Source organism: Paenibacillus sp. An7 (assembly GCF_009870785.1).
In the GTDB taxonomy this organism is placed as follows: domain Bacteria; phylum Bacillota; class Bacilli; order Paenibacillales; family Paenibacillaceae; genus Paenibacillus.
Genome location: NZ_WTWX01000011.1, coordinates 57,672 through 115,342, shown reverse-complemented (window position 1 = coordinate 115,342; position 57,671 = coordinate 57,672). Strand labels below are relative to the sequence as shown.

Sequence of the window (57,671 nt, the reverse complement as noted above, 5' to 3'; positions counted from 1 at the left end):
CACCTGCATTCAGTTTTCTGTTTCAAGTAAGCAGATTAAGACTTTCTCAAGGATTAAAACCAAGTAAAAATGTAAGTTTACTTGGTGTATTGGTTGTGTCATTTTTTTGAATACAAAAACGGAGAAAGGTTGTGGAATGAGTTGAGAAAAGTTTTTGTGCTAGTAATGTCATTGATCTTCGTAATATCTCTTGCGGCATGTAGTAAAAGTGGCAGTACACTGGATGAGGCGATCGAGAAAGGTTATATCACAGTAGGATTTGCAAATGAAAAGCCATACGCATACAAAGAGGCTGATGGAAAACTAACAGGAGAAGCTGTTGAAATAGCACGTGTAATCCTAGAGCGGCTAGGCGTGAAGGAGATGAGAGGTGAGCTAACAGAGTTTGGTTCATTAGTAGCCGGCTTGCAAGCTAAAAGATTCGATCTTATTACAGCGGGAATGTTTATTAATCCAAATCGCTGTTCTGCCGTCTTATTCGCGAACCCGGAGTATAGCATTGGAGAAGCACTTGCAGTTAAGCAGGGGAATCCGCTAGATCTTGTAAGTTATGAAGGTATCGCGAGTAATGGAGATGCAAAAGTTGCTGTCATGACAGGTGCCGTGGAGATTGAGTATTTAGAAAAGTCTGGTATCCCTTCCGAGCGTATTATTCAAGTTCCCGACCAAGCTTCAGCGATTAGCGCACTCCAAGCTGACCGTGTGCAGGCCATAACGATGACGGGACCATCACTTCAGGCGATGCTCGAATCGGCCAATGATAATAAAATTGAACGTGTTGCTGACTTCACCCAACCTACAGTGGATGGTGAGAGTGTTCGCGGATATGGGGCGACAGCTTTTCGTCAAGCAGACACCGAATTTCAAGAGGCATATAATGCAGAGCTTCAAAAAATGAAAGACTCAGGCGAGCTGCTCGAAATATTGCAAAAGTTTGGATTCACAGAGGATGAGCTTCCAGGCGATATGACAGCTGCTGCGCTTTGCGGAGAATAACATGCCGAATTCATGGATTGATTTTCTTCCTTCGTTATTAAAAGGGGCGGAAATCACGGTCTTGGTTGCTTTTTTCTCATCCATATTAGCAATCATTGTGTCCTTTATTGCCGGTTTACTTAGGTTATCAAAACTCTGGATTGTACGTACCTTTGCTGCGATTTATGTGGAGATTTTTCGCGGAACCTCCTTACTGGTTCAATTATTCTGGTTATACTTCGCTCTCCCCTTTATCGGTATTGAGCTTCCGAAGATGTTAGCTGCTATTCTTGCCATAGGACTTAACTTCGGGGCATACGGATCAGAAATTGTTCGAAGCGCAGTGCTTGCAGTACCAAAAGGTCAGACTGAGGCTGCTATAGCACTAAATATGAAACCCTGGAAAAGGTTAACATATGTTATTCTTCCTCAAGCTTCGCTACAAATGCTGCCGTCTTTCGGGAACCAGATGGTGGAATTGATTAAATCAACATCGCTCGTCTATTTCATTACGATGGCGGATCTCACATATCAGGCGATGGTGCTTCGTAATAACTACATCTCTTTTACAACGGAGATTTTAGTGCTGCTTCTGCTGATGTATTTTGTTATCGCTACCCTAGTTTCTATCGCTGTTCAGTTACTTGAACGGAAATTGACAACGGGGAGGTTATAACATATGTGGGATTGGAATTATGTATTTGATATTTTGCCTCAGTTGATCGGGGCATTAAAAATGACGGTGTTGATCACGATTTATGCCTTCGTATTGGCATTATTCGTTGGTTTACTTCTCGCATTTATGACACGAAGTCGATTAAAACCCCTATCGTTAGTGACAAAAGGAGTTATACAGTTTATACGTAATACACCTTTACTTGTTCAAGTGTTCTTTCTTTATTACAGTCTGCCGCTACTTGTGGGTATTTCCATTCCGGCCTTCTATACTGGCGTCATAGCCCTCGGACTTCATTACAGCACATACCTCTCAGAGGTATATCGTTCTGGCATCGAGGCTGTTCCAAAGGGTCAATGGGAAGCAGCAAAAGCACTGAATTATACGAAATCTCAAACCTGGAAGAAAATAATTTTACCGCAAGCGATTCCACCAATTATACCTGTACTTGGGAATTATCTAATCATTATGTTTAAAGAGACACCCATTCTATGCGCAATTACGTTGGTTGAGCTTATGCTCACAGCCAAGAATATCGTATCTTTATCTTTCCGAGCTTTTGAACCGTATACGTTAGTTGGTGTATTGTTCTTCATTATTAGTTATATCGCTTCGTTACTCGTGCAACAGCTGGAGAAGCGCATGAAACTACAAAGAGAAAGATAAGGAGGGAAATATATGAACACGGTATTTGAACGTGATGAAACGGAAGTTTCTGCACAAGGAAAGTTGAATCAAATCATACCGGACACATCTCCTATTGTGAAATACACAGGTGTGACGAAGTCATTTGGAAATGTAGAAGTTCTTAAAGGTATTGATTTGGAGATGCAGCCGGGAGAAAAGGTTGCTGTTATTGGTCCCAGCGGCTCAGGTAAAACAACCATGGGACGTATGCTGATGACACTTGAAGAACCGACCAGTGGAACGATTGAAGTAGATGGTGAGCTTCTATGGCATATGGAGCATAAGGGCGGGATCGTTCGCGCAAACGAAAAGCATCTGCACCGGATGCGATGTAATGTCGGGATGGTGTTCCAGCATTTCAATCTGTTTCCTCATATGAATGTGATGCGTAATGTGACAGAGGCTCCACGTAAAGTACTTGGCTTAAGCAAAGAAGAGGCAGAGGAACGTGCAGTTACGATGCTTACTAAGGTTGGACTAGAAGATAAGCTGAAGGTGTATCCGTCTAAGTTATCCGGTGGGCAAAAACAACGTGTTGCTATTGCGAGAGCACTTGTAATGCGACCCAAAGTTATGGTGTTTGATGAGGTAACTTCAGCCCTTGATCCTGAGCTCGTGGGTGAGGTGTTAGAGGTAATCCGCGAAATCGCTGAAGAAGGAGAGATGGCGATGATGTTGATTACACACGAGATGGAATTTGCCAAAGAAATCGCAGACCGAGTGATTTTCGGTGCAGATGGATTAATCGTGGAACAGGGAACACCGGAAGAGATATTTGAGAACCCACAAAGTGACCGATTACAGAGCTTTTTGCAGCGTTTTCGTTCTTCAGGAAATTAACATGAATTCAAATTAGAAATAGAAGGAGGGAATAATTTAAGATGGCAGTCAACACGGAAACCGAGATTATATACCGTAAACCGATAGCACAAGACGGAGCCGGCATATGGGAACTCATTCGAGATACAGGAACGCTCGATCTAAACTCACCCTACTGTTACATGCTGCTTGGAGATTATTTCAATGATACTTGTCTGATTGCCGAACATGAGGGAGCCATCATCGGATTTATCTCAGCATTTCTTTCACCACGAAATCAAGATCGGCTGTTTGTATGGCAGGTCGCAGTAGCTGGGACGCACCGGAGGCAAGGGATAGCAAAGACCATGCTGACGAATCTTTTGAAACAAAAAGGGTGCCAAAGCGTGCGTTTTATTGAAGCAACCATTTCACCTTCGAATATGGCATCTAACAGGTTATTCCTGAGCTTTGCTGAGGAGAGATCCATTCCGAGTATTGTTACAGTGGGGTATAGTGCAGATATGTTTCCAGATCGAACAAATCATGAGGATGAGCCACTGTTTGTTATCGGACCAATCATTAATCAAATGTGAATCAATGGAGGGGTATTATGAACAATCAACTTTTAGAATTTCCACAACTTACTGTGTTTAACGATCTTGAATCTGAAGTTAGAAGTTATTGCAGGAGCTTTCAGACGGTTTTTGAGAAAGCAAAAAATGCGCAGTTGTGGGATCGAAACGGAAATAAATATATTGATTTCTTTGCAGGTGCAGGGGCTTTGAACTACGGCCACAATAACGAGAAGATTCGTGGAAAGCTGATTGACTATATGATGCAAGATGGTATTACACATAGTCTTGATATGGCAACAAATGCGAAAGAAACATTTCTAACTCAATTTCAGGAGGTGATCCTGAAGCCGCGTGGCTGGAATCATAAGGTGATGTTCCCAGGACCAACGGGGACGAATGCTGTAGAAGCTGCGCTGAAAATAGCAAGAAAGGTAACAGGGCGTTCCACTATTCTTTCGTTTACCAATGCGTTTCACGGCATGACGCTTGGATCGCTTGCTGTGACAGGAAACTCCTTCAAACGGGAAGGAGCGGGTATAGCTCTTACTCACTCTGTATTTATGCCCTATGACGGCTACTATGGAGAGGATGTAGATACACTCGCCTATATCAAGAAACTGCTTGATGATCCTGGAAGCGGTGTGCCTATTCCAGCAGCTGTCATTGTAGAAGCTCTGCAAGGCGAGGGAGGTCTGAATTCTGCGAGCCGAGAGTGGTTGAAGGGTCTTGAGGAGCTTTGTAAGGAAAGAGATATTTTGCTCATTCTTGATGATGTTCAGATGGGCTGTGGTAGAACAGGACCGTTCTTCAGCTTTGATGATGCTGGTATTGAGCCGGATATTATATGTCTCTCGAAATCTATTGGTGGCTTTGGGCTTCCGATGGCGATTACATTATTGAAACCAGAAATCGATGTGTGGGAACCAGGCGAGCATAATGGAACTTTCCGAGGTAATAATTTAGGGTTTATTGCTGCTACCGAAGCACTTAATTATTGGAAGACGAAAGAATTCCAGCTTGATGTAGAGATTAGAGCGAAGATTATTCACAGCGTTCTGGAGGATATTCCATCGAGATATCCGGAGTTTCGTGGTGAAACTCGAGGCAGAGGTTTAATACAGGGTTTTGCATTTGAAAGACAGGAACTTGCTGGAAGACTCTCTGAAATCGCTTTCGATCACGGGCTGATTATGGAAACATCAGGTCCACATAGTGAAGTAGTGAAGATCATGCCACCACTGACTATTGAAATCGAGACACTAGAAGATGGATTGAAAATACTGGAACGTAGTCTAAAACAACTATCTGCAGAGGAGAGATAAATCATGATTGTTAAACATTTAGAAGAGATAATTCATACGAAGGATGACATCGACACCGCGACATGGAACTCGAGAAGATTGCTCCTAACCAAAGATGAGATGGGTTTCTCCTTGAATGACACACTTATTAAAGCGGGCACTGAAACACTAATCTGGTACAAAAACCATGTTGAAGCTGTGTATTGTATTGAAGGAGAAGGTGAGATCGAAATTGTCGGCGGAAAAACATATCAAATATCTCCGGGAATGATGTATGCCCTTGATGGACATGAAAAGCATTATTTGAGGGCTCGGTCTCAAATGCGAATGATCTGTGTGTTTAATCCGCCACTAACAGGTGCGGAAGTTCATGATGAAGAAGGAACGTACCCGCTACTTTCCCAAATTTCGAAGTAAAGGAGAGATCGTGATGAGTAAAAATCATATATCCACACTGCAAGAAAAAGAGATAGACGTCTATCCTTCAAGAATCCATGCAGAGCCTCGAATTTTGAAGAGACAGGACCCCGTTGTTCACTCTGAATGGAATACGAGTTCACCCGTAACGAAAGAACAATCCGATTTCTATGATCATCATGGATACTTGTTTCTAGAAGGTTTTTTAAATCAGGAAGAACTAAACTACTATCAGAAGGAAGCACGAGATTTGCAGGTTACAGCCAGGGAATCGGAGAGCGAACAGATCATTCGGGAACCTGAAGGCAGCGAAGTGCGATCTGTTTTTGCTATACATGAGACTAGGCCCGTATTTCAGAAGCTATCTCAGGACCCAAAACTACTTAATATCGTGGAATATTTGCTTGGAAGCAAGACGTATATCCATCAATCGCGTATTAATTATAAGCCGGGTTTTACGGGCAAAGAATTTTACTGGCATTCAGATTTTGAAACATGGCATGTGGAGGACGGTATGCCTCGAATGCGAGCATTAAGCTGTTCTATTGCACTCGAAGATAACTTTCATTTCAATGGTCCTCTTATGGTTGTCCCTGGATCACATAAAGAGTTCGTGGCTTGTGTAGGTAAGACACCAGACAATCATTTCAAAGATTCCTTGCGTAAGCAAGAATATGGAGTCCCTGACCATGATAACCTGACTCGTATGGTAAAGCAAGGCGGAATTGATACACCTGTCGGTAGGGCAGGTTCGATCGTAATATTCGATTGCAACATTATGCATGGTTCGAATAGCAATATTACGCCAATGCCTCGTAGCAACATTTTTATGGTATATAACAGTATTGAGAACAAGTTAGTTCAGCCATATTCTGGTCAACAGGCAAGACCAAGCTATATCGCTAACCGTGAAACTAAATAATATACAATATTCTTGATCATCGCTTAAAGTAATCGTTGTTTTCAAAAAACTAAAAAAGCTGAGAGCCTTTATGAAATAGGCTTTCAGCTTTTTATGATTACAGTTTCACATGAAGTGCTTCAAGTCCGCGGAACAAAATTTGATTTCGCCATATTGGCTTAGGCCCGGAGAACCTAAGAGCAGGGCACTGTTTCAACAATACCTGAAAAGCTGTGATTGCTTCGAGTCTTGCCAGTGGAGCACCAATACAGAAATGGGGTCCAGCGGCGAACGAGAGATGCCGATTTTTCTTTCGCGCAATATCGAAATGATTCGGATCTCTAAAAACGGCAGGATCTCGGTTAGCTGCACCTAGGGATACGAATACTTCTTGTCCCCGTCTAATTAGCGTATCGCCAAGCAGAATGTCTTCACCAGCTGTTCGATTGGTAAACTGGACAGGACTTTCATACCTTAACATTTCTTCTACCGCAGATGGAATCAGCTCTGGTTGATTGTGCAAAAGTTTGTAAGATTCAGGGTGTTCGATCAAGAGTGTCATTCCGTTACCGATCAGATTGACCGTTGTTTCATGACCAGCCACGAGAAGTAAAATACAGTTATTGATGAGTTCCTCTTCGGACAACAAGTGCTCTTTATTTTCCACATGAATGAGTTCGCTTATGATATCTTCTTTTGGATTTCGCTCGCGCGCTCTTACCTGTTGACGGAAATAGTCTCGAATTTCTGCCGCAGCAAGATCGCCTTCATCAAGCTGTTCTTCAGATAAGAAGGTAACGTCAAGGAGTCTTGCTAAAGAATTGGACCATCTTTTGAAAATATTTCGATCTTCCTGCGGAACACCCAGCATATCTGCAATGACCATTACGGGAAGAGGAAAAGCAAAATCATGAATGACCTCGGGATTCGTTTCTTTCAGCATATCTGCTGCCAAGTTTTCAGCTATAGATCGAATTCGAGGTTTGCTCTGTTCCAGTGTCTTTGGAGTAAATGCGTAAGCAACGTGACTCCGAAGCCGGGTATGGGTCGGAGGATCACGGAATAACATCCAGTCTTGCACCAGCTCATTTATATTTCGCCACCTAGAATCCATAACCGCCGGTTCTGTTTCAAGCCTGCTTCGCTCCCGAATAAAAGCAGGACTTTTTAAAATGAACTGGACATGTTCATGTTTTGAGATAATCCAAGTGTTTCGCTCTTTCATATAATAAGCCGGATGATCTTGAAGCATTTTCGTGTAAAAAGGGTACGGATCTTGATGGATTAATGGGTCATAGGCATTGAAAAAAGCGGTAATCTCCTGTTCAGTGAGATCTTGACTGGAATTTTTCGAGCGTTATTTCCTCCCAGAAATGGTTTTATGATGCTGTTTGCTGCGAGATGATCGGTATAGTAAATAAAGTAATAAGCATACAATGAGGACAACAACAAGAATCGTTCCATAATGCTCAATCATCGTACCAATTTCTATAATCTGATCTTTCACGATAATCCCTAATAGAAAGTAGACCAGTGTCCATAAAAAAGCAGAAGGGTAGGCGTATAGAGCAAATTTTCGATAAGACATCTTGTTCATTCCTGCAACGTACATCGTTATATGCCGAAGAAAAGGTAAACACAGACTCATCCCAATGGCATAACCACCGTATTTATCGAACCATTTCTCCGAGATTGTAAAATAATGCTCGGTTTTGGGTGACTTCTGCATATTTCGGAATAATCTTGTTTTGATAAAAAAACGACCTACCACATAACTGAAGGTCATGGCTGAGCAGATTCCAAGGCTTACGGCAAGATAAGCGAAAGGGTAGTAGAGAATTCCTGCAGCCGATAATGTACCCGCCGTCATGAGAACAACCTCATTAGGAATGGGAAGACCGATCAGTCCCAAACACAGTACTAAAAACAAAGCAATGTATCCAAAATGATCAATAAATTCTAGTAAAAAATCATAAACCATCGTAATTAAACATCCTATCCGCCCATATTGCAATATACAACAAGGCTATGAAATAATATGCGCCTTTACTCGATCCATAGATGTTGTCTTTGTTCGAACAGATCGTTCACTGGACTTGCATGTATAATCCCATAAACTGCCTCGATACTCTTCTTTCAAGATTTCTGTTTTCTCAAAATCACCGGGTGTAACGAGATGGGCCGGTTTACGTACCGGCAGAGCTCCTCCGTGTCCTAGAACAGTAGAGACAAATTGGGAGCAAAAATAAGCATTCTCCCTGCGGAGTTCAACGTTGAGCATAACCCCAATCAGGCCAAGAAGATGATATTTATATGTATGCTGTCTCTTCATCATGTCCCGAACGAGATGGTGCATCTGATTATATTGTTCAGAGGTCACAGTTAAAGTGTATATAGCGCAGTGAGATGAATGAAAAAAGGGGGAGCTGTAATCTTCCCGGACAAGTCCTGCCAGGAAAGGATTCGCTGCATTTTTACGTCCAAAACTATATACCTCTTTTAGCTCTCGGTCAAATGCAATGGATGCATGATTGAGTGACGCTTTCGTATAAAATTGTATCAGTTTCGATAAATACGTACCTGTTGAAGTCAGAACGATATATACAACTCTATTCGCTGACATGTTTCTTTTCCCCTCCAAAAACAACGTTACCTTATTCTAGCTTGCTAACTAACTAAATAAAACATGCTAGGGTAGTAATCTACATCTTGACTATAGTCTATATGAAACCTGGTCTTAGGACTAGGAAGGTAACAAGATTGTGTTTTTATTCCAAATTCTGTAATCATTATCGCTTTGAGTCTTACTACCATGTATACGTGAATGTTAACAATCATATGCTGGGCAGGAATTTACATTTTTCAGCAAAAGGAGGGTATCTTTTCATCAATCCATAATAATTACTTTATTGAAATATTACTAGTACTATTTTCTTATCAAAAAATGCGCCTCCCGTGATTGACTTATGTCAACAACGGAAGACGCAGCTACTGAACCGGTGAATGATGTGGAATTCATCTATAATAATGAACAGGATTCCTTTAGTTAAACGTTTAGTAAAATACAGGTGTTATTTGCTTTCCTGATACTTAGCTAGATATTCTTTTACTTTTGCGGGATCGGCTACGAGCTCATTCCCCGTTTTAACGATGGGACTAACCGTGGATACTGCTTTGAATTTATTATTATTGTAGAATGACAAAATTTCATCTTGATTAATGGAGTATAGCACGGCTTTTCTTAAATCTTCGCTTTCAGCGACACCTCGGCCTTTTGTATTAAACAATAAATAGCTGACTCCATTGCTTTCAAGGGTCTGTAATTGGAGTTTACTGTCTTGTTTAACCAAATCATATTTGGTTTCAGGAACACCGTAGTACATATGAATTTCTCCGCTGCGCAGGGCAGATAAAGCATTGTCAGCATCTTTAATGAATTTTACTTTAATCTCAGAAATCTTCGGTTCATTTTCTGTACCCGTCATATAACCAGGGTTTTTATAAAATACAGCTTCATAATCATTTTTGGAAGACAAAATGTAAGGACCGCTTGCATACAGCGTATTGTTGTAAGAACTTCCTTCCGTTACTGTATTTTGATCTCCGTAAGGGATATCTTTATTCACGTCAAAGTTTGCTACATCATACGTATTAATGCTCTCTACCTGTTTTTTAGACACGATTCCAGCAGACTGGTGAGCCAAATAGTTGAGTACTTGCGGGAAAGGTTCGGTTGTTGTGACTTTCACAACTTGATATTTACCTGATTTATGATCTGCTTGTGTCTTGTCACTAACGAGCTGTGTAATTCCTTGATCTAAATCTTGATTCAGCACATCAATAATGGGATTTCCCGAACCCGCTTGTTTGATGGATTCGAGTGAGCTGAGATCCGTAACGATTTCTGCATCTTTAATATGTTCATGCAAGGAGTAGGTACGGTGATCTGGTACCGAATTTTGATCTTTAGCGCGGTTTAGAGAGAAGATGACATCCTCAGCACCAACACGTTCACCGGAATCTTCCGCTTTTTTATTCGTAATTTTCGCAAAGTTTATGTCGTCACGCAGAACAAAGTAATAGTCTGAATTGCCATCTGCAATAGTATGATTCAATGAAAGAGATCCATCAGAAGTAATCTGGTCATCATCCGTTAGATTAACAAGACGAACATACATATTGGTATTGATCGCGTTGATCGATCCATCATTCCCTTTAATCGGATCGAGTGAAGTTAGAGTCGAAGCTGCCTGCGTCAGAAGAAGCGGTTCCGTCGTATTTTTGGAAGCATCGTTAAACTCTATAGATTCCCATACCTGGGAGCGAGATTTAGACAAGCGAATTGTATCTGGATTCAGCTCATCTTTGTTAAATCCTTGGCTTTTTAGAGAAATATAAAGCGGAGCGATATAAGCTTTATCAAAAACAAGATAGTCTTCAAGCTTTTTATACGTTTCTGTATACTCTTCAGGAGTTTCAGTCGCAGCCTGGTCGATGAGTTTGTCGACCTCAGGATCAGCTAGTTTACTGTAATCACCGCCCGTTTTGAAAAGAGAACGGACCGCATAGTCCGGGTTACCCGTTACAGTAGTCCAGCCTGAGAGAGAAATATCATAGTTGCCAGCATCTTCTTGTGCTTTAAAACTGCCGTAATCCGGCTGGAGATTCAGTTTTACATTAAAACCGTTTTTAATAAGTTGATCTCGAATAATATTTACATCAGATTCGTTACTGCTCATGGCTAACAGTTCAATATCGACAGGCTCAAGATCAGTGGCAGTCGTATTCTCAGCAGGTTCACTTTCTCCTGCAACATCAGATTTCGTATTCACATTGCAGCCGGATATAACCAGGATGAGGACAAGCAATAGGGGTAAAAGTGCTTTTTTCAAGTAAAACCCTCCTTAAGTTTGTTGTTATCAAGTTGTATTTTGTGAATTAATCAATCTTTGGATCGAGTGCATCTCGAAGTCCATCACCTAAAAAGTTAAAAGATAATACAAGTGCGACAATTGCAAGACCTGGGTAGATTGCCAGGTAGGAATGCGATTCCAGATAAGTGCTGCCGACTTTGAGGATATTCCCCCATTCAGGAATATGCGGTTCAACGCCAAGCCCCAAATAACTCAGACTGCTGGTCGCAATAACGGCTCCGCCAATAGTTAAGGTTGATTTGACAATCATCGGTGCAAAGGAATTCGGTACGATATGTCTGAAAATAATGGATAGATTACTTGATCCAAAAGCCCGAGCCGCATCAACGTATTCATAATTGGAAACCATGAGGACATTTGCTCGCATCGTTCTCGCATAAGTAGGAATAGAGCCAACACTGAGTGCAAGAATAAGATTCGTTGTATTTGCGCCAAATGCTGCAATGATCGCAATCGCAAGCAGGATACCTGGGATGGCATACAGCACATCCAGCAGTCGCATGATGATGTTGTCGGTGTAGCGCCCATAGTAACCGGCAAAAGCCCCGAGTATTCCGCCTATAATAACCGGAATTATGGTAGAGATAAATCCAACGACGAGGGAGATCCTTGCTCCAAATACAATACGAGAAAATAGATCACGCCCAAAATGATCTGTACCCAGCGGGTAAGCAAGATTCGGCGTCTGAAGGATCGCACTGTAGTTATTTTGAACTGCCATATCGTAGTCAAACGTAAAGTAGCTGGATACGGATATGGCGAACATGAATACGATGAAAAAAAGTCCGAACATGGAACTGTAATTGCGTGTGATTTTGTTCCAGATCCGTTCCCAGTTCCCAGACCCTGGTTTCAGGGTTTGCCTTATTTTGAAGATCAAGTCAAGACCAAGTAATAAAGCAAACAGGTTTCCTGTAATACTTGTCAGCATCAGCGGAATCGCTATGTAGATCATCCATTTAGGAGCCTGACGGCGGTCTACATACATAGCCACAAGGACTAAGGTGATTAAATAAAACAAGGTAATGCCGACTAAAACAAACATAGATGGTAAAAAGGTATCCGTCACATAAGGTTTAAACAAGTTTAGTGAGGATACAGCGATGACACAAATCTGGGTTACAAGTAAGTAGATCGCGAGTGTATACTCGTTTGTTGTTCTCTTTTTAATAAAATGTAAGCCAAAAATCGCAGTAAAGAGATTACCGGTGACGATCGACAACACTTGCACATAACCGAGCCGTCTTGTCGCAGATCTAATCTCGCCATAATTCAGTACATCCCGCCGAATAAACCAAGTAATCAGAACTTGAATCAACGTAAACAGCGCATAGACGGTAAATACAGCGAATAGAGCAGGCTTAGTGGTTCGGTTTGCAAAATCATAACTGCTTCCAAGGAAAACCAAAGTTGTCAATAAAGAGACAACCCATATAAATTGAGACTGCATATACTCGGGTGACCATTTTAATCGCTGACTCTTTTCGATTCTAGGAGTCTTTTGTTCAGTAAGAGTAGACATGTCAGCACCTGCTTTAATATTGTTTCATCTTGGACCTGATTCGAGGATCGAAAAAGGCATACAAGATGTCGATGAAAACATTGACAATGGAGATGGTAATCGCCGTATATACAACACCGCCCAGTATACCGGGAATATCGGGAATAAACTGTTTATCAACAATGTAACTTCCAATCCCGCTAATGTTGAATACCTTCTCTGTTACCGCTGCTCCTCCGAGCATCCCGCCGAATTGAAGTCCAATCACCGTAATAATAGGAATAATGGCGTTGCCTACTGCGTGTCTCCACAGGACAACTCGCTGGCTGAGACCTTTTGCTTTGGCTGTAATAATATAATCTTCGTGAATGACTTCGAGGGTAGATGATCTCGTCATCCGCGCTACAGCAGCCGTAAGTCCTGTACCGAGTACAACGACCGGCATAATAATGGAAGCCGCATTTTCTGGACTATAGGTGGCGGGCAGCCAGCCCAGTTTAATAGAAAAGTTCAGAATAAAAATGAGCCCTTGCCAGAAGTTCGGAATGGATAGTCCGAGCAGTGCGATAAACATAAACGTATAATCAAAAAATGAATTTGGTTTTGTTGCCGAGATGATACCGACAGGTATTGCAATAAGTACAGAAAAGAAGAGTGAGATAAGCGTAAGTGTCAATGTAACCGGAAACTTACGTGCAATGCTTGCGGCAACATCTTCATTCCCTGTATAGGAAGTTCCGAGATCAAATAGAGCAATCCCTTTCATGTTGTTCCACAGCTGGCTAAGATAGCCTTGATCCAGTCCATAAATATGGTTGAAGTTTGCGACCTGCTCTTTTGTTGCCCCTTCCCCAAGAATGTTCACTGCGGGATCAAAAGGTGACATGTAAAGAAGAGTGAAGACAATAACGACAACACCCATAATAACGAAGATCGTCATTACGAAACGTTCCATGACATATTTGGTATACGGATTACTGTAAAGCAGAATCACCATATACATCAGAATGCCGGGAAGAAAAGATAAGATAAGAAACAGCGGGTTATGTACTAGTGTTTGAAAAGTTTGATCGTAGGAAGGTTTCTCAAGTCCTCGTTCCTGAAGGCGGAGTCGTATAAGTTCTTCCTGTTTCTCTAGACGCGCATCGTTCGCCCACTTCTCTGCTGTTTCTTGAATTTGTTTAGCAGAACCTGATTGATCGAAAAAGGCATGTTTACGTTCTAATTGTAAAGTGTACCGCTCTACTAACTCATTATAGAAATTGGCTTCACTCAATTCTTGTTGCACTTGTGTGCTGACTTCTGTGGAAATAGATCGATTACGATGTATTAAATAGTAAAACAAAACAAACAAATGAACCGGAAATCCAACAACAAAGAGAAAGAACGAATAGGCAGGACGAACCCTTATCTTCTTGTACGTTTCACTAATGATGCCTGATAAACGGAAAAGCTCTGTTGAAGGATCTGGTTGTTTTTTTCTCGCAATCTCCACGGTTTTGACCTCCTTTCGATTGAAATTGCATAATTCCGATCAATATAGTATATTTTATTTACCGCTGTTTAAAAAGTCAATCTTTCCAAGTATAAATTTTACATAGTTTCAAGAAAACATCGTTGGTAGGTGAACATAATGGATACTAGTATTTTACAAGTAAAAGACCTGAGAGTATCTTTTTTGAATCAGGAAAGAGAGTTTGAAGCCGTTAAAGGGGTTAGTTTTGAGCTGAAAAAAGGAGAGACACTTGGCATTGTCGGAGAGTCAGGGAGCGGTAAGAGTGTGACGGCCCGTTCCATTATGCGACTGCTTCCCACACCTCCTGCTCAGATGAAAGATGGCGAGATACTATTTATGGGACAAAATTTAGCTCATAAAACAGAGAAAGAGATGGAATCCATTCGGGGAAGAGATATAGGAATGATTTTTCAGGATCCGATGACTTCACTTAACCCGACCTTAAAAGTAGGAAAACAAATTGCTGAAAGTTTAAAAAAACATCGCAAGCTGTCAAGGAAAGAAGCGAAGCAAGAAGCGATTGAAATGTTGAAGTTAGTCGGTATAAGGGATAGTGAGACGAGGTATAATCAGTATCCGCATGAATTCTCTGGGGGGATGAGACAGCGTGCGATGATTGCTATTGCGCTTGCGTGCCGTCCTGCTTTGCTGATTGCTGATGAACCGACTACGGCTCTCGATGTAACGATTCAAGCCCAAATTCTGAATGTCATGAAACATATGCAAGAGAAATTTGGAACCTCTATCATTCTCATCACCCACGATCTTGGAGTCGTAGCAGGGATGTGTGATCGCGTTGTGGTCATGAAAAATGGGGAAGTAGTAGAGACAGGTACAACGGAAGAAATTTTCGAGGAAGCAAAGCATCCTTATACTCAAAAACTTCTAAATGCACTCCCTCGTCTAGATGAGAAGAAGAAACCTAAGCCCGCTTCCCTTATTCTTAATACAAGCAAAGAACCGCTGCTCGAAGTAACGGGACTCAAACAATATTTTAATATGGGCAGAGGACAGATCGTTAAGGCTGTAGATAATATCAGTTTTCATATCTCCCCTGGGGAAACGCTTGGCGTAGTAGGTGAATCCGGCTCTGGAAAGTCGACGACTGGAAGATCCATTTTACGGCTGCATGAACCTACCGCAGGAGAAGTACTATATCAAGGAATGCCGATCCACCGTTTAAATGGAAAAGAAATGAAGATGATGCGCAGACATATGCAGATGATATTCCAAGATCCCTATGCTTCGCTCAACCCCAGATTCAAGATCATGGACATTATTGGTGAATCCATGGATGTTCATCATATGAGCGGAAGTAAAGAGGCTCGTAAAAAACGAGTCGAGGAACTGCTGGACCTTGTAGGTCTGGAGCCTTCTTTTGCAGAACGTTATCCTCATGAATTCTCTGGCGGACAAAGACAGCGTATTGGGATTGCTCGCGCATTAGCTGTGGAACCTAAATTTCTAGTATGTGATGAACCCTTATCTGCACTCGATGTATCCATTCAGTCACAAGTTGTGGAACTGCTTGAAGATTTGCAGCATAAGCTGGGACTCACCTATTTATTCATCGCGCATGATCTGTCAATGGTTAAACATATCAGCGACCGGGTGGCAGTGATGTATGCAGGGAAGATTGTGGAACTTGCCGAAAGTGAAGAACTATATGCTAATCCGCAGCATGAATATACGAAATCTCTTCTTGCAGCCATTCCGGTGCCTGACCCCAAAATTGAATCCAAGAAAACTCGCAAACTACTAGAAGAACAAACAAGCGCTGATAAATATAATCTATTACAATCGGAACTCGTAGAAGTATCGAAAGGTCATTTTGTTGCAGTTCCAACAGGATAAAAGTCTAATACGGGATAATAGTTGTAGAAATAAAAAAAGCAGAAGGAATGAGCATGCATGAGCTCTATTCTTTCTGTTTTTTATTTTACACAATCCAGCAATATTTTTAATGTGTGGGTGCTAGAATAAGAGGGTATATACAAATATTAACATTATAGGAGGAGAAAGATGGGGAAATTACGGAAGAAGAAACTTGGCAGTCGTTTTTTTAAATATGTGGTGGCAGCCGCATTAGCACTGTCTGTTCAGACTGGATGGTCAGCTGACATTACGCCTACTGCTCAAGCAGAGAGCGCACAAGATCCCGCACCCTATATTCAAGCAAAAGTAGTTAATGAAAATGCGGGTAAGAAGGTATTGTTCGACAATACCCATGCACAAACGGCAGGAGCGGCGGATTGGGTCATTGATGGAGGATTTTCCGATTTCGGCAATGCGCTTGCTTCAGATGGTTATTATGTAAAAGAACTCCGTAAGTCTACTCCAATTACGCTGACAGATCTCTCCGATTATGATGTTTTTGTCGTTGCAGAGCCGAATATACCCTTTAAACAAAGCGAACAAATGGCAATGGAACAATATGTGGATCAAGGTGGAAGTATCTTTTTCATTGGTGATCATTATAATGCAGATCGGAACAAAAACCGTTGGGACGGTTCTGAGTCTATTAATGGATACCGCAGAGGGGCTTTTACAGACCCAGCAAAAGGGATGAGTACAGAAGAGAAAAATTCAGCAGCGATGCAAGGCGTTGTCAGTTCGGACTGGCTTGCTGATAACTTTGGTGTAAGATTCCGTTACAATGCGCTGGGTGATATCACGGCGAACAATATTGTTGCTCCAAGTCAATCATTTGGGATAACCGAAGGAGTATCGAAGGTTGCCATGCATGCGGGCTCTACACTCGCCATTATAGATCCAACAAAAGCCAAAGGAATTGTATATTTACCAAAGACAAATGCAGCTTGGGGCAATGCCGTTGACCAAGGTGTATATAACGGAGGAGGAATAGAAGAAGGTCCTTATGTGGCCGTATCGAAAGCCGGGCTTGGTAAAGCAGCCTTCATCGGTGATTCTTCCCCAGTCGAGGATGCAACTCCTAAGTACGTTCGTGAGGAAAATGGCAGTAAAAAAACGACGTATGATGGTTTTAAAGAACAAGATGATGCGGCTCTCCTAGTTAATCTAGTAAACTGGCTTTCCGAAGATGAGGATTACTCTGATTTTACGGAAGTAGACGGTCTTTCACTTGATCAGCCGACACCCTTGCTGCCGTTTGAGGTTCCCGCTGCTTCTACAGAACCGAAGTCCGAACCCTGGTCTCAGCCTGCTGCCGGATATAAATGGTGGGATTCATCTACGTTTAAAGCAGGATCTTACGGAAGTAACGCAGCAGCTCCTTCCAATCCACAATATAATTTTGTGCATCAAAGTCAGCTTCCTAACAGCGAAGTTTTCCAAATCCGTGTAGTGGTGAATAATCTTGCGCCAAACAGTACGGTATCAGGGTATAGTGCAGGGATCTATACGACAGGCGGAACACAAGTTGCCAAAATTCAAAATGCAGACCTGTCCTGGCCAAGTGCATATGGTTATAGTCAGACATTCAGCTTAACAGCGAATAATAAAGGCATAGCAACAAAGGACATTACTGTACAAATAAAACCAGGTACAACCGGAACAGCGAATTTGAGGCTCAGATTGAACGGTAATAATCTTTTGACAAACCCGGTTACGATCGCAAATGTTCCTGCAGAGCCGCTTCCTGATGGGGAAGGTCAGGCTCCTGAAATTACACTGTCAACGATTAGTGAAGCGAGAACGAAAAGCGAGGGAACTCAGGTTATGGTCGAAGGCGTAGTGACGACACAGCCGGGTAGCTTTGGGGGACAAGCATTTTATTTACAGGATGATACCGCAGGGATCTATGTGTATCAAACGCAAAGTGGATTCAAGATCGGGGATAAGGTGAGGGTTAAGGCAGCTTTAACCGTATATAATACAGAACTTGAACTTGATGAGATTGAATCCATTGAAAAAATAGGTGACGGTAATGTTCCTAGTGCAAAACCCGTGGTTTCTTTAGGGGAAGACACACAAGGTCAGCTGGTACAACTGAATAACGTTACGATTGAAAACTTGGTTAGTGCGTCTCCTGCAGGATCCTTTGAATTTGATGCCGTAGGGGAGCAAAAAAGTCATGTGAGGATTGATGCTGGTACAGGGATTACGGTGGACAACTTTCCTTATAAAGCCGGAGATAAAGTGAATCTGACAGGAGTATCTGCTATTTTTCGCGGGGTATATCAGTTAAAACCTAGAGGACTCAGCGATATTACACTTGCGGAAAGTACAGATCCTGAAACACCTGAAACGCCTGAAACGCCTGAAGAACCGGGTGAACCTGTTCTTGCTGAAGGTGTGCCCGGACAAGCTGTACTTTCGAGCAATAACGGACATGACAATGGACTACAGGATGGAAGTTATGAGATTACGATGAACTTGTGGTGGGGAAATAACGCGACCGAATACAAATTATACGAGAATGGCACGCTTATCGATACCCAGAAAATTAGTGATCGTACACCAGAAAGACAGTCTGCAGTATCATCGATTACTGGAAAATCAAACGGAACTTATACTTATACGAGCGAACTGACTAACAGCTACGGTACGAGTTCGTCCACTTCTGTTGTCGTTGTAGTAACGGATGCAAATCCAGGAAAAGCCGTACTTTCTCATGATAACTGGGATCATGACGGTAATTACAAGGTGGAGATGAATTTATGGTGGGGCACAAACGCAACTTCCTACCGTTTATATGAGAATGGCGAGCTTATTGATACCCAGTCTTTAAGTGCGCAGACGCCGAATGCCCAGCGCGCAGTGTCTGCGATTACGAATCGTTCCCAAGGAACATATGAGTATTATGCAGAGCTTGTGAATGATTCAGGAAAAACGGCAACAGATAAAGTAATCGTTGTTGTAAAATAATATAAAATGAAAAGTGCTGATGACTGATCGGGTTATCAGCACTTTTATTTGTGTAAAAAAAAGGTTTGACAACCATTTTTACTGTTGATAAAATAAACGACAGATCAGACAAAATGAAGGATGTTCATTTTGTGAAATGACAATAGAATAGCGGATCGACCAGACAACTGGAGATATCACGCTTTTTTATTTTTTCGGTGTTTTTCATTATAGTACATATATGCGTTATGTTTCTCTTTTTTTTACCCTTTTATCCTACTAAACAGGTAAGTTTAATTCGTATACTCATGTTAGGGGTTCTTGATGACAACCCGTACACTGCGGATTGAACAGCTAAATAAGGGGTGCAATCTGAACACGGTACGTGAGCAGGGAGAACATAAGATCGGTCGTTCTGATAATAGTTTATTCAGCTTCAGGTAGACGAGACTCAGCCCATTTACGAATCGGGAAGCTTTGATGCTTGGGCTTGGGATTCTTATATCATGCTGAACACACTGACGGTAATAGCGAAAAGTCGAACAGATGGTGAGTAATATTCCAAATAAATGGCAGAAGGGTTGTTTAACACATGAGACAAAGAAATGAACAGATGCATTTAGGCGCTTTTATCTACTATACAGGACATCATCATGCAGGCTGGAGACATCCAGATTCAGGTGTGGAACAACTGTTTGATATTGAAATGTACAAAAAAATAGCACAGACAGCAGAACGAGGAAAGTTTGATATGATGTTTTTTGCTGATTTACTTTATGTAAGGGAAGTGGAGTATGCCGCTTCAGGTATGCTTGATCCGATTACTTTGCTGTCTGCACTATCCATGGTTACAGAGCGAATTGGTCTCACGGCAACCGTATCGACGACTTATAATGAACCTTATAATGTAGCACGCAAATTCGCTTCTCTTGATTATATCAGCGGAGGGCGAGCAGGCTGGAATATCGTAACTTCGCAACTGGATTTAGAAGCCCATAATTATGGCAGACCTAAACATCCGGAGCATGGGTTACGGTACGAAATGGCAAGTGAGTTTGCTGGTGCGGTTACTTCATTATGGGATACATGGGAAGATGATGCGCTTGTGCTTGACCGTGAGAATGGAAAATTTGCCGATGGATCAAAAGTGAAGGAAGCCGATTTTAAAGGAAAATTTTATTCCACCAAAGGACCGCTCAATGTACCTCGTCCACCGCAAGGTTATCCAGTGCTCATTCAGGCAGGTTCTTCAGAACCAGGGCAGGATTTTGCAGCTCAGTATGGAGAAGTGATCTTTACAGCGCAGCAATCAATTAAGGCAGCAACGCGTTTCTATGAGCAAATAAATGAGAAATTGGTGAAGAGCGGACGTAAAAAAGGTGCGATGAAAATTATGCCGGGTCTTTCACCTATTCTAGGAGTAACAGAAGAAGAAGCTCAAAGAAAATATCAGGAACTCCAAAACCTGATCCCTGCAGAAACTGCGATTCTGGCCTTGTCTGGTTTCCTTCAGTATGATCTGAGCGGCTATCCAGCAGATGGTCCACTGCCTACTGATATTCCTGATCCAGTAGCTGCTTCAAATGGAATGAAGAGCCGAGTGAAATTGTTCTTGGAAATGGCTTATGAGGACAATTTATCTATCCTTGATTTGGGTAGAAAGATACTGAGCACACGCGGACATATGCAGTTTGTGGGAACACCTGAGCAACTGGCAGATCTGATGGAAGAATGGTTTGATTCCTATGCTTGCGATGGCTTTAATATTATGCCGCCCGTACTTCCAGGAGACCTAGAAGATTTCGTTAATCTGGCTATTCCTGTTCTGCAAAAACGAGGTTTATTTAGAGAAGAATACACAGGTTCTACGCTGAGAGAGCATCTTGGTCTAGAACGTCCTGAACTTGGACATTTTAAGCCAAAGCATGAGCTGAGTGCAGGAGTATAATTAAAAGAAGATCTTCACTCGCAGTTTACTTTTGGTACAATTTCCTTTACAATGGAACCAAATTTCATTATACCTTTCGTTGCTTTAATTAGGAGATATGAAATTGATTCAGTAATGCTATAAAATTTTATATATTAAATGTATGACCCCACTTTTTATTGTTTTCGTGTTTCCAAAAACAATAAAAAGTGGGGTTTTTGCGTGGGGGGATCGCTTTGTTTCAAATATTGAAGAATTCCATGTATGTATTTTTAGGAGCGTGTTCATTCGGAATCTTGTCTACCGTCATTAAACTGGGATATGAGAAAGGATTCACGTTTGGGCAACTGACACTTGGACAATTTGGGACTGGGTGGATGTTACTGCTAATTCTGATGCTCTTATTCTCTAGGAAAAAAGTGAGTTTTAAACAGATTATTCGTCTTGCTGGAGTTGGCACCTGTACCTGTCTGACAGGAATCTCTTATTATCTGTCACTAGAAAGTATACCGGCCTCAATTGCGGTCGTACTCCTATTTCAATTTACATGGATTGGTGTCCTTATTGAGGCGATCGTAACTAGGAAACGGCCATCCACGGCTACTATGGTGTCTGTGTTTCTATTGCTTATAGGAACATTCCTTGCCGGAGGGATTATCGGCGTTGAATCACTTGAACTAAATCTAAAGGGTACGTTATTCGGTCTAGCTGCTGCCGTGACGATGGCTCTCTTTGTTTTCTTCAGCGGCAGAGTAGAAGTACATATTTCACCGCTTACAAGAAGTTTTTATACATCGACAGGCAGTTTACTTTTGCTTCTCACGATTCTGACACCCAAAGTAGTACTTGAAGTATCGTTTGCTGACGGGTACTGGTTGTATGGACTTATATTGGGGACTTTTGGAGTGGTGTTACCTGTCTTACTGTTTGCCCTCGGAGCACCGAAAATAAGTACGGGACTTGCCACCATTCTAGGGGCAGGAGAACTGCCCGTTGCTGTGATTGCCTCCGTCTGCATATTGCAAGAGGATGTATCCATTGTTCAATGGATCGGAATCATCATTATTTTATTCGGTATCGTATATCCTCAAATTTTCGGCAGAAATCAGGGGCACTATGAAAAGACGGCAGTCCAATTGTAAGGATGAGAAGCTGGGTGAAGTAAATACGGGAATGTGATTCAGAAAATACAACAAAGGACCCTCGTAGATGAGGGTCCTTTGTCCTTTTCTCACATATCATCAATTCAAATTCATAAGAACAATCTTACTTAACAAGGCTGTCAAGTATATTATCGATCATTTGGGAGTTTGCCACAGCGCCTGTGTACAGCCAGCTGGTATCTTTACCAAATTCATATACATTTCCGTTTTTCACAGCCGGGATATTCTTCCATAGATCATCTTTTAATGCTTCACTACCTGTGTCGGAGTCACTGTTGATGAGGAAGAGATGGTCAGCATCAAGTTCTGCAAGTTTCTCTAGGGAAACAGGAAGCCAGTTACCTGTACCAGTAGTTGAAATCTCTTTGACTACTTCTGGAACAGCAAGCCCCAGGTCATCATACATTACCGTACCGCTGGATAGATCTTGGCTAACCATATAGAACTGTTTTTGTACTAGCCAGATTGCAGCAGCGGATTCACCCGGTACAGCTTCAGCGAGTTTTTCTTTTGCTTCGGCTGCTTTCGCATCATAATCATCAAGTACTTGCTGTGCTTCTTTATCTTTACCTAGAACTTCCCCAATCTTCAGGAGTTCTTCTCTCCAGTCATTGTTCTCTTCACTACCGATTACATAAGTGGGTGCAATCTTCGAGTATTGATCGTATTTCTCCCCAGCAGCCATATCCGCAGAATCCATAATGATCAGGTCTGGTTCAAAGCTTGCCACTTCTTCAAATGGCAGATCATACGAGATGGTTGGTACCTCTTTAATTTCCGTTTGGAGATATTCTTGAATTCCGTTCGCAACAGACCATTGTGCAACCGGCTTAACACCAAGCGCAACGAGATGATCTTCAAGGTAAGAAGCGATAATTCGCTGCGGGTTAGCTGGAATAACCACTTCATGTCCTACGGCATCTGTTAATGTACGATCTTGAGAGGTATTTTGAGCATCGGTTGCAGGTACTTCTGCATTTGTATTCGAATTCGGTGTGGTATGATTAGGAGTATCTTCATTCGTTCCGCAAGCTGATAAAAAAGCGGATATGACGAGCAAGCTCGACAGTAAAGTCATTAGTTTTTTCTTTCTCATGATTGTGGTTCCCCCTAGTTATCTATCTATTACATATGAATGATAACAATTCTCATTTACAAAATCAATTCTTTTTTTGCGGTACTTTTGTAAAAAAGGTGACGATTAATAGAGCGGAGATGAATTATAGGATTACTTGTTCGCTCCTGTTTTATACCGGTCTTATACTTGGTGCTGCACTGCGTGAAGTAAAAGAGGAAACAGGTATGGATGTAAAACTTACTTCTACAACAGGTGTTTATAACTTTATAAGCCCAACGAATGACCAAGTGATCTTGTTTCATTTTATGGGAGAGATCATCGGAGGTTCGTTGCAACTTGAAGAAGAGTGTATTACAGATTATAAGTGGATTGAACCAAATCATCTTTTAGAGATGGATCTGAGTGGGTTGCGTAATGGGCGGATTTTGAAACAAATTACCGAAAATATAATCAAGGAGCAATTCTATCCGCTTTCGATCGTATATGAAAAGATCTAAACGAACGATAGAATCTATTCCATGCAGCATCGTTTATTTGCAAGAACCAAACTACATGCTTGCCCTTAAGGAGGATAAAATGGAGTATGAATGATTTATTGAATCCATATTTTTTAAGAGAACTTCATCTATTGCCTGACACTCAACATAAGCCTTTAACCTACCCGTTTAACATCGCAGCGATTCGGAACCTGAGAACATTGACATTCCATCCTAAAGTAACTTATATCGTAGGGGAAAATGGAATGGGAAAATCAACTTTACTTGAAGCCATCGCCATTGCATCCGGATTTAATCCCGAAGGAGGAACTCGCAACTTTCAGTTTGCTACAAGAGAAACACATTCTAATCTGCATGAACGAATCAGACTCATTAGAGGAGGGGCTAAACCAAGAGATGGTTTTTTCTTTCGAGCCGAAAGTTATTATAATGTGGCTTCTTACATAGATACTTTAGATGAAGAAGGGGGTTTTGGTCCTCCTCTCAAAAATTCGTATGGCGGAAAATCATTACATGAGCAGTCGCATGGGGAATCGTTTTTTTCTGCTTTTCTGAATCGATTTGGTGGATATGGTCTTTATATTCTGGACGAGCCAGAAGCAGCATTGTCACCAATCCGGCAAATGTCCATGCTTGCCCGTATTCATGAGCTTGTAAAAAGTAAAAGTCAGCTCATTATTTCTACCCATTCTCCTATACTTATGGCTTACCCGGACAGTATCATCTATCAACTAACCGAGCAGGGCACCTACAAGGTTAGGCTCGAAGAGACAGATCATTATGTCGTGATGAAACAGTTTATGAATCACAAAGAAAGTATGCTGAGTGAGTTATTTGACGGAGAGTAATGAGGAAATCAGTCAGATCCATTAAGGTAGAGTTCTCCTGTTCAAAGTAAATAAGGTGAAATTTTGCGCTCAAAGCAAAGACAATCTTTTTCGCTATAAAAGGATTGTCTTTTTTGTGGAGAGAAACCAGATTACATGTGTGAATAGAGAGAATTTAAGGTGATGAAAAATTCATAGCGTTCAATCAGTCTTCTACATGGCAAATCGATAAATACTTAAAAACAGAAGGAAAACAATCGGATATCATTACGGGTAAAGTTACGGATAAAATTATACTATTTCAACATATGAAAAATTCATAATAATAAAATCTAAGGAGTGTATCTATATCCTATCTCTCAATAATTAACTTTTACTAAATCTATCCCAGAAAGTTTGTATCAAAAGGAGATCACAAAATTACATAAGAAAAGCAACTCCAAAGCAACCCGAAATTAACCCCCATTCGCAAAATAGGATGAAAAAAAACACTGAAAGAAAGTGTTTGACAGGAAACATCATGTCCATATATTATGGTTTAGTTAAGTAAACTAAACTAATGAACGAAGGGAGTTGAGAAAACGATTGGAGAATTACCGACAAGTGGTAAAAAGTATGAACCTTTTGCTGGATGAGTTTAATGTACTCATTACTAAGGAGTTCAAAGAACTGGATGATTTTCATCTCACTTTACAGCAAGAAGTGGTTCTGATTTATATATCTCGCCGTGACCGAGTGACTGCAGCACAGATTGCTCAAGAATTTGATATAACGAAAAGCGCGGTGAGCCAAGTACTTACGAAGCTCGAACAGCAAGATTTAATAGCGAAGATTGTGAATCCTGACAACAGACGAGAGTCATTTATTGTGTTAGGTAAACAAGGTAAGAGATTTATGGATACGTTAGTAGAGATCGAAGATCATATGATTGAGAAGTATTATTCCAAGGTGAAAATTGATGATTTAATTCATATGACAAATACGATAGAAGAGATCAATCAAGTGATTAAGAAAAACAAGAAATAAAAGAAGTTGTATAAGAACTAGATACTAACAACATAGTTACTACACGATGGAGGAAGAAGAATTATGTCTTTAATGTTAAGGAATAGAGGCGCTATTCTGCTTCTAATGATAAACATCTTCTTAATATTTACGGGAATTGGACTGGTTGTGCCAATTATGCCCTCTTATATGGATTTACTGCACATCAGCGGAAGTATCGTTGGACTTCTAGTAGCTGCATTTTCATTTACACAACTTATATTCTCCCCTCTTGCAGGAAGATTATCTGACAACTGGGGACGCAAAAAAATAATTATCAGCGGTATGCTTATCTTTGCGGTATCGGAGCTTATCTTCGGTCTTAGCAATACTGCGTTTTTCCTGTTTGCTGCACGTATGCTCGGCGGGATCGGAGCAGCACTTATTATGCCAGCTGTTATGGCTTATACAGCAGATGTAACATCTGGAGAAGAACGCGGTAAGGGAATGGGACTCATCAACGCTGCGATTACTACAGGTTTCATTATTGGACCTGGAATCGGCGGATTCATCGCTGAATATGGAATCAGGGTTCCGTTTTATGCAGCAGCTATTGCAGGAACGATTGCCGCTATTGTTACCTTCATTGTACTACCAGAATCAAAACCTCAAATTGTTGATGATCAGGTGAAAGAAATTGTGAAACTTCCAAAACAGAATCTGTTCACTCAGCTCGCTAATTCTTACCGTGAACCGTATTTCCTAGCCCTTGTTATTGTACTTGTCGCCTCTTTTGGCCTTGCCAATTATGAGACTGTATTCGGTCTATTCGTAGATCAGAAATTCGGCTTCACTGCAAAAGATATAGCGGTAATTATCACGTTTGGTTCGATCGCTGGTGCTGTCGTTCAGGTGACGGTATTTGGATGGATTTTAAACAAATTTGGTGAAAAAAATGTCATCTCATTCTGCCTTTTAATGGCAGCACTCTTTATTGTTCTTACCTTATTCGTTCATCAGTACTGGATGATTTTGCTCGTTACCTTTATCGTATTCCTGGCTATTGATATCCTTAGACCAACCATCAGTACACAGATGTCTAAGATGGCAATGGAACAGCAAGGTTATGTGGCAGGTCTTAACTCTGCGTTTACAAGTATGGGTAATATTTTAGGACCCGTTATTGCCGGAGTTCTGTTTGACGTTAATCTGAACTTCCCTTACGTTTCTGCTGGAATCGTATTGTTCTTATGTTTCCTTCTTTCACTAAAAGCAAGGAAAGATGAGCGGATTCCTGGGCTTAAAGAGACAGGTGTTTAATATGGAAACGATCACTAAATTATAAGAAATCAAATTATAGAGTCTGAAGATGTAAGCTAAGCTTGTAATCATATAAAATGAATAATACTGCAGGTAAACTAGTTGAAGCTAGTTTGTCTACAGTCTCGGGCACTGCATTTATATATATGCGGTGCTTTTTTGTTGCTATATAAAATGGTTCGGTTGCTCACCAAAGTATCGCCTAGAGCAAAAGGACTTTCGCTTTGCGGCAATGGTCTTTGATTATTAAAATCGTCATTGCCGATTCATCGCGGGATGACCCTAGTCATTATAACTATTGGATAGGCTTTCCGTAATTGATTGGCAGTTTATCAGCAAGCGATTGATATGTATTACTAAGCTTCAGATGGACTCCGCAGAACAAGCAGAACGACTTGGGAGTTTATAAAGGGTATGCTAAACTTAATGACTATACGTATGCCGCGCAGCTCGCGGCTTTTTTTATGAGTCTGACCTATTTACCGTAAATCTATAGTCCAAGCACAGCAGTTTTAACGAGTTTGTAACAAAATTGAGTTTGGTATATACAACGGATTATGAGAGAATAACATCGAAATAGGCTAATTATATCGAAGTTAGGATGAACGCTAATGAAGATTTTACTTGTTGAGGACGATAGAACAATAGCTTCTGGGCTAGAATATTCCTTGCAGCAGGATCAGTATGAGACAGTACTGTGTTATGATGCGGCATCTGCAGTTCAGGTGTTACAGCATCAGTTACCTGAGCTAACGCTATGTATTTTTGACTTATCCCTTCCCGACGGCAGCGGATATGATCTGTGCAAGATCGTCAAAGAGCGAAGTGATATTCCCGTCATCTTTTTAACTGCGATTGATGATGAGGTCAATGTTGTGATGGGTCTAGATATGGGAGCGGATGATTATATAACAAAACCTTTCCGAATTCGGGAATTACTCTCCCGGATTAAATCTGTCTTACGGCGATATCAAAAACAAGCGAAGCCGCAAACCTATATTGAACTAGGTAATGTGAGAATTAATACGCTTGAAGGAAAGGTATACAAAAATGGAGAGGAAGTTATGCTGACCGCACTGGAATATCGTTTACTGCTTATATTTACGAATCATATTGGTCAAGTTCTATCTAGAACGCAGCTCCTAGAAAGGATATGGGATGTAGCAGGAGATTTCGTAAACGATAATACGTTATCCGTATATATTAAAAGGCTGCGAGAAAAGTTAGAGGATAATCCACAAGAACCGAAGCTGATCAAAACGGTGCGCGGTTTAGGATATAAGGTTGGTGATTAGAATGTTCCGCAATAAAGAAATTCGAATGTTACTTCTGACTATGTCTTCGTTCAGTCTGATTGCTGTTATCACTTCACTAGTGATTTCAAGGGAAACCGCGTGGATCACCATTGTTACTGCAGCAGTACTCATCACTTGCAGTATATTATATACTCGGTACCGGTACCGTGAGATTGCTAAGTTATCAAGCTATCTTCGTGAAATTACGAGCGGCAACTATTCACTGGATATACGTGATAATCAGGAAGGTGAGCTTAGCATTCTTAAGAACGATATCTATAAAGTAACACTCATGTTATCGGAGCAAGGGTCTCTTTTACAGGAAGATAAAATAAAACTGACCAATGCGATCTCCGACATCTCCCATCAGCTCAAAACACCGCTTACCTCCATGACGGTCATGGCCGATTTATTAAGTGATCCAGAGCTAGATCGAAACAAACGAATAGAGTTTGTACGGAATATCAGTACCCAACTTGATCGAATCGGTTGGCTTATTTCTGCATTGCTGAAATTTTCAAAAATAGATGCAGGTACAGCTCAGTTTAAAAAGGATCGTGTTAAGGTAAGCGAGCTGATTCAAAAGTCAATTGAGCCTGTGCTCGTTCCGATGGATATCAAGGAACAAAGACTTATCATTAATGGAGAAGAATCCACTTTCTTTCTTGGTGACCTGAACTGGAGCTCGGAAGCGATTGTTAATATTTTAAAAAATGGAGTTGAACATACGCCAGCTGGCGGAGAAATCACCATATCATACGCTGAAAACGCACTTTTCACGGAGATTATCATCTCGGATAACGGAAAAGGAATACCAAAAGAGGAGATCCCTCATCTATTTAAGCGGTTCTTTAAAGGAAAACAGGCAAGTGAAGACAGCGTAGGAATTGGCCTTGCACTCGCGCAAAGTATTATTACGAGTCAAAATGGAACGATTGATGTAAAAAGCGAGCCTGGAGCGGGAACCGAGTTTCACATCAAATTTTATAAACATGTCATTTGAATTCTGTAATACCGGGTAGTTACATGGGTTAAGAATATTTGGATTTATATTTAACCATCTTATGAACTATGAAAATAATTCAGAAAGAGCATTTCTTCTGCCAGGTATCCTTAAGTGACTAAAAAGTCACTTAAGAGTCACTTGAAAGTCATAGAAGGTAGATATACTGATCTCATGAACAGAGGGGGTCATCCATATGGAGATTTTAAAAGTAGAAAATCTAACTAAAATATACGGAAAAGGCGATACAGCAGTAAAGGCGCTGGATGATGTTTCTTTTTCGGTGAAAAGGGGCGAGTTCGTCGCCATCATTGGGCCGTCAGGCTCGGGGAAATCAACCATTCTTCACCTGCTGGGAGGCGTAGATCAGCCAACGAGCGGTAAAGTATATGTGGATAATACAGATATTTATGCTTTGAACGAAACACAGCTTGCGATATTTCGGCGCAGACAAATTGGTCTGATTTATCAGTTCTATAATCTCATACCGGTATTGACCGTGGAAGAGAATATTACGCTTCCTCTCCTGCTGGATGGACATAAGGTGGATAAGAAACAGTTTGCGGATACGGTGAAGCTGTTAAATTTAGAAAAGCGTCTGGGGCATTTACCTAATCAGTTGTCAGGAGGACAACAGCAGCGCGTGTCCATTGGCAGAGCACTCATCAGTAATCCTTCCATTATGTTAGCAGATGAACCAACAGGTAATCTAGATAGCAAGAACAGCGCTGAAATCGTTGATCTTCTAAAAATGTTTAATAAAACCTACAATCAAACACTTATTGTCATTACTCATGATGAACGAATCGCTCTGCAAGCAGATCGAATTATTACGATAGAAGATGGAAGGATTGCTAAAGATGAGGTGATCCGTCCGTGAATATCGTCAATAAATTAACATTACGGCATTTAAGATTAAACAAACGTAGAACGTTGGTTACCATTTTGGGCGTCATTATTTCGGTCGCCATGATTATTGCGGTAGCGTCTCTCGGTGTTTCTTTTATTGATCTCATGAAGAGACAGAGTATCGCAACTGAAGGGGAATGGCATGTACAATACCACAATGTAAATAAAGCTCAGCTTAATGTGATTGAAGCAGATGAGGCTACCAAAAAACTAGTCATCTCAAAAGATTTGGGATACGCCCCTTTAGAGGGAAGCCAGAATGACAATAAGCCTTATCTATATATCAAGTCATATAATGAGAAAGGTTTTGAACAGTTTCCTATTGAACTGATGGAAGGACGCTTTCCACAAGCAAAGAATGAACTTGTGATCTCTGAAGAAATAGCTTCAAATGCAAAAGTGGATTATAAGATTGGAGATTCCTTAACTTTACAGGTGGGGGAACGTGCTGCTGCTGATGGTCAAGAAATTGAAAACTACGTCCTGAATCAGAATGAATCATTACGTAAAATGAATGATCGTATAGATGAACGGCTTCAAAACCAGACAACCCAGGAGTATACGGTGGTAGGGATTATAAAACGTCCTGAATGGGAACCTGCACAATCACCTGGATATACGGCGATAAGTTATTTTGATGAAAATCTAATGTCAGCAGGAGATAAGGTTACGGCGACCGTTGTTTTAAACAAGGTGGATAACTCGCTGTACGCTCATGCTAAAGAATTAGCTAAGAACAATCATATTGAAAAAATCGTTTATAATAATTCTCTGCTACGTTATTCTGGCGTTACAAGTAACAGTGATTTGCGAACTATGCTTTTTTCATTATCCGCTATCATCATGACTATTATTATGGTCGGTTCGATCGCCTTAATATACAATGCGTTTGCGATTTCGGTTTCTGAACGAGCTAGACATTTAGGGATGCTAGCAAGTGTAGGGGCAACAAAAAGACAAAAAAGAAATTCGGTGTACTTTGAAGGATTCGTGATTGGAATCATTAGTATCCCTCTTGGTATCATTTTTGGACTTGCTGGTATTGCGATTACGTTTATGTGTATAAATCCGTTAATTCAAGGTGTGTTAGGAGTTTCTGAAAAATTAACTGTCACAGTAACACCGTCTACTATTCTTATCACTTGTCTTGTTTCGATGCTGACGATCTTTATCTCAACGTATATACCTGCTAGGAAAGCTTCTAAGATTTCTGCAATTGATGCGATCCGTCAGACCCACGATGTAAAGCTGACTCGCAAAGCGGTGAAAACCTCAAAGTTTGTTCGTAAGGTATTTGGCATGGAAGCAGAGATTGGTCTAAAGAACTTAAAAAGAAATAAACGCAGGTACCAAGCGACTGTTTTTTCACTTGTGATCAGTATTATTTTGTTCCTAAGCATTGCCTTTTTTACTTCCATGATGCAAAAGTCGATTGAACTATCTTCCAGCGGGTTAAATTATGATATTTTAGTTCAGATGGAGCTGGATACTGAAGAAGAAACAGCTGAGCTGGTTAACTCGATTACTGCTCTTCCAATTGTCACAGATGCTAATTATATTCAATCTTTAGAAGCAAATTCTTTGATTGATAAAGCTTTCATTGCTGATGAACTAAAAGAGACTCTAAAGGAAAACGAAAGTATTCTAAAAGACGGAAAATATCCATATTATATTCAAATTTCTGCCCTGGATGATATCAATCTAAAGACATACGCTGAAAAGGCAGGAGCCGATTATGATCAATTACTTGATCTTGATGAACCGGCTGCGATTGTAATCAACCAAAATAGATATGAAGATTATGAAACAAGAAAATATGTGGAAACAAAAGCGATCTATTTGGGAAAAGGAGATCAGATCGATCTTAATTATACCGACTGGGATACAGAAGAAGAAACAAGTATGGAGCCTATAAAAATTGCTGCATTAACAGAAGAGTTACCTTTAGGTATTACTCATTCCTATCTGGGTAACCTAAATATCGTTGTTTCAGATCAGGTTTTTAAAACGCTGGTCACTGAGAGTATGAAAAAGAATATGAGAAACTCACTTTACCTATCGAGTTCAGATCCATTAGCACTGCAATATTCTATTGAAGAAATGAAAGAGAACAATATCTATATTAATAATGTGTATAAGAACCGGCAAGGTGAAGAACAGATGGTTTTACTTATGTCCGTATTCACATATGGCTTTATCGCGTTAATTACGCTAATATCTGTTGCTAATATTTTCAACACCATCTCAACCAGCATTTCGCTTCGGAAACGTGAATTTGCGATGCTGAAATCAATGGGAATGACGCCAAAAGGGTTTAGAAAAATGATCAATTATGAGAGTGTATTCTACGGGATCAAGTCCCTGCTATATGGTCTTCCTATAAGTATACTGGCGATGTACCTCATTTACCGATCTACAATGAACAGCTTCACGTTCGGATTTTCACTGCCTTGGCTTAGTATACTGTACGTCATCTTAGCTGTGTTTTTGATTGTAAGTGCGGCTATGCTGTATTCCAGCTCCAAAGTGAAAAAAGAAAATATCATTGATGCATTAAAACAAGAAAATATTTAATTCAGTTACGCTGCTCATCAGATTCAATCCATAAAAGAAGCTCTGCTTATTCAGATTTAGTTCTAACGAATAGGCAGAGCTTCATTTTTATATTTATGTGAATCAATATCATACCGCCTTAAGCTGCTTTAAGCCGAAGTGTGTGACGGGAATTACGACAGATGTCTGCGTACACACAACGATGCGGGAAGCGAATGACCGCGGATATGAGTGCGTTCTTCTTGAAGACTGCACCGGAGCGACCGAGCCAGCTAATTGTCAAGCAGCACTAAATATGATCACAATGCAGGGCGGGATTTTCGGTGCCGTCTCTGACTCCGAGTCAGGAATTTCCGCTCTCAGACAGCTTCAAAAGAAGACCGTGAAATAAAAATTGGTATTTCATTTTGGGGGATGATTTCGATGAGAGAACAGGCAAAGCAGATACTAGAAGAAGAGTATGAAAACTCCGCTGTTCCTGCTAAAGCACGTAAAAGTCTATTCTCCGTGTCTATGATTTGGATCGGATTTCCTATGATTATGACCAGTGCAGTTACGGGGGCGACCATCGTTGGCGGTCTTGGGTTCTGGACGGGGATGCTATCCATTCTGATCGGAAATCTCATTCTGTTTGGTTATGTGGGTACTCTAGCAATGCTATCGGCGAACAAAGGATATAACTTTTCACTTCAATCGGCCATTACCTTTGGTAGCAAAGGGGCCCGCGTTGTGTCAGGCCTGTTGTCTACGCTCGTTATCGGCTGGTTTGCAGTCCAAACCGGCATGACTGGCAGCAGTATGCATGATGCTTTTGGCAGTAACGCATTCCTCATCACATTAATTGCCAGTGTACTATATATAGTACTAACTCTCTTCGGCGTAAAAGCACTCACCTATATTGGAGCAGTATCAGCTCCATTTTTCTTCCTCATTGGACTGTGGGCTGTCCACGATGCAACCAAGAACATTGGATTCTCCTCCATCACCGGTTTTCAAGGGACGGGTATGATCAGTATGGGACTCGCCGTAACGATGGTTATCTCACTATTTGCTGATTCTGGAACGATGACCGCTGACTTTAATCGCTGGTCTAAAAATAAAAAGCAAGCGCTGGCATCTACATTTACAGCATTTCCGCTTGCCTGTATGATCGCCATGGTTTTCGGCGGCCTGATTGCAGCTACGGCTAGCCAAAACTCTGATCTATTTCTATATATAGCCGGCAAAGGCGGTATGATTGCCTACATTTCGATACTCCTCCTGTTCCTGAATTTAGGCAGCGTCTGTGCCCACTGCCTCTACAACGCGTCTGTCGGCTGGTCCAGCCTGACGGGTCGTAAAATGCGGGAAACAGCTGTTGTACTTGGTGTAATCGGGACAATCTTTGCCGTATCCGGAGCTTGGAACCATTTCTTTGACTGGCTTAATTTGCTAGGTATTATCGTGCCTCCGATCGGTGCGATCATCCTTTGCGATCAACTCTTTCTTCGCAGGAAAGCCGATATCAGCCAAACGGTGCGAATTTCCGCTTTTGCCGCTTGGGTGATCGGTGCTTTTATTGGTCTAATCGTAGACCAGTTTGCTCCGTTTCTGTCCACTGCCGTAATGTCCATGATTGCCGGCGGTGTAGTTTATACAGCCATTATACTGACAAAAACAAGCTTCTTCACAACTGCAGAACCGGTGAAAAATTTCGCCATAGAGCCAGCACAAAAACAAAGTTAAGGTAAAGGAAAATGCGATATGAACAATGGACTGCTGCAATCTGCAGATACCGAATTTACTTGTGCAGATATTCTGAGGCTCCCGCATCTGGTAGGCATACGCCTGCGGGCAGGGGAGGCTGGACTTCGCCATCCGGTAACCCATGCCAATGTTATGGAGGTTCCCGATATAACTGACTGGGCCCAAGCAGGAGAGTTTTTGATGACAACAGGATATCCTTTTCGGGATAATCCTGAAATGTTGTCCGGCATGATCCCTAAATTAGTTGAAAAAGGCGTAGCTGCGCTTGGGGTGAAGACCAAACGCTTTATCGCTGAAATCCCCGAAGATGCAATCGAACTGGCAGAAAAGTATGGCTTTCCTATTTTCGAGTTACCTCCCCATACCGTGTTCTCGGAAGTACAGCGGGAAACCATGGAAAGAGTACTCGCACAGGAGACTGCAATGCTAAGCATGCTGCATCAGCACGTGCAGCAGTTGTCGCAGTTGATGTTGGAAGGAAGGCCGCTAGATGAATTTATTGCTTGTCTTGAAGCCATCATGAAACGTTCGGTCGCTCTTTTCAATGACAATGGTCTTCTGTATGCATCTGAAACAGGGACTGAATTAGAAGAAATTCTAGAAGGAAAGACGTTTGACCAGTGGATAGATTTTGGGGCTGGGAAGGATGCAAAAACTACTGTAGTTCATGAGGATTTAACTGTTCGAACTACGCCTATCCATGCCAATGGAAGGGAGCGATCTGCCGTGTTGTTTACGGCGGATTTTCCTAATCCGCATTCAAAGATGGATATTCTTCTTCTAGAAAGGGTCAGTGTTCTAATTGGGATGGAGCTTTCGGCCATACGTATGCGCAAGGAGATTGAATCTAAATATATGGATCAGTTTTTACAAGATTGGCTTCTTGGCCGTATTCCTACATTAAAGGACATTCACATGAGAGCAGAAGCTAGCGGCTTTTGTTTACCGGATGTAGTACCTATTTTCGTTATACTCGCTAGGCCGCTAGATCAGCGGCTACACCCGGGCAGACTTAAACAGGCGGTGATACATCTGCGTTCCATAAATGCCGCGGAGAACACCCAAAGACATCATAACGATATCCATAGAGTTGTTATTCGGGACCAGCTTGTATTCATCGTATCCGGTGCAGATGCTGATTTTGTTGTGCGTTCCGTGAGGGAAGAGCTTGCTTTGATGTTTACTCATTCCGATGAGCCTTCTTTTTCTCTATGCACCGGGAAAGGTGCTCTATCGCTTGATCAGGTTCAAGACAGTTACCAGGAAGCGGTGAAAGTGGCATTGATATCTGAAATCACGGGAATCAGACAGCCACACGTTACCATGGAGCAGCTTGGCATCTACCGCCTGCTGTATATGCTCTCCGACGAGGAGGAGGCCAACTCGTTTCGGGATCAATATATTGAACCTCTCACCGTTTACGATAGCAGTCATGGATCTTCCTTGCTCCTTACTGCCACAACTTATTTGGAGCACAATTTAAACGCGAAAAAAACCGCGGCTGCGTTATTTACTCACTACAATACAGTCATGCACCGGCTAGAACGGATTGAAGAGCTGCTTCAGATCAGTTTTGACCTCGCAGACGACCGCCTGCAGCTGGAAATGGCAATAAAGCTTTATGCCATGCAGGCTAAATTCAGCAAAACATAAGCTAGTTTAAGTTAAACATGTTAAACAAGAATGGAGCGGAAGCGTCATGGAAAACGTATGCACCTTCACAGGCAAAGCAAGCTTGTCCAAGTCATTAACCATTACCTGTTTAATAGACCTTTATCAAGAACAGAGAATTACCCCAATCCAGGTTATTGAGGAAATTATAGAGCGTGCGAATGAGGATAGAGAGATGAACATATGGATTGAAGCTCCCAACATGGAAAGAATTGCACCTTATCTTAAGCGACTAGAAGCCATAGACCGAGCAAATTGTCCATTATGGGGCATTCCTTTTGCGGTCAAAGATAACATAGATGTAGCGGGCTATCCAACAACTGCTGCCTGCCCGGATTTTCAATACGTACCGAAAGAGCACGCTTTTGTCGTCCAAAAATTGATTGATGCGGGGGCTATTCCTGTTGGAAAAACCAATCTGGATCAATTCGCAACAGGTCTCGTCGGCACCCGAAGCCCCTATGGTGAAACGCATAATGCCTTGAAACCAGAGCTGATCAGCGGCGGTTCAAGCTCCGGATCCTCTGTCGCCGTAGCCCAGGGTCAAGCAGCCTTTTCCCTAGGAACGGACACGGCTGGTTCAGGAAGGGTACCTGCCGCCTTGAACCGGCTAGTTGGCTTTAAGCCGAGTCTTGGTGCATGGTCGGTCGGCGGGGTTGTCCCTGCTTCGGCAAGTATAGATTGTGTCACGGTATTTACGAACCAGCTTCAGGATGCCCTAACGGTGGACCGAATCGTCCGCTTTGTAAATGAACAGGACAGCTGGTCGAAGGCAGTCCCGCTAAAGCCTAGGCAGGCTCCGCTAAAACTGCTGATTCCCGAACAAACCGATCTGTTCTTTGGACCGTTTGAGGCGGAGTACGAACAAGCTTGGGAGCGGGCGTTACGGCGGATCGAGTCATTGGGTATTCCAATCAAACGTATTGATAATTCCTTGTTCGGGGAAGCAGCAAAACTATTATACGATAGTGCCTGGGTGTCGGAACGATGGGCTAGCTTGGGTGATTTTGTCCAGAATCATCCCGGCAGTATTCTAGCCGTAACAGAGCTAATATTGAGGTCTGGTGCTGGCAAGGACTATGACGCAAGTTCAGTATTTCAGGCAATGCACCTGCTGCAGCAATATAAGCGGAAGACTGCCCTTATGATGGATAGCGCTGTGTTGGTTCTGCCAACCTGCGGTGGAACTTGGCGCCGGGAAGATGTGGCCCGGGATCCTCTGAACACAAACCGTGAACTGGGGCGTTACACCAATCATTGCAATCTGCTGGATTTGTGCGCTATTGCGATGCCTGGGGATGATGCAGCGGAGGATCTACCTTTTGGAGTTACATTCTTCGCCCTTTCCGGACATGAGCATCTGACTAAGTATGTAGCGGAGAAATTCGAAAGTAGGAACAGCCCGGCTCTAGAGCAGGTTTCCGTGAAAACCGAAACTACGCTGGTTGCCGTATGCGGATTGCATATGCGGGGATTTCCGCTTGAGAAGCAAATGCAAGCTTCAGGTGCACGCTTTGTGATGGAGACATTAACCGCTCCTAATTATCGCCTTTTTAAGCTGGACAGCGTGCCTGCTAAGCCGGGGATGGTCAAAGTTACGGAAGGAGGAGCGCAGCTTCAGCTGGAGATATGGGAAATGCCTTTGTCGGCCTTCGGCGAATTCGTAGCCTCTATTCCTGCTCCACTGGGAATCGGGAAAGTTGAGCTGGAGGATGGGCGAGAGATTCCTGGATTCTTGTGCGAAGCTTATGTCGCTGACAGTTTATGTGATATTACTGCATTAGTGGGTTGGAGGAATGCAGTATCAGTGACCGGACAATAGAAAGGACTACATTCAAGAACATTTGACAGGAGCCTAAATGGTGTTCCGATCATAGTTCATTTATCCTGAGCATCTGAAACCGGATGAGGCAACCTTATTTAGATAATTTAGATATGCATTACTCTATATAAAAGTCGGTAACTTCTATATCTGAAGAAAAAGTGAAAAAAGAAGATATACACTCCAGAACGGAGCGTATATCTTCTTTTTCAATTAGGAAAGTATACGAGGGAAGCGCTTATTGATCCAATACTCATTTTAATGGTTTATATACGACACCTAGCTGATCCATTTCATCACCAGCCCTACCATAAAAACCCGCAATATACCAGCCATTCGGAGCTTGGATAACCATCTGCTCTGTAGTTGCTTGCCCGCCTGTCACTGTGTTCCCCAGATTTGTGATAAGCTGCAAATAAAAAATCCGTTGTCCTCCGTTACGGCTACCTTCTCCAATGACAGCTTTAGTCAAATATTCATTTGATTCCAAACTTATCGTCTTCGCCGTGGCTGATCCGCCATGTGTAAGCGTTGTTCCATCTCCATATGTTGTTGATATACCATTTACTCTGCTTCCACTTTGAATGGTAACCGACTTAATGCCTGCGTCTGGAATCTGTTCTAAATCATTAAATCCCTTTCCACCAGATCCACCTATGCTAGAGCTGATTTGTACGCTTGGAGAAGTGGTATAGGTAAATTCAGCAGTAATCGGATAATGATCAGACAACTGCTCTCCAGTATCCGTTAAAAAGTAGGTGTCTTCAATTCGAAAGGATTCTGCATTTAATTGAAGTGCGCTGCTTCCGCGGTACAATATTTTGTCTACTATCTCAAAGCCAGGACCGTTCACATCAGACTCATCCATCAGTGCTTCCCCGTCTGGCGGAATTTGACCGCCTCGCACGATATCCACCCACGGATCTCTCAGCCCGTTATGTGTCATCAAAATTTCGATATTATCTGCTGTACGGGTGTACCTTGTATTGGTATCGCCAAATACAATCACTGCATTTCCTTCCGAATGCTGCTCAATATAATTTGATAGCTGCTTAATATTGCTGCGACGTGCCGCAAGGGACTGTTCATCTGAGCCAGCATCGGCGTGCAAATTATACACGTCAATTTTGACGCCGGGTTCGATTTCATATGTCATGAAAGTGAATCCCTTAGGTGTCAGTTCATCATTTCCGCTGTCAAAAAGCCCATGCCGATCATTCCAAGTAATACGCTGTAAATCCCGATAAGGATATATAGATAAACTGTTAAGCCCGCTCCCGAAGCCCGCAATGCCGCTGCTTGGGGTGAGGTATGAATGGTTTACCTTTGAGATCAACTCTGCATGATAATTGAAATCTTCCTGCACGTTAATGATGTCATAAGCATTCAGCTTTGGTGAGATTTGCACTGTGTATTCCTCGGGATTGGAACTTGAGAAAATATCGGGCAGACCTCCTACATTGTAACTGAGCACATTAAAGGAACCGGACTTTCCTATTTCGCTTGCCGCTGCGGCTCGTTGTGAACCAAGAGGAATGGCCAAGATTAATACTAGTGCTAGCAGAAAGTTACGCAGTAGTCTGGATTTATAATTCATTTTATCCTCCTCATAGTAAAAGGTTGAACCTGAATACTTTACTTAAGTGTTAGCTTCACTACATGTTAGCTGTTAGTAAATAGTTTTGAAGTTATCATTCCATCCTTCTTTCTTCATTGACTGATTTCTCTTATTTCACACCATCCTTCTCCAGTTAAAGTATGAATCGATCTCAATCTAGCATTTCAGCATAGCAACCATCAATATGATAATTTCCACTTTCTATAAAAATGGGATAGTCTTCAGCCTTTTAGAGCAATGATTTTACAATCATTTAATCAAAATCGCGATTGAATCGGTCGAATCTCGTCTGGGGTATAGGGTATGCTCGAGAATGAGAGGAGGGTGAACTATGAAAAAGTGGAATTCCGTCTTAGCTAATTTGGCTATTTCTCATGTGGCTGCTGTTTTTGTTGTTGTTATGTTATTAAGCTCTGTCTTCTATATTATTCTCACGAAAAATTACAAAGAGGAGCTGCTTAGTAAAAATCAGATTAGGATGAAAAACACTGTCCAAACGATTGAAACTGCTGTTCTTAAGAGAGTTCAGCAGATTCATCTTGATATCTCACTTGATAAGAGCGTAAACCTTCATTTATTTACTGAATCTTCTTATGATAGTCATCATAGCGAAGTAATCGAAATTAAGGAGTTAATTCAATCCAAAGTGACAAATAACTCTGATCTTGTACATGCAATACACCTCTACTATCCTAATCAGCGGATCATGTTATCTTCCAGCCAGGGGCTCCGTTTTGATGCTGATAAAGGGAGTAAATTTGTGTATTTTGAAGAATGGGTTAATGGCATGCGGACAAGCAACAAGAACAGTTTATGGACTAAGGCCAGACTAGTACCTCAGGACATCTACTCCAATCTGCATGATACTTATGCCGGTGAAATAGTTACATATGTACACAGCTCTCCTGTTCAGTCCTCCGATCAGCTAAGTGAACTCTTGATTGCTATAGATGTAAAAGAGAGTGCTATCAGCTCCATAGTTAAGGACATTTTACCTGCAGATTATCAAAACACCCTTATTTTAAATTCATCAGGTGCTACGATAAGTGATACAGCGAAGGGGAGTATCGGTGTTCTTCGGGATCATGACACCGGCATACAAAAGGTGCTAATGTCAAAAAGCGAATCAGGAGGTTTTCTAGAAACCATTCATCATACCGATTACATCGCTTCGTACCATACATTTAAGACTACCGGCTGGAAGATCTACAGTGCAGTGCCTGTAAGCACCTTTTATGAATTGTCTAATTCCAATCTGAAGCTCATAATCGGGATTAGTTTATTTGCTACCCTAATAGGATTCGTTCTATCAGTAATTCTGGCTTTTGTCAGCTATCATCCGATCAAACGAACCGTTATGAAGATCAAGCATTTAACAGATCATCCGCCTGATCTTTTGGTGACAAATGAAATTCGCCTAATTGATTATGCCTTTGATGAGCTGACTAATAAGGTCAGCAGCTTGGAAGATACGATACTTACGAACAGTCCAGTAATTAAGCATAATATAGTGTTGAATATGTTAAGGAATTCTTATTCCTCTGAAGAGTTGGCAGAAATAATCTCAATACTCTCTATTCCTACTACTCTATGCGCACATTACTGCTGCCTGCTCGTAAGTATAGATGAAGCTGTCACTGCAAAAAGTTCACTTCTTTTCTGTCATTTAATGAATACGCTTAATATAGAGGCATTTCAGGAGCCTTTACATAAGTATCACGTAATATCAGCGGAGCTCACAAATAACAAAATAGCGATTATTGTATGTACGGATATACAAAACAACCAAATACTAGATAGAATATCTAGTAGAATTATTTCAGGAAGAGAAGATCAGCGGAATCAAAATCGGAAGGTATCTTGGGGAAGCTGGGTTACCGAATTAACAGATATCCACATTAGTTACAACGAAGCAGAAGTATTGATGAAATATGGATATTTTTTGCCGAGGCAATCCATTTTGAAGGACCGTAAAATTTTGGATAGGCAAAATAGTCATGATGAAGTTTCGCAGTCTCTTTTCAGTCAATTTAGAGATAAGCTGCAAGCTCGTCAGGCACCCCTTGCAGTAGACTCTGTTGATTGGTTGATACAAGTTTTGCAGGAAGGAAATTATTCGGCACATTATTGCCATTTTGCACTGGCAAATATTGTGTTCATTTACTGTGATTATCTTAAGTGTACCCGGTATAAATCTTTTACTGATGAAAAAACCGATTTATATCAGCAGTATCTTCAGATAAAGAATGTAGAGGAATTTCGAGATTGGCTCGCGGACTCTATTGCCGTGTTTATGAACGAAATGGAAAAAAGGTCCAGTGAAAGAGCCGTTGCTAGTATAGAATTGGCCAAGCAGTATATAGAAGTTCATCTGTCTGAAGATTTGTCGCTTGATATTGTAGCTGCAAAAGTATTTATTAGTCCAAAGTATATGAGTAGACTTTTTAAGGAAGAGCTTGGAGTTACCTTTACGGAGTATGTCACCAGCAAGCGGCTAGAAAAGGCAAAAACAATGATCGAGAGGAACAATATGACGATCGAGCAAATCGCAAGCACTGTAGGCTATGGAACTTCAGCTTATTTCATAAAAAAATTTAAGGAGACGTATGGGTGTACACCAGGCTATTACATGCGTAGCATGGCTGAACATAACAGTGAAACCAAACTAGCTTAAAAATGATTTTTTCAATGACTTACCTCAGCTCAACCAATTTTTAATCGGTATAATTGATCTGAGGTGTTTATTTATGTTCAAAACGGCTCAATCGCCGTTCTCAGACCATCCATATATATTTGAACCAAAGATTGACGGTCACCGCTTGATTTATCCGAACCAGGCAGGAAAGATATAAACTATATACAAGGCACCGTACTAAATGCCTAAGACTGATTCAGAACTTCTAGAGATCCCATTTAACAATTCAAGGATGGACAAGATTCCATATGTACAAGGAGCAGGTGAATCCTTATTCAAACAGATGGAGCTTACTCAGATGGAGGGAATGGTTACGAAGCGACTGGATAGTACCTATGGAGGAAGACGCTCTGTTGACTGGCTAAAATTCATTAACTGGACTTACGTGGATGTCGTCATTAAGGGATATCGAAAAAGGGGGGGGCTGGACAGCTGGAGTAAAGCAGCCAGGCAGTGAAGTTAAACCTGCAGGAACGATAAAACTCGTCCCTAAAGCATAACAAGAGTTATACAAGGTCAGCAGCAAGCTTAAAACTGGAGAAACAAATGATTGAGTTTACCTAGAACCTATTATAGGAGCTCAGGTAAAGATACGAAACTAGTCTAGAGCTAAGAAGCTTTGAGATCCCGTGTTTGTAAAATTTAATAATGTAATGCAAAAAGTTGCCCTATGATTGGCGACTTTTTTTGGTTTATGGAAAAACTTTTAGATCTATTGACACCAACATCATGATAAATACTAAAACAGATGAATACGTTATTCTCAAGGCTAGCAACGAATCTGCTAAATCAGTGATTAATTCTGACTAACATCCGAAGATATGCGTCAGAAAAAGTTGAGTGATCACTAAGTATAGCTATTATAGTATGGAACAAAGCATGAACAATTGTTTACTTGAAAGAGGCAGTAATTCATATCGAGTACTATATTACCCACACCTTTTAAGCAGTATGATTTCACAAAACAATGGAGTTCATTTTACATAGACTGAGATTAACTTTGTTTTCTTTTGCTACAGCGTACAGAAATGCTATAAAGCGGAATTTGTTCTATAGATGCCCCCAAGTCAAAGTGCTAAATTAACGACATATCAGACAACTGAAATTGAGATTTCTCTTCATTTGCTGGTGTAGTTAGAACATTCACTAGGGGAGCGTGTTGTTACAGGTTATGAGAAAACAATCAAAAAGAACTCTAGCATTTCTTCTAATGCTATCTATGGCAAGTTCGTCGGTTGCAGGTCAAAGCTTCGCATCAAATGAGAAAGTTCAATTTTCCGATATTCAGGGACACTCGGCAGAAAGCAAGATTCAAGCTTGGATTGATCTAGGAATCGCTCGAGGATATTCGGATCATACCTTCAAACCGAACAACTCGATAAGTAGAGCTGAGTTCATGAGTTTGGTGAATGCTGCTTTTGGATATTCAGAACAAGCAAAAGTAAACTTTACAGACGTTTCTATGAATGCCTGGTACTACAAGGACGTAGCAGCTGCTGTTGCTGCTGGATATATGAATGGTTTTACAGATGAAACAATCAAGCCGCAAAAATCTATAACCCGTGAAGAAGCAGCACGGATAATCTCTAGTATTTTAAACCTTACAGAGGATAAGGCATCTGCAGATGCCTTTAGCGATTCATCGTCTATAACGGCAGAAAGCAAAGGATCTGTTGGTGCAGTAGTAACAGCAAAAATTATTTCCGGCTATACAGATGGAAGTTTTAAACCTCTTCATTCCATTACGCGGGCAGAGGCAGTCGATGTACTGGTAAATGCGCTAGAAATGAATACTAAGGCAGGCCCTAAACCATCTAAACCTGTAGGAACCACAAATAAACTGAACGTTGCACCGCCCAAGACCTCTTTATCTCCAGTTCATCATGGTGAAAATGCGGCAGATAACACTTTGAAAAGCATTGCCATGACGAATCCATTTATTCAGATTTTGGATGGTTTTGACCAAGTATGGTCTATGAACCAACCGGAATGGAGAAATGGAACGGCACTAACTAAGAAGGGAGTAAGCGGAAAAACCGTAAAGTATGAAGACGGGCCTTCCTTATATTTTGACGGATTTAAGAACGATGCAATCGCTTTAGTTAAAAATAAGAAAACATATGCAAATGAAGAAATTAGAAATAAAGCAACCTGGGTTGCGAACATAAAATATGTAGAAGATGTTACGAAAAATCGTACTAAAGAAGAAGCACTCGCAGCCTACTACGATGACCAAAGAGATAAGGTTTATAGTATGATGGATGGTTTTGGGCCTCTGGCTAACACTTATGTAGATATAATTAAACCGATGACTAGTGTGGAAAGAGATATCCATGAAATGGATGTCGTGTTAACAGAAATGACTGTAGAAGACGAAAGTCAGGGAATTGGAAGTGACTGGGCCAATACCGAACTTGCTGATATGATCGCTTCATTTGATTCAGTTCGTTTTAAAACTCCTGCCTCATCAAACCCTGCGAAATACTTCTTCTCTTCTCCAAGACCGTGGAGAATGAATTCAAATGGAGAGGTTAAAGAAATCGTGGATCGCAATGGGTTACCCGTTTTGGAAACACTTGGTCAAGGAGAAGAAAAAACGGAGCCTTTAGCTTCAGGTGGAAAGAAAGAAACTGGGGAGAAACATTTTCAAAAGTATGAAACAAACGTTAAGGTTATACCTGCACTTAGCTATGTAAGAAGAGTGGCTGAGGATGGAAGAGGTAAAGATGGAGGTTTCCCAAGCGGCCATACGAGTGCATCATACTTATCTGTTTTCCCATTTGCACATGCTACACCTGAGCGATACTCCGAATTTTTAACGAGAGCTGCTCAAATGGGCGAAAACCGAATTGTCGCCGGGATGCACTCACCTCTAGATGTGATTGGTGCAAGAATACAAGCTACAGCTATGGCAGCATATGCTTTCAATAAAAAAGAGAATCAAGAATTGTTAGAAAAAGCGTATGAGAATGCAGAGAACGTATTTGGGGCAGCCGCTGCGGCAAATAATATGAGTCTGTATGAGTATGCTCATACGGTAACCGAGGATTATAACTTTGACAGTGCATATGATGAAACAAGATGGGAAAATCATGAAGCAAATAAAGCTTTCTATAGAGAAAAACTCACTTACGGTTTACCGCAAACAGGAATAAAAGGTTTAGCTCCTGTTGTACCGGAAGGTGCAGAAGCTCTATTGAAAACTCGTCAACCATATTTATCGGATGAGCAGCGTAGAGAAGTGTTATATACTACATCAATTGACTCTGGTTATCCTATACTAGACGAGTCAAATGGTTGGGGACGATTGGATTTAGTGACAGCAGCTGATGGGTACGGTTCATTATTAGAAAACGTAACAGTAGACATGGATGCTTCGAGAGGCCGATTTAATGCACATGATTGGTGGAGAAACGATATTTCAGGCAGCGGTATGCTTACGAAAAAGGGAACAGGGACTCTTACATTGACGGGAAAGAACACATACACGGGCGGAACAATTCAACAAGAAGGTATACTGGAAGCTACATCTGCATCGTCTTTTGGTACAGGTGACTTATACCTAGAGAATGGTACGATTGTAGTTAATGTAGATGGAGCGGCACTGAATTTAAGTAGGAACTTTACAATGGATAACGGAACTCTAGAAATAGTAATGGACTCTAATAAGAGTCAACTTAATGTCAGCAAAATGTTGTATCTTGATGGTGGTAATCTGCATCTGGACTTCTCAAACTATAAGATTAATGGTTCCAAAGATATTACTATAATCAGCGCTGGTACAGTTAAGGGGAAGTTTGATCATGTATCTGCTGATGGTTATGATGTGACTGTTACTTATGAAGAGGATCGCATCATCGCACATATTAGTGGAGCTAAATAAGAAAAGTTTTTGTGCTTCTCCTGTGTATATAACTGATTTGATTTGCCTTCTTGTACAATTAAGTATAAGAAGGCTTTTTAACTTGTTAAAAAACACATTACCAAAGCCTTTTAAAAAACACCCAAATTGTTAAAATCATAAAATATTAACCTCGTAAATAATTTATATCATTATGAAAATCTCTGTGTAAAATCGCCATGATTACTTAACACATATAATTAGTTTTAAAGCAGGGTGGAACTACTCTTTATACAATTTACATTGAATATTTGTCAGAAAATAAGTGGCTTTACAATATAAGAGGTGCCTACAGATGTTGTATGCTTGTTAATTGGAAATTAATATACCATTTTAATATTTTTGGTAAATAAATATGGAGTAGATAGCTATTTTTACTTCAGTTAACATAATATTGATGTCCTGTACACTGTGAGAAGCGAGTGCCACATCCGTGTTACGATTTTAAAAAGAGTTTTGTTGAGACTACAGAGCTAACTATAAAATAAGGTTGGGGGACTGATGAATGAGTCAGTACTTGATTTCGATCATGCAATGAGTCGTCATTTTTGGAGCGAACTTGAAGAATTGATTGGCTTTTTCGGTGATTCGTTTGCCATTATTGCTGTTTTAGACCCTCATCCGGTAGATTACTATTATAATGAGTTTTCTCAATATAATTGGTGCGTTTTACAAAAGGGAACTACGGCTGATGAATACTGGAGTATTCTTGAACAAGGGCCTGAGGAGAGCCCTGCTGATTCTATTTTAATTAATTCTGAGGTCATAGTATGGATATCTTCGAAGATGAAGTGGGCTATATGGGGAGAACGGAGTTATGGTATTTGTGTTCTGGGTTTAAATGATGGTGACATTAGTGGCTACGAAAGTGAATCGTGGTTTACCATGGATCAAGCAATTTCCGAACTATTGCCGCTTAACTTTAGAAATTGTACCGTCCCCGAAGAAATTACCTCGATGTTGTTGAAGTGCTACAGATCCAATAAGCACAGTAAACCCGAAAGTGAAATTATTGCAGACTCTATGGAATTAACGTCTAGGAGGACTAAGTGCAGCAACTTATCTCGCAAATCAAGGGTAAGCTGTGTTTATATTGAACTTCTGAGGGAGCAGCGGATAGGTTTAGAGTTCGAGAAAGAGCTGGGGAACCTGCACATTATGTAAATCCCATTTATAGATGTAATGGCACATGTCAATCAATTTATTCAAGTAGGATTTACTGATCCTCACTCTCTAGGAATATACGGGAATTAGCTATGGTGGAGGACTTTCCATATGGATAGTTTCGCAGACCAATCGTTTTAAAGGTGCTGCTTTTTGAGTGCATCCTCGTCACACCCCACGAAGGAAGAGGGCTTCGTGAATGGAGGAGAATCCCCGAGGGTGGAAAAGAAAAGTATTAGAAGCGGCAGCGAACGTGCTTTTGACAGCACATTCGCTTTTTCACTATTCTTGGTCAATCGTTTTTCCCAGCACTGTTGGAAGAAATGGTCATTTAGTTCCTTCATGTTTAATAGTTGTCATCGACTTGAATGAGGATTACCGTCGAAAGTGCTTTTGCATGGAGTACGTCCAATCTAGCTGTGCCTTGGTGATTCTCACTTATATCCTCCTCGAATAAAAAGAGCTGTAATAACCCCAGGGAGGTGTGTTCTTGTGGCGAGAAACTTCGCAACTGCATCCCCATACGTCTGGATCATTCATGACTGGTATGCTCTTTCCTTAACACTCGCGTAGAAGATGCACGTTGCAAGGGGCATGACCCAATTGGTAGTGAGTCTTAGAATAACTAGGCAGACATCAAGAACCACATCCCCGGTAAAACAATTAATAAGCTCAATTCACCTATCACCTGGCTGCAACGATTGCCGTGTCAAGGGAAGATGAGTTGCACGGGAATGACGGCGTTCTTAGGAGAATAAATATCTTCCAATTGTTCACCTAACAGCTTTACAGCTATTCGTGCCATTTCTTGTTCATCCTGCTGGACATAAGCTACGCCTGAAAGATGTGGATTATCGAAAGAGAGCAATTCGATATTTGAGTGATCGTTCAGACGACTGATAGCGGCCGATGTAAGACGTGCGGTTTCTTCAGTCAAAGAGAAGGCTGCCGTAATTCCACTATGGTTCTGCAAGAAGTCGCTTACATAATCCAATGCTTGCTCGCCGCGTAGGATGTCGAGAGGGATATGACACCACAGACTTTTATCAATCGAGATGCCTTGGTCTGTGTAAGCCTGCTCAAAGCCGAGCGTGCGATCCTCGACGGCTGTATTGGCATTTTCAGGTGAGATAAGCGCAATCTTCTGATGACTCTTGGATAGTAAATAGGAGACCGCCTTGTAGGCACCGCCGCAATTGTCAGATGTAATGGTGTACGTCTCAATGTTTCGCAGATAGCGGTCAATGAACACGCACGGGAATTTATCAAGCGACAGACGCAGTAATGATTCGTTGTACTTCTCATCTTCTGTTGGAAAAACGATTAGCCCCTTCACACCCAGATCCGTTAGTGTACGAATGACGTTTGATTCGATAGCGGAGGACTCGCGCGTGATGCTTAGTATCATGCTGAGGCCAGCTTCTTGCAGGAATTGTTCCGTGTAATCAACGAGCTTCTGAATAACACGCGTTCTCATCGTCGGAATGATGAAGCCGATGAGCGGCATGGAGAACGCGCTGTGTGAGGATGGCAGAGATTTGAAGCCAGAAACAACAAGACTAGAGGATACGAATGAGCCTTTGCCTTGTACGCGTATAATTAGACCTTCGTCAGCTAGTAGGGCTAGGGCGTTCTTGACGGTTATTTTACTTACCCTGAATTCGTCCATTAGTTCCTGCTCAGAAGGAATACGGTCCGTTGGCCGAAGCTGTCCTGATTTAATTTTCTGTATAATATCTTCTCGAATTTGTTTGTAGAGCGCCAGCTTTTTCAAAAAGTTAATCTCCCCATAAACTTTTATGATTTTATAATCAATTGGTTATATAAAGCATATTTCATTTATATTATAATACGGCATGTAAAGCGCTTACAATCCAATATTTGAGAGTTTTTTTACAAAGGGGTCTTTTCTTTAAACGGTTAGAAATATGTTAAGGAGGGTGGTGCCAAGGTAGATTAAACCCGCTTAAATTAACAGAACTAACTTTAAAATGTATAACCATAAAAAGAGAGGATGACGAATAAATGAAAAAACGCAGTACTTTAATCGCCGTCGTTACAGTCCTTATTATGTCACTTGTTATTACAGCATGTGGTAATCCTTCTGATTTAAAAAAGGAAACACAGCAGTTAGGCACTAATGCTGGTGAGAATGCTACAGAATTGTCATTCTGGACATTCGTGGATTTGCACGGTAAGCATTTGGATAAAATGCTAGGGTTATGGAATCAACAAAACCCGGAGAAACAGATTAAGTTGAATGTAACGGTTATGCCTTACGATGATATGCATAACAAGCTTTTATTGGCTGTTACAAGTGGAAAAGGTGCTCCTGATATCGCTGATATCGAGCTCGGTCAATTCCCTAAATTTTTGGAAGGTGACAACGTTCTACTGGAATCTTTGAATGATGTATTTGCACCATACAAAGACGTTGTCGTTCCTTCACGTGTTCAGATTTACAGCAAAGACGACCAGGTTTATGGCTTTGATTATCACGTAGGCGCTACGCTTGCTTTCTATAACACTGAAATTCTTGAACAAGCAGGTGTTGACTACAAGACAATCAAAACTTGGGAAGATTATAAACAAGCAGGTATCAAGGTTTATGAGAAGACTGGTAAGTATTTAGGAACTGCTGATACATCAGCTACATGGCAACAATCGCTGCTGCTTGCTCAGCAAAACTCTGATTTCACAGATGAAAATGGCAATCCAAACGTTAACTCGCCTGAAATGATTAAAGCGCTTGAGATGTTAGTCGATCTGCAGAAAAACAATGTTATTCATACGATCCCTGGTGGACAGCCGGATACAGAAGAAGCTAAAGGTGAATACAACAAAGGCAACTACGCTAGTGCTTTGATGCCTGAATGGTACATGTCCCGCTTTGTAAACGAAATGAAAGATCTAAAAGGTAAGTATGCAATTGCTCCATTGCCTGTATTTAAAGAAGGTGACCCACGTTCCGTTGGCTTGGGTGGCACTGGTACAGTTGTTACTAAGAACGGAAAAAACGTTCAGTTAGCAAAAGAATTTGTTGCTTTTGCTAAGCTTTCAAAAGAAGCTACTACTGAAATCTGGAACACGCTTGGATTCGACCCAATTAATATGGATGTATGGAAGGATGAGTCTGTAACTAAAAACCCTGATAACGAGTACGTCCAATACTTCAAAACAAATGCATTTGATACTTTGAATGAAATCAAGGACGAAATTAGAGCGATCAAGTCCGTTAAAGCTTCGCCGACGATCAGCAATATCTTCAATACGGTTACTTTGAATGCTATCTTTGAAGATGGCCAAGACGTGAAGGAAGCCCTGGATGAAGCACAAGCAGCAATCGAACAAGAATTGAAATAAATATGATAAGTAAATGATTTGATTAAACCTGTCGGCAGGTATAGTGGTCGGCAGGTTTAACCATAGTCAAGGGAGATTGAGAATATGATAAAGAAATTTGTATACTCTCAAAAAGTTGCACCTTATGTTTTTGTATTGCTATTTATACTCATATTTTTAATATTCTGGTTATATCCGCTTGTAAATTCATTCGTAATGAGCTTTCAAGATAGGATGTTGGGACAGGATCCAAAATGGGTTGGTGAAGCGAATTATTCGAAATTATTGACAGATAAAGTGTTTTTGACGGCTATTAGAAATAGCGTTGTGTACATGTTAGGAACCTTAGTGCTGTTAATTCCTTTTCCAATGTTATTCGCCGTTATGATAAACAGTAAGTTAATGATGGGAAGAGAGTTTTTTAAATCTTCGTTCTTTCTTCCTGCATTGACATCTGTCGCAGTTGCGGGCACCATTTTCCGCCTTACATTCGGTGAAATGGAAGGTTCATTAATGAACAGTTTCCTAGGTCTATTTGGTGTAGAGCCTATTAAATTCTTGAAAGACGGAGAATGGAGTATGGCAGCACTGTTAATCCTCGCATGTTGGAGATGGACAGGCGTTAATATGCTTTACTATCTATCCGGTTTGAAAAGCATTGACAATGAATATTATGAGGCTGCTTCAATTGACGGAGCATCTGCTTGGCAGAAGTTTAGAACGATCACAATGCCCTTATTGAAGCCAACCACGGTATATGTTACGACAATTAGTATTTATGCAGGTTTAGCAATGTTTACCGAGAGCCTGATGATGTTTAACGGTAACAATTCACCCAAAAATATTGGCTTAACGATTGTCGGATTTCTATATAGACAAGGAATTGAGAAGAATAAGCTGGGTTACGCAGCTGCAGTTGGTATCATTCTTTTAGTTATTGCTATGGTTATCAATTTAACACAGTTGAAATTTAGTGGAATGTTCAAAAAGGAGGAGGATTAAAATGGGCAAGAGTGAGACGAGGAGTAATATGATTTCCAGATTAGTAATTATTTGTTTTTTCATTATACTATTCATTATAATTATGATCCCATTCTATGCAGTGGCCCTATCTTCCTTTAAACCAGGTGAATCATTAGTTAGATACGGTCTTAACCTAAGTTTGGATTTTAAAATCATGAGTTTTGACAATTTCATCTATCTGTTTACTGGAGAACATGATTATTTTGTATGGTTTTGGAACAGTATGATTTTAACAATCGTTCAAGTGGTTTTAACACTTTTTGTAAGCGCATTTGTTGCATATGGTTTTGCAGCATATCATTTTAAAGGTAAGAATTTCCTCTTTATATGTGTTTTGCTCATTATGATGGTGCCTTTCGAAATACTGCTGGTTCCTTTGTACAGTCTAATTAATGATTTAAAAATGGTGAATAGCTATTCAGCGATCATTCTGCCGGGTATAGCCAATGCCGCGACAATATTTTTCTTTAGGCAATATCTAAGAAGCATACCCAAAGAGATTATTCAATCTGGGCGGATTGATGGCGCAAACGAATATGCGATTTATTTCAGACTAATTATGCCGATTATGAAGCCCTCATTTGCGGCAATGGCCATTCTGAATGGTATGAATAGCTGGAATAACCTTTTGTGGCCATTCATGGTTTTGGGAGATCAGAGTAAATATACACTTCCTATCGGTTTGAAAACGTTGTTAACTCCTTATGGCAATAACTATGACCTATTGATCGTGGGCTCCTTCTTCTCCATCATTCCGATTTTCATACTGTTTATTGCTTTCCAGAAATATTTCATAGACGGTATGACTGCAGGTGCTGTTAAAGGGTAGTATATATTTTTATGAAACAGGTGAGATAAGATGGAATTCCACAAAGAGTGTTACACGACAATGAGCAATCCGTGAACGCTGACTGGGCCACAAACGGTGATCTCGATGCCGGAAGTTGACTATAGAAATCGGTTAAAACAGATCTTTTTCCGAAATGAATTATTCCACTAAAGATATCCCAAAAGAAAAAGCCGATTGTCTGAACACTGTTCAGCACAGTCGGCTGCTTTTTCCAAGAAAGAGCAAGTGGAACTTATAATTTCATTTTCGAAATACATATATAAGGAGTATGAACTTCGAAGAGATCGTAAGGAGGATCGTATTGTATCTCTTTGATATATAGATTGGAAATACAAAATTTTGCGGTAAGTGTCAATGAAGGTAGAAGTAACAAACAGAGACTAGGGTAACCACGTTTGCTAAGTACCTTTTTCCTAGCTCTTCTCCACAAATTGCTTAGGATAAGTTAAACCTGCCTGAGGCAACAGGGTATCCCTATCCATAACAGCTTAGACGTCAGCTTAAGCATAAAACGCCCGCGTGAATATCAAAATCTACAACACTTAAAGCGTAAGTATTTTAATGTGAGAGACTTAATGGTCCTCACAATTTATAAATTAGGTAACTTCCATCATAAAATCAAATTATATAAGATCTTCTCAGAAAATTAACGGCGTTCAAATAGCTGGTAATGACATGAGCACGTGATATGGGAATGGTACTTGGAATGGATGGTATTCTGTATAATAATCTAGCTGATATTAAAAAATGCGGCAATAGCAGAAATGTCTGCTACGCCGCATTCTATATTTTTATGAATCTTTTTGTTCTTCTTTTACTTCTTGTTCTTCATAAAACGTTACTCGATTTCTTCCAGATTGCTTTGATCGGTATAAACACTCATCCGCTATCCGAATAATATTACCGATGTTTGGATCATGTAGAGGATAGAATGCCACGCCAATACTGCAGCCAATGGAAACATGATTAAAATCTACGATAAAAGGCTTGTTCATTAAAGTGATGATTTCTTCAGCGAGATCAAGAGACTCTTGATAGGAATCTGCTTGTGGTGATCGAAGAATGAGCAGAAACTCATCTCCTCCCAATCGAACGGTAATGTTGCCGGGTTTCGTAACCGTAAGAAGTCTTTGTGCAACTTTCTGCAAAAGCAAATCTCCTACTTGATGGCCTAGTGTGTCATTCACTTTCTTGAAGCCATCCAAGTCGATATACATAAACGAAAGTGTCTCGAAGGGAATATCGAGATGTTCAATCGTTTCTTCCAGATAACGTTCAAGCGCGATCCGATTTGGAAGTCCGGTTAATTGATCTTGTTCGGCGAGAAGTTTCATATCTCCGAGTGCCGATTCAGAACGACTTAACGATTCAACTAAACTTCGCAGCGAAGTAGAGAGACTGTGTATCTCAGCAAACCTCTTGTATTCAGGAATAGTAACATTATTACCCGAACGAAGCTGATTTGCTGCAGATGTTATTCCGCGAATAGGTCTTGAAATCGTCTCCGCAAGAAACCAACCGATCGTGGCAAATATAATGGATGCTATTATTCCAATAAGAATAAAACTGTTCATCATTTGGCTCATCGAAGAGAATGCGACATCCGTAGGTTGCCTAACCAGTACAGTCCAGCCGAGGCCTTCATAATTCAGATATCCATCTCCATAGGCATAACCCGTAAGATAGCTTTTTCCATTTGGCCATTCTTCTACTTCCCAATCGTTCTCCCCTTTTTGACTTTTTGCAACGCTGCTAATATTAAGTTTCTCGCCCACCATATTCTTCGGACCAAGAAGTACCGTGCTGTCTGCTTTACTGATAATAAATAATTCTAAGTCCTTTATATGGTCCTTCTGAGGTTCAAGAATCGTTCGCCGAACTTCCTTTGACCATTCCCAGCTTAAGTGAGCAGCAAGTACACCAATTGTAGTTCCGGATTTACTTTGAACGGGTATACTGATATCTACAAACTGTAAGGGTTCTCCCGTGGGATTTGGAAGGAGTTTCGAGAGTAATACAGCTTCATGTACATCTCCGATAAACTTTCCTTTGACTCCTTCTTTAAAAACGGGGCGCTCAGCTATGTTGGTTCCTACTAATATTCCGTCTGTTGCAGCAAGCACTTCACCTTGATCGTCCATAAATCCAACCCAGGAGAAAGAGGGAAAGCTCGTCTTTAATTGATTAAGTAACTTTTGGGTCTTATCAACATCTTGAGTTTGTTCCATTTCGATCATAGATGCTAAAATCTCTACTTCTCCTGCACGGGACCACATGAAGCTATCGAGTTTGTCCGACATTTGATAAGCGATACTCGAAAGGGATTGACCGATCTCATTTTGTAATCTCACTGCTGAGCGATTGCTTAAGAGTGACCCGAAGATGGTAGTTAATAGAATGATAAAGGATGTGAAGGTAAGAATAAGAATCGTACGTAATTTAATCATTGATAAAATATAACATGAATAGGAAAACTAATCCAGATAAATTGTCGTAATATATCGTTTTTTGTCTTATTTATAGTGAAAATTATAAATAGTGAGGTTCGTTTACTATAGAGTTATGTAGTGTTTATTCTTACATAAAAGTGACTATCTTTCTTGTATATTTATCTAATAAAAAGTTAGCGAATTACCTATAAAAATGCTTATATTGAGATGAAGGTTGTGGTATATTTAATTTCGTACAATTTATTTCTATTCGTCATCACTTTTGTACTGCGCCGATTTTATTTCTTGTATTAGTAATCCCTAGTAAGAGTATGGAGGAATTGAACTTGATAAGTAATAACAGTGCGAAGGATGAAGTAACGTATAAATCGATGATTACTGCGATGGAAAAGAATTTAGCAATTATTCGATTTGATCTTGAACGTCGTGTCACGTATGTGAATGAAGGATTTGCAAGAAGTATGGGATATACGATAGAAGAAATGTACGGGATGTTACATAAAGACTTATGTTTTTCTGATTTTGTGACTAGTCCAGAGTACGAACAGTTCTGGAGTAATATTCTAAGTGGAGAAAGCTATCAGGATAAGATTGAACGAAAAGATGCGCAAGGGAATTCTATATGGCTTGAAGCTACTTATATGCCTATTTTTGATGAAATGGGTGAGAAGATCCTTGCTGTATCTAAGGTAGCTACCAACATTACGAATCGCCAAGAGAATATTACAGCCGTTGTTGATGAACTCAAGGAAATGTCTACGGTCTTAAACAGACGTGCTGAAATGGGGATTGAACGCAGCCAAGAATTACTAGAAAGCATTTCTTCCATTGCTAATGAATCTGCAAATAATACGCAAACGCTTACAGGGTTACATCAAGAAGCAAAGTCCATACAAAGCGTGGTAAAAACGATTCGCGAAATTGCTTCACAGACACAACTGCTTGCACTCAATGCTGCGATTGAAGCTGCTCATGCAGGTGAATATGGCAGAGGGTTTGATGTTGTGGCCAAAGAAGTGAAGAAACTGTCTTCAATGGTAGAGAATTCGATTGTTGAGATACGAGACAGTGTACAGGGCATAACGAAAGAGATTTCAAATATATCTCAAGGGACAATGGAAATTAAGAATTATATTGAGCGAAGTCAACAGCAGATTGAGATTGCCATGAAGGATTTTACTGTTGTCCTCTCCTCAGCACAAGAGCTGGATTCCAAGGCAAGACAAGTGATAAGTATTGTATAAATGTAGGTGAAGGGCATGAGAAATTACTCATGCTCTTTTTAGTATGGGAATTTCAGTTCAAGAGATTGAAGTTGAACGAATACCTCGTTATAATTTATGGATATAAATGGAAGGGGGAAGACACGATGCCAGTAACTTTGTAATGAGTTATCTAATAAGGATTATCACCATTACAAGGATGCAGAGCAAAGTGTTGGTTTTATCACATAATGCAGTGAATCCTTGAGGGAGTTATCTGTATTATTGGATATGGCTTTTCTGGCCATCAGCTTTGTACTCCTGCTATTATGAGGAGGTTCACATGAAGCGTGTAATCAGTACCAGTGATGAGATTTTAACGATAGATTGCAAAGATATTATGCTGAGAGAGTATGTGGAAGAGGACTTAGATGCTCTTCACGATCTTACTTGGCAACCACATTTTCATGAGTTTCTAGTAGATTGGAATGTGTCTAAGGAGCAGAGAGAAGAATGGTTTCATAAATACGAAATCCCGGAGAATAAACAATTCTTACAAGCTGTATCTATAGATGGGGATATCGGAGACATTCGTTTACGTCTGGGAATCATCTCGAGAGCGACAGGTAAGTTCATTGGAGTCTGCGGTACAGGGGTGCTAGACAAAATTACTCCACCCAAGAGAGAAATTTACTACGGGATTTCAAACGAATATAGAAATAACGGGTATACTACGCAAGCAGTGAAGGGACTCATTCATTACTTATTCAGTAATACGAATACTGAGCAACTCATTGCTATTGCACAGATATGCAATCTTCCATCTAATCGGGTGATAAATAAATCCGGATTTGTATATGAACGTGATATAGAGATTGAAGAAAAGAAGTTTCACTATTACACAATGAATAAAGAATAAGAGAAAGACGAAAAGGTTAAGGGTTGCCATTTAGGCAGCCCTTTCCTTTGTTAGAGGGGATAAATAGATTAAAGGAGCTGTTAGAGTGGAATTATCTTAAATGAATCTAATCAAATGGCTCTCCTTTATGTATCGGCAAAGAACTATCATAAACTACCCGGGGGTGGGGTGAGGCTAATGATACATGGCCAGAAGCTAAGGTTATGTAAATGCATTTATATCAAAATTTTAAATCTTAATTTTAAAATATAAGAGAGACTTGATTTTATGATTCTCTTAATGTTATACTTCTCTGTGCTAAAAATCACTGTTTGCGAGATTTATTGTGAAAGATTACTAACATATAAGTAAGCTTGTTCCCAGAAAGCTCGTGACAGATTATTTTACATACAGGAGGAACATATAATCATGGAACGCGTACTAGGTAAAGTAGCTATTATCACAGGTGGAGCTTCAGGAATTGGTCTTGCAACAGCACAAACTCTTGCTAAAGAAGGAGCTAAAGTTGTTATTGCAGACTTCAATCTAAAAGGTGCAGAAGCAGCAGCTCAAGAAATCGTGAATCAAGGCGGCGAAGCAATCGGAGTATTCTTGGATGCTT

Annotated in this window: 44 protein-coding genes and 1 pseudogene (1 of these 45 only partly in view); 35 read left to right on the top strand and 10 right to left on the bottom strand. The window is 40.8% G+C overall.

What is annotated here, in order from left to right; all coding sequences use genetic code 11:
- The first annotated feature begins 141 nt into the window (after positions 1-141).
- The 8 genes from ehuB to thpD are packed head-to-tail and all read left to right on the top strand — an operon-like array spanning position 142 to position 6,354.
- Positions 142-996, top strand: a complete 855-nt coding sequence (gene ehuB, locus GQY27_RS14055) for an ectoine/hydroxyectoine ABC transporter substrate-binding protein EhuB (RefSeq protein WP_442950910.1) — start codon at positions 142-144, stop codon at positions 994-996.
- Position 997: 1 nt separating this feature from the next.
- A complete protein-coding gene (gene ehuC / locus GQY27_RS14050) occupies positions 998-1,651 on the top strand; it encodes an ectoine/hydroxyectoine ABC transporter permease subunit EhuC (protein WP_160035427.1) in 654 nt (217 codons plus the stop codon).
- A gap of 3 nt (positions 1,652-1,654) precedes the next feature.
- A complete protein-coding gene (gene ehuD / locus GQY27_RS14045; RefSeq protein WP_160035425.1) occupies positions 1,655-2,317 on the top strand; it encodes an ectoine/hydroxyectoine ABC transporter permease subunit EhuD in 663 nt (220 codons plus the stop codon).
- A 12-nt stretch (positions 2,318-2,329) separates the two neighbouring features.
- Positions 2,330-3,178: an ectoine/hydroxyectoine ABC transporter ATP-binding protein EhuA gene (ehuA, locus tag GQY27_RS14040; protein ID WP_328803002.1), complete on the top strand. Its 849-nt coding sequence runs from the start codon at positions 2,330-2,332 to the stop codon at positions 3,176-3,178.
- Positions 3,179-3,219: 41 nt separating this feature from the next.
- The gene (gene ectA, locus GQY27_RS14035) at positions 3,220-3,732 is read left to right on the top strand and encodes a diaminobutyrate acetyltransferase (protein ID WP_160035423.1); all 513 of its coding nucleotides are present in this window, start codon (positions 3,220-3,222) and stop codon (positions 3,730-3,732) included.
- A 17-nt stretch (positions 3,733-3,749) separates the two neighbouring features.
- Positions 3,750-5,036, top strand: coding sequence for a diaminobutyrate--2-oxoglutarate transaminase (gene ectB / locus GQY27_RS14030; RefSeq protein WP_160035421.1), 1,287 nt, complete (start codon positions 3,750-3,752; stop codon positions 5,034-5,036).
- A gap of 3 nt (positions 5,037-5,039) precedes the next feature.
- Positions 5,040-5,432 carry an ectoine synthase gene (locus GQY27_RS14025; protein ID WP_160035419.1) on the top strand — a complete coding sequence of 131 codons (393 nt, stop codon included), beginning with the start codon at positions 5,040-5,042 and terminating at the stop codon, positions 5,430-5,432.
- A 13-nt stretch (positions 5,433-5,445) separates the two neighbouring features.
- On the top strand, positions 5,446-6,354 hold the full coding sequence (gene thpD / locus GQY27_RS14020; RefSeq protein ID WP_160035417.1) for an ectoine hydroxylase: 909 nt from the start codon (positions 5,446-5,448) through the stop codon (positions 6,352-6,354).
- A 97-nt stretch (positions 6,355-6,451) separates the two neighbouring features.
- Here thpD and GQY27_RS14015 read toward each other — a convergent pair whose 3' ends face one another.
- The 6 genes from GQY27_RS14015 to GQY27_RS13990 all read right to left on the bottom strand — a co-directional run bounded on the left by GQY27_RS14015 (position 6,452) and on the right by GQY27_RS13990 (position 14,257).
- Positions 6,452-7,585 carry a cytochrome P450 gene (locus GQY27_RS14015; RefSeq protein ID WP_268893031.1) on the bottom strand — a complete coding sequence of 378 codons (1,134 nt, stop codon included), beginning with the start codon at positions 7,583-7,585 and terminating at the stop codon, positions 6,452-6,454.
- Positions 7,586-7,690: 105 nt separating this feature from the next.
- Positions 7,691-8,314 carry a DedA family protein gene (locus GQY27_RS14010; RefSeq protein ID WP_160035413.1) on the bottom strand — a complete coding sequence of 208 codons (624 nt, stop codon included), beginning with the start codon at positions 8,312-8,314 and terminating at the stop codon, positions 7,691-7,693.
- Positions 8,315-8,359: 45 nt separating this feature from the next.
- Positions 8,360-8,956 carry a hypothetical protein gene (locus GQY27_RS14005; protein ID WP_160035411.1) on the bottom strand — a complete coding sequence of 199 codons (597 nt, stop codon included), beginning with the start codon at positions 8,954-8,956 and terminating at the stop codon, positions 8,360-8,362.
- Positions 8,957-9,404: 448 nt separating this feature from the next.
- Positions 9,405-11,225 carry an ABC transporter substrate-binding protein gene (locus GQY27_RS14000; RefSeq protein WP_160035409.1) on the bottom strand — a complete coding sequence of 607 codons (1,821 nt, stop codon included), beginning with the start codon at positions 11,223-11,225 and terminating at the stop codon, positions 9,405-9,407.
- A 46-nt stretch (positions 11,226-11,271) separates the two neighbouring features.
- The gene (locus GQY27_RS13995; RefSeq protein ID WP_160035407.1) at positions 11,272-12,789 is read right to left on the bottom strand and encodes an ABC transporter permease; all 1,518 of its coding nucleotides are present in this window, start codon (positions 12,787-12,789) and stop codon (positions 11,272-11,274) included.
- Between the two features lie 13 nt (positions 12,790-12,802).
- On the bottom strand, positions 12,803-14,257 hold the full coding sequence (locus GQY27_RS13990) for an ABC transporter permease (protein WP_236570605.1): 1,455 nt from the start codon (positions 14,255-14,257) through the stop codon (positions 12,803-12,805).
- Positions 14,258-14,401: 144 nt separating this feature from the next.
- Here GQY27_RS13990 and GQY27_RS13985 point away from each other — a divergent pair, with 144 nt between their 5' ends.
- From GQY27_RS13985 to GQY27_RS13970, 5 genes and pseudogenes are all read left to right on the top strand, one after another.
- Positions 14,402-16,138 carry an ABC transporter ATP-binding protein gene (locus GQY27_RS13985; RefSeq protein WP_160035405.1) on the top strand — a complete coding sequence of 579 codons (1,737 nt, stop codon included), beginning with the start codon at positions 14,402-14,404 and terminating at the stop codon, positions 16,136-16,138.
- Positions 16,139-16,306: 168 nt separating this feature from the next.
- A complete protein-coding gene (locus GQY27_RS13980; RefSeq protein WP_160035403.1) occupies positions 16,307-19,132 on the top strand; it encodes a chitinase N-terminal domain-containing protein in 2,826 nt (941 codons plus the stop codon).
- Positions 19,133-19,539: 407 nt separating this feature from the next.
- Positions 19,540-19,665: pseudogene (locus GQY27_RS22085) on the top strand (aliphatic sulfonate ABC transporter substrate-binding protein); the annotation flags it as partial.
- Positions 19,666-19,703: 38 nt separating this feature from the next.
- Positions 19,704-21,059 carry an LLM class flavin-dependent oxidoreductase gene (locus GQY27_RS13975; protein ID WP_160035401.1) on the top strand — a complete coding sequence of 452 codons (1,356 nt, stop codon included), beginning with the start codon at positions 19,704-19,706 and terminating at the stop codon, positions 21,057-21,059.
- Between the two features lie 215 nt (positions 21,060-21,274).
- The gene (locus GQY27_RS13970) at positions 21,275-22,180 is read left to right on the top strand and encodes an EamA family transporter (protein ID WP_201450731.1); all 906 of its coding nucleotides are present in this window, start codon (positions 21,275-21,277) and stop codon (positions 22,178-22,180) included.
- 124 nt (positions 22,181-22,304) lie between these two features.
- On the opposite strand, the gene GQY27_RS13965 is transcribed toward GQY27_RS13970, so the two are convergent.
- Positions 22,305-23,297 (bottom strand): iron-hydroxamate ABC transporter substrate-binding protein, encoded by a 993-nt coding sequence (locus tag GQY27_RS13965; protein ID WP_201450730.1) that lies wholly within the window; start codon positions 23,295-23,297, stop codon positions 22,305-22,307.
- A 119-nt stretch (positions 23,298-23,416) separates the two neighbouring features.
- On the opposite strand from GQY27_RS13965, the gene GQY27_RS13960 reads away from it, so the two are divergent.
- The 12 genes from GQY27_RS13960 (at position 23,417) to atzF (ending at position 37,906) form a co-directional block, all read left to right on the top strand.
- On the top strand, positions 23,417-23,776 hold the full coding sequence (locus tag GQY27_RS13960) for an NUDIX hydrolase (RefSeq protein ID WP_236570602.1): 360 nt from the start codon (positions 23,417-23,419) through the stop codon (positions 23,774-23,776).
- Positions 23,777-23,862: 86 nt separating this feature from the next.
- Positions 23,863-24,624: an AAA family ATPase gene (locus GQY27_RS13955; RefSeq protein WP_160035397.1), complete on the top strand. Its 762-nt coding sequence runs from the start codon at positions 23,863-23,865 to the stop codon at positions 24,622-24,624.
- Between the two features lie 564 nt (positions 24,625-25,188).
- On the top strand, positions 25,189-25,629 hold the full coding sequence (locus GQY27_RS13950) for a MarR family winged helix-turn-helix transcriptional regulator (RefSeq protein ID WP_236570601.1): 441 nt from the start codon (positions 25,189-25,191) through the stop codon (positions 25,627-25,629).
- Positions 25,630-25,692: 63 nt separating this feature from the next.
- The gene (locus tag GQY27_RS13945; protein ID WP_160035395.1) at positions 25,693-26,907 is read left to right on the top strand and encodes an MFS transporter; all 1,215 of its coding nucleotides are present in this window, start codon (positions 25,693-25,695) and stop codon (positions 26,905-26,907) included.
- A 611-nt stretch (positions 26,908-27,518) separates the two neighbouring features.
- Positions 27,519-28,202 (top strand): response regulator transcription factor, encoded by a 684-nt coding sequence (locus GQY27_RS13940; protein ID WP_160035393.1) that lies wholly within the window; start codon positions 27,519-27,521, stop codon positions 28,200-28,202.
- 1 nt (position 28,203) lies between these two features.
- Complete coding sequence (locus tag GQY27_RS13935; RefSeq protein ID WP_160035391.1) at positions 28,204-29,205, top strand: sensor histidine kinase; 1,002 nt, start codon at positions 28,204-28,206, stop codon at positions 29,203-29,205.
- A 196-nt stretch (positions 29,206-29,401) separates the two neighbouring features.
- Positions 29,402-30,085 carry an ABC transporter ATP-binding protein gene (locus GQY27_RS13930; protein WP_160035389.1) on the top strand — a complete coding sequence of 228 codons (684 nt, stop codon included), beginning with the start codon at positions 29,402-29,404 and terminating at the stop codon, positions 30,083-30,085.
- Entirely contained in the window at positions 30,082-32,688 is a 2,607-nt protein-coding gene (locus tag GQY27_RS13925) for an ABC transporter permease (RefSeq protein ID WP_160035387.1), read from the top strand. Before GQY27_RS13930 ends, GQY27_RS13925 begins: the two co-directional genes overlap by 4 nt.
- A 142-nt stretch (positions 32,689-32,830) precedes the next feature.
- A complete protein-coding gene (locus GQY27_RS13920) occupies positions 32,831-33,058 on the top strand; it encodes a cysteine hydrolase family protein (RefSeq protein ID WP_236570600.1) in 228 nt (75 codons plus the stop codon).
- A 32-nt stretch (positions 33,059-33,090) separates the two neighbouring features.
- Complete coding sequence (locus GQY27_RS13915; protein ID WP_160035385.1) at positions 33,091-34,392, top strand: cytosine permease; 1,302 nt, start codon at positions 33,091-33,093, stop codon at positions 34,390-34,392.
- A gap of 18 nt (positions 34,393-34,410) precedes the next feature.
- Entirely contained in the window at positions 34,411-36,066 is a 1,656-nt protein-coding gene (locus GQY27_RS13910) for a PucR family transcriptional regulator (RefSeq protein ID WP_160035383.1), read from the top strand.
- A gap of 46 nt (positions 36,067-36,112) precedes the next feature.
- Positions 36,113-37,906 carry an allophanate hydrolase gene (atzF, locus tag GQY27_RS13905; protein ID WP_160035381.1) on the top strand — a complete coding sequence of 598 codons (1,794 nt, stop codon included), beginning with the start codon at positions 36,113-36,115 and terminating at the stop codon, positions 37,904-37,906.
- Between the two features lie 253 nt (positions 37,907-38,159).
- Here atzF and GQY27_RS13900 read toward each other — a convergent pair whose 3' ends face one another.
- On the bottom strand, positions 38,160-39,503 hold the full coding sequence (locus GQY27_RS13900) for a jacalin-like lectin (protein WP_201450729.1): 1,344 nt from the start codon (positions 39,501-39,503) through the stop codon (positions 38,160-38,162).
- 352 nt (positions 39,504-39,855) lie between these two features.
- On the opposite strand from GQY27_RS13900, the gene GQY27_RS13895 reads away from it, so the two are divergent.
- The 4 genes from GQY27_RS13895 (at position 39,856) to GQY27_RS13880 (ending at position 47,284) form a co-directional block, all read left to right on the top strand.
- A complete protein-coding gene (locus tag GQY27_RS13895) occupies positions 39,856-42,198 on the top strand; it encodes an AraC family transcriptional regulator (RefSeq protein ID WP_160035379.1) in 2,343 nt (780 codons plus the stop codon).
- Between the two features lie 202 nt (positions 42,199-42,400).
- The gene (locus GQY27_RS13890) at positions 42,401-42,676 is read left to right on the top strand and encodes an ATP-dependent DNA ligase (protein WP_160035377.1); all 276 of its coding nucleotides are present in this window, start codon (positions 42,401-42,403) and stop codon (positions 42,674-42,676) included.
- Between the two features lie 753 nt (positions 42,677-43,429).
- Positions 43,430-46,102, top strand: coding sequence for an S-layer homology domain-containing protein (locus tag GQY27_RS13885; RefSeq protein WP_236570599.1), 2,673 nt, complete (start codon positions 43,430-43,432; stop codon positions 46,100-46,102).
- A gap of 519 nt (positions 46,103-46,621) precedes the next feature.
- The gene (locus tag GQY27_RS13880) at positions 46,622-47,284 is read left to right on the top strand and encodes a hypothetical protein (RefSeq protein WP_160035375.1); all 663 of its coding nucleotides are present in this window, start codon (positions 46,622-46,624) and stop codon (positions 47,282-47,284) included.
- 709 nt (positions 47,285-47,993) lie between these two features.
- Here GQY27_RS13880 and GQY27_RS13875 read toward each other — a convergent pair.
- Entirely contained in the window at positions 47,994-49,058 is a 1,065-nt protein-coding gene (locus tag GQY27_RS13875) for a GntR family transcriptional regulator (RefSeq protein WP_160035373.1), read from the bottom strand.
- Positions 49,059-49,309: 251 nt separating this feature from the next.
- Here GQY27_RS13875 and GQY27_RS13870 point away from each other — a divergent pair, with 251 nt between their 5' ends.
- The 3 genes from GQY27_RS13870 (at position 49,310) to GQY27_RS13860 (ending at position 52,478) form a co-directional block, all read left to right on the top strand.
- Positions 49,310-50,647, top strand: a complete 1,338-nt coding sequence (locus tag GQY27_RS13870; protein WP_160035371.1) for an ABC transporter substrate-binding protein — start codon at positions 49,310-49,312, stop codon at positions 50,645-50,647.
- An 84-nt stretch (positions 50,648-50,731) separates the two neighbouring features.
- Positions 50,732-51,628, top strand: coding sequence for a carbohydrate ABC transporter permease (locus tag GQY27_RS13865; protein ID WP_160035369.1), 897 nt, complete (start codon positions 50,732-50,734; stop codon positions 51,626-51,628).
- Between the two features lie 28 nt (positions 51,629-51,656).
- Positions 51,657-52,478: a carbohydrate ABC transporter permease gene (locus GQY27_RS13860; RefSeq protein WP_407083008.1), complete on the top strand. Its 822-nt coding sequence runs from the start codon at positions 51,657-51,659 to the stop codon at positions 52,476-52,478.
- An 812-nt stretch (positions 52,479-53,290) separates the two neighbouring features.
- On the opposite strand, the gene GQY27_RS13855 is transcribed toward GQY27_RS13860, so the two are convergent.
- A complete protein-coding gene (locus tag GQY27_RS13855; protein ID WP_160035365.1) occupies positions 53,291-54,946 on the bottom strand; it encodes a diguanylate cyclase domain-containing protein in 1,656 nt (551 codons plus the stop codon).
- A gap of 374 nt (positions 54,947-55,320) precedes the next feature.
- Here GQY27_RS13855 and GQY27_RS13850 point away from each other — a divergent pair, with 374 nt between their 5' ends.
- The 3 genes from GQY27_RS13850 to GQY27_RS13840 all read left to right on the top strand — a co-directional run.
- Positions 55,321-56,193: a methyl-accepting chemotaxis protein gene (locus GQY27_RS13850; RefSeq protein ID WP_236570604.1), complete on the top strand. Its 873-nt coding sequence runs from the start codon at positions 55,321-55,323 to the stop codon at positions 56,191-56,193.
- Positions 56,194-56,494: 301 nt separating this feature from the next.
- Positions 56,495-57,070 (top strand): GNAT family N-acetyltransferase, encoded by a 576-nt coding sequence (locus GQY27_RS13845; protein WP_160035361.1) that lies wholly within the window; start codon positions 56,495-56,497, stop codon positions 57,068-57,070.
- A gap of 408 nt (positions 57,071-57,478) precedes the next feature.
- Positions 57,479-57,671: the start of an SDR family NAD(P)-dependent oxidoreductase gene (locus GQY27_RS13840; protein WP_160035359.1), read on the top strand. 608 nt of this gene lie beyond the right edge of the window; only the first 193 of its 801 coding nucleotides appear in the window; its start codon is at positions 57,479-57,481; the stop codon falls past the right edge of the window.

Bases quoted from the DNA above. Each gene is read 5' to 3' on its own strand.
- ehuC (WP_160035427.1), top strand. From the start codon at position 998: ATGCCGAATTCATGGATTGATTTTCTTCCTTCGTTATTAAAAGGGGCG.
- ehuD (WP_160035425.1), top strand. From the start codon at position 1,655: ATGTGGGATTGGAATTATGTATTTGATATTTTGCCTCAGTTGATCGGG.
- ehuA (WP_328803002.1), top strand. From the start codon at position 2,330: ATGAACACGGTATTTGAACGTGATGAAACGGAAGTTTCTGCACAAGGA.
- ectA (WP_160035423.1), top strand. From the start codon at position 3,220: ATGGCAGTCAACACGGAAACCGAGATTATATACCGTAAACCGATAGCA.
- ectB (WP_160035421.1), top strand. From the start codon at position 3,750: ATGAACAATCAACTTTTAGAATTTCCACAACTTACTGTGTTTAACGAT.
- GQY27_RS14025 (WP_160035419.1), top strand. From the start codon at position 5,040: ATGATTGTTAAACATTTAGAAGAGATAATTCATACGAAGGATGACATC.
- thpD (WP_160035417.1), top strand. From the start codon at position 5,446: ATGAGTAAAAATCATATATCCACACTGCAAGAAAAAGAGATAGACGTC.
- GQY27_RS14015 (WP_268893031.1), bottom strand. From the start codon at position 7,585: ATGCTTCAAGATCATCCGGCTTATTATATGAAAGAGCGAAACACTTGG.
- GQY27_RS14010 (WP_160035413.1), bottom strand. From the start codon at position 8,314: ATGGTTTATGATTTTTTACTAGAATTTATTGATCATTTTGGATACATT.
- GQY27_RS14005 (WP_160035411.1), bottom strand. From the start codon at position 8,956: ATGTCAGCGAATAGAGTTGTATATATCGTTCTGACTTCAACAGGTACG.
- GQY27_RS13995 (WP_160035407.1), bottom strand. From the start codon at position 12,789: ATGTCTACTCTTACTGAACAAAAGACTCCTAGAATCGAAAAGAGTCAG.
- GQY27_RS13985 (WP_160035405.1), top strand. From the start codon at position 14,402: ATGGATACTAGTATTTTACAAGTAAAAGACCTGAGAGTATCTTTTTTG.
- GQY27_RS13980 (WP_160035403.1), top strand. From the start codon at position 16,307: ATGGGGAAATTACGGAAGAAGAAACTTGGCAGTCGTTTTTTTAAATAT.
- GQY27_RS13975 (WP_160035401.1), top strand. From the start codon at position 19,704: ATGAGACAAAGAAATGAACAGATGCATTTAGGCGCTTTTATCTACTAT.
- GQY27_RS13965 (WP_201450730.1), bottom strand. From the start codon at position 23,297: ATGAGAAAGAAAAAACTAATGACTTTACTGTCGAGCTTGCTCGTCATA.
- GQY27_RS13960 (WP_236570602.1), top strand. From the start codon at position 23,417: ATGAATTATAGGATTACTTGTTCGCTCCTGTTTTATACCGGTCTTATA.
- GQY27_RS13955 (WP_160035397.1), top strand. From the start codon at position 23,863: ATGAATGATTTATTGAATCCATATTTTTTAAGAGAACTTCATCTATTG.
- GQY27_RS13945 (WP_160035395.1), top strand. From the start codon at position 25,693: ATGTCTTTAATGTTAAGGAATAGAGGCGCTATTCTGCTTCTAATGATA.
- GQY27_RS13940 (WP_160035393.1), top strand. From the start codon at position 27,519: ATGAAGATTTTACTTGTTGAGGACGATAGAACAATAGCTTCTGGGCTA.
- GQY27_RS13935 (WP_160035391.1), top strand. From the start codon at position 28,204: ATGTTCCGCAATAAAGAAATTCGAATGTTACTTCTGACTATGTCTTCG.
- GQY27_RS13930 (WP_160035389.1), top strand. From the start codon at position 29,402: ATGGAGATTTTAAAAGTAGAAAATCTAACTAAAATATACGGAAAAGGC.
- GQY27_RS13915 (WP_160035385.1), top strand. From the start codon at position 33,091: ATGAGAGAACAGGCAAAGCAGATACTAGAAGAAGAGTATGAAAACTCC.
- GQY27_RS13910 (WP_160035383.1), top strand. From the start codon at position 34,411: ATGAACAATGGACTGCTGCAATCTGCAGATACCGAATTTACTTGTGCA.
- atzF (WP_160035381.1), top strand. From the start codon at position 36,113: ATGGAAAACGTATGCACCTTCACAGGCAAAGCAAGCTTGTCCAAGTCA.
- GQY27_RS13900 (WP_201450729.1), bottom strand. From the start codon at position 39,503: ATGAATTATAAATCCAGACTACTGCGTAACTTTCTGCTAGCACTAGTA.
- GQY27_RS13895 (WP_160035379.1), top strand. From the start codon at position 39,856: ATGAAAAAGTGGAATTCCGTCTTAGCTAATTTGGCTATTTCTCATGTG.
- GQY27_RS13890 (WP_160035377.1), top strand. From the start codon at position 42,401: ATGCCTAAGACTGATTCAGAACTTCTAGAGATCCCATTTAACAATTCA.
- GQY27_RS13885 (WP_236570599.1), top strand. From the start codon at position 43,430: ATGCTATCTATGGCAAGTTCGTCGGTTGCAGGTCAAAGCTTCGCATCA.
- GQY27_RS13880 (WP_160035375.1), top strand. From the start codon at position 46,622: ATGAATGAGTCAGTACTTGATTTCGATCATGCAATGAGTCGTCATTTT.
- GQY27_RS13870 (WP_160035371.1), top strand. From the start codon at position 49,310: ATGAAAAAACGCAGTACTTTAATCGCCGTCGTTACAGTCCTTATTATG.
- GQY27_RS13865 (WP_160035369.1), top strand. From the start codon at position 50,732: ATGATAAAGAAATTTGTATACTCTCAAAAAGTTGCACCTTATGTTTTT.
- GQY27_RS13860 (WP_407083008.1), top strand. From the start codon at position 51,657: ATGATTTCCAGATTAGTAATTATTTGTTTTTTCATTATACTATTCATT.
- GQY27_RS13855 (WP_160035365.1), bottom strand. From the start codon at position 54,946: ATGATTAAATTACGTACGATTCTTATTCTTACCTTCACATCCTTTATC.
- GQY27_RS13850 (WP_236570604.1), top strand. From the start codon at position 55,321: ATGATTACTGCGATGGAAAAGAATTTAGCAATTATTCGATTTGATCTT.
- GQY27_RS13845 (WP_160035361.1), top strand. From the start codon at position 56,495: ATGAAGCGTGTAATCAGTACCAGTGATGAGATTTTAACGATAGATTGC.